A 57,268-nucleotide genomic window follows, 5' to 3' on the forward strand; every position below is an offset into this window, starting at 1 on the left:
ACCGTGGTCTCGCGCCGTCGCCGGAGCAGCCGCCAGCGACTGACCTGCTGCCGGTACAACACCTGCCGGACGTAGGCCTCCGGTTCCTTTATGCGGCTCCAGTGGCCCGCCGTCTTGACGAGCGCGTTCTGCAGCAGGTCCTCCGCCTCGTGGAGGTCCCCCGCGCTGAGCAGCACCGCGAGCTTCATCAGAGCGGATGACCGGTGCGTCACGAATTCCCTGAATTGTTCTTGCCCTAGGGCGTCCATCGTCACCTTCCGTGTCGACCGGATCGATCGGCACCCTCTATGACGAGCACGGCGACCCGCCGCTATGCCGGGTGGAGCAAGATCGAACAGACCGCGTCGGCGCGTATGGCGTGCGAGGGGCGGAAGTTGTCGTCGCGGCCACAGACACCGCAGCGGGCAGCAACGGCTCCGGCCCCGCCACTGCCCGTCGGACAGAGAGCCGACGTTGGAACACGGCCTGGGTCCCGGCCGTATTCTCGACGGGTGGGCGACCGGAGTTCGCTGAGGGGCGTCTTCGACGAGGACGCCGAGCTGTACGACCGGGTCCGCCCCGGGTATCCCGGTGTGGTCTTCGACGACCTGGCCGGGGTCGCGGGGCTCGGTCCCGGCGCGCGCGTGCTGGAGATCGGCTGCGGGACCGGGCAGGCCACCGTGCCGCTCGCGGAGCGCGGCTTCCGCGTGACGGCCGTCGAGCTGGGCACGTCCATGGCGGCGGTGGCCCGGCGCCGGCTCGCCGGGTTCCCCGGGGTCGAGGTGGTCGTCTCGGCGTTCGAGGAGTGGCCGCTCCCGGACGAGCCGTTCGACGCCGTCGTCTCTGCCACGGCGTTCCACTGGATCGACCCCGCCGTGGCGGTCGTGAAGTCCGCCGACGCGTTGCGCCCCGGCGGGGTGCTGGCCGTCATCGGCACCCACCACGTGGACGGCGGCACCCGGGCCTTCTTCGCGGACGTCCAGGAGTGCTACGAGCGCTTCGACCCGGCGACGCCGCCGGGCCTGCGGCCACGCGCGGCGGCCCTCGTGCCCGCCGACAGCGGGGAGACCGACCGCTCCGGGCGCTTCGGGCCGGCCGTCTTCCACCGCTACGAGCGCGAACTGCCGTACACCACGGACGAGTACCTGGACCTGTTGCTCAGCTACTCCAACCACCGCGTCCTGTCCGCCGCCCGCAGGCAGGGGCTGCTCGGCTGTATCCGCGCGCTGATCGACGGCCGCCACGGCGGCCGCGTCGTCAAGCGGTACCTGACGGAACTGCGCATGACGCGGTGTCTGTGACGGTTGGCGATCGGGGCCCGCCACACGCGGCACCGCGAGTGGTGGCCGACGCGGCAGGAACCGGCCCGACCGGCTGGAGGGTGTCGCGTTGCAAGGTCTTGCGGGCGACGGGCTGAAGGTCCACGTCGCGGGGCTGGACGCGGCAGACTGCGCGCGGGTGCCGGGCCTCAAGCCGCGGATGGCCGAGGCCGGGCACCGGGCCAAGGCTTTCCGGGCGGACCGGGTCGCCGGGTCGACGCGTGACCACTCCTACGCGTCCGGCTGCGCGACCCCTTTACCGCCCTGTCATGTCCCAGTAATCTCATGAAGCTTCTTGCAGCAACTTGCAGGAGATTCACGGCTGTTCCTTTCGTGGCGCGCGGGAGGGTCTGCCTCACCCGCACCGGCCGCCGCCCCGGCGGCCCCTGCCCGAGGAGCGCCCGTATGAACCGACCCGCGCGCCCTGGACGCCATCGCGCGCTGCGCACCGTGCTGTTGCTCGTCGGCGGTCTGCTGCTCGGCCTGCTGCCGGCGGGCCTGTCCTTCGCCGCCACCACGGCGACGGTCTACTACCGTCCCGCCTCCGCCTGGACCACCGTCAACCTCCACTACGCGCCCACCGGCGGCGCCTGGACGACCGTGCCGGGCGTCGCCATGGAGGCGGCCTGCCCCGGCTGGTACTCCAGGACCGTCGACCTGGGCGGGGCCGGCGGGCTCTCCGCCGCCTTCACCAACGGCAGCGGCGCCTGGGACAACAACGGCGGCGGCGACTACCGGCTCGGCACCGGCACCAGCGCCGTCTCCTCCGGCGCGGTGACCACGGCCGACCCCTGCGCCGACGCCGCACCGACCGCCGCCACCGTCTACTACTCGACCGCCAACCGCAACTGGCCTTCGTACAACCTGCACTGGGCCCCCACCGGCGGCGCCTGGACCACCCCGCCCGGTACGCGAATGGCCGCGGCCTGCACCGGATGGGTCAGGCTCACCGTCGACCTGGGCACCGCGACGACCTGGCAGGCCACCTTCACCGACGGCAACGGCACCTGGGACAACAACGGCGGCGGCAACTACCGGCTCGGCACCGGCACGATCACGGTGAAGGACGGCACCGTTGCCCACAGCGACCCGTGCAGCGGCACCGGGGAACCGTCCGGTCACGGCGCGACCGTCTACTACGCCACGGACACCGTCGGCTGGGCCACCTACAACCTGCACTGGGCGCCGGCCGGCGGCTCCTGGACGGCCGTCCCAGGCGCCGCCATGGAGGCGGCCTGTACCGGCTGGGTGCGCGCGACGGTCGACCTCGGCACCGCGACGACCTGGCAGGCCGCGTTCAACAACGGCAACGGCACCTGGGACAACAACAACGGCGGCAACTACCGGCTCGCGGAAGGCATCAGCACGGTCAGGAACAGGGTCGTGACACCGGACGCCGACGACCCGTGCGCGGACTCCGAGCCCGACACGGCGGCGCCCACCGCCCCCACCGGGGTGACCGCGAAGGCGACGGGCACGTCGGTCGTGGTGAGCTGGACCGCCGCCACCGACGACACGGCCGTCACCGGCTACGAGGTCACCCGCACCGGCGGCACCAAGGGCACGTCGATCGCCCACGTCGCCTCGACCGTCACAAGCCAGACCGGCCTGGAGGAGCGCACCGCCTACACCTGGACCGTCAAGGCGCTCGACGCCGCAGGGAACGTCTCGGCCGCCTCCGCCCCCGCCACGGTCACCACCGGCGAGGCCCCGCGGACCACCCCGGGCGAGCCGTTGGGCGGCGACCCGCGCAAGGACCCGATCTACTTCGTGCTCACCGCCCGCTTCTACGACGGCGACACGTCCAACGACCGCGGCGGCAGCCAGCACGTGAAGTCCGGCAACGCCGCGGGCGGCGACCCCATGTTCCGCGGCGACTTCAAGGGGCTGGTCGACAAACTCGACTACGTCAAGGGCCTCGGCTTCTCCGCGATCTGGATCACGCCCGTCGTCCTCAACCGCTCGGACTACGACTACCACGGCTACCACGGCTGGGACTTCTACCGGGTCGACCCGCGCCTGGAGTCGGCCGGAGCCTCCTACCAGGACCTGATCAACGCCGCGCACGCCAAGGGCATCAAGGTCTACCAGGACGTCGTCTACAACCACAGCTCGCGCTGGGGCGCCAAGGGCCTGTTCACACCGACCGTGTACGGGGTGCGCGACTCCCAGTGGAGCTGGTACTACGACCAGAAGCGGGACGGCTTCGAATACGACGGCCTGACCGTCGAGCCGGTCTCCGGGAAGTCGTACTACAACGGCGACCTGTGGTCGACCGCCGAGCCCACCGGCAACACCTGCGTCAACTGGGGCGTCCCCACCGGGGGAAGGAGCCCCGAGGGCTACACCCTCTACAACTGCCAGTGGCCGAGCCCGACCTCGGGCATGTTCCCCTCGAAGTACTACCACCAGTGCTGGATCGGCAACTGGGAGGGCGAGGACTCCCGCAGCTGCTGGCTGCACGAGGACCTGGCCGACCTCAACACCGAGAACCCCCAGGTGCAGAACTACCTCATCGGCGCCTACGACAAGTACATCGGCATGGGGGTGGACGGCTTCCGCATCGACACGGCCGTGCACATCCCGCGCGTCACCTGGAACCGCCGTTTCCTGCCCGCCGTGTACGACGCGGTCACGGCGCGGTTCGGCGCGCAGAAGGCGAAGGACTTCTTCGTCTTCGGCGAGGTGGCGGCCTTCGTCAACGACAAGTGGAACCGCGGTTCGGTCAACCACTCGGCGCAGTTCTACACGTGGAAGGAGCGCAGGACGTACAGCGACGACGACACCACCGCCGCGCTGGAGCAGTACACCTACGAGGAGCAGCTCGGCACGGGCAACCAGCCGGTCTCCGACAACGCCTTCCTGAACGGCAACAGCTACCACGCCCCGGACCACAGCCGGTTCTCCGGGATGAACGTCATCGACATGCGGATGCACATGAACTTCGGCTCCGCCTCGAACGCCTTCAACAACGGCAAGGACTCCGACGACAGCACCAATGACGCGACCTACAACGTCGTCTACGTCGACAGCCACGACTACGGTCCCAACAAGTCCTCCTTCCGCTACGCCGAGGGCACTGACGCGTGGGCCGAGAACATGTCGCTGATGTGGACCTTCCGCGGCATCCCGGCGCTCTACTACGGATCGGAGATCGAGTTCCAGAAGGGCAAGCAGATCGACTGCGGTCCGACCTGCCCGCTGGCGTCCACGGGCCGCGCCTACTACGGGGCGCACCTGGAGGGCGACGTCACGGCCGCCGGCTTCGGCAGCGTGGCCTCGGCGTCCGGGCAGGTGGCCACGACGCTCGCGCAGCCGCTGGTCAAGCACGTGCAGCGGCTGAACCAGATCCGGCGCGCGGTCCCGGCGCTGCAGACGGGGCAGTACTCGACGGCCGGGGTGAGCGGAGAGATGGCCTTCAAGCGCCGCTACACCGACGCCGCCACGGGGGTGGACAGTTTCGCGCTGGTGACGGTGAGCGGCGGCGCCACGTTCACCGGGATCCCCAACGGCACGTACAAGGACGCGGTGACCGGCGCGGTCAGGACGGTGACCGGCGGAAACCTGTCGGTCGACGCGCCCGGCAAGGGCAATCTGCGCGTGTACGTCCTCGACCTGGGCGGGGACAACGCCGCGCCGGGCAAGGTCGGCTCCGACGGGCCCTACCTGAAGTGAGGACCGCGCCCCACCGGCCCTCCCCCGCGGCGGAGGGCCGGTGGGCGCGGGAAGGACATCCGGGTGTCCCGGGCGGCGGAGCCCCCGGGAAACCGCGGACTCCGGGGCACCCGCCATGGCATCCGGGTGAGGTCCGCGGGCCGCCCGGCGTGTCCCCTCCACGCAAGCCGGTCATATGAGCTGATGTTCATTTCATGGGTTCACACCGTGCGGCCAAGCACGCGCGCCGCCGCGCGGCCGGACGTCCGCGGCGTACCGCACGCGTCTGGGCGACGGCCGCGGGGACGGCCGGTGTCGTCGCCGTCGCCGCCCTCGGGGTGCACAGCGCGATCATCCACATCGACCCGCCCTCCGTGCACGCCCGCCCCGCGCCGAGTCCCCAGCTCATGCCCTTCCCCGACCTGGCCGCCCGGGCCAGGCTCCAGCGCGTACCGCTCTACCCGGCCCACGAACCCGCCATCGTGCCGCGCAAGAGCTGGGGGGCCGACGAGTCGCTGCGGACCGAGCCCCCGCACTACAGCACCACGGTCAAGGCGGTGTTCCTGCACCACACCGACAGCGGCAACGACTACGCCTGCGAGGACGTGCCCCGGATCATCCGGGACATCTACTCCGGCCACATCCAGAGCCGTCACTGGGACGACGTCGCCTACAACTTCTTCGTCGACAAGTGCGGCACGATCTACGAGGGGCGGGCCGGCGGCTCCGACCGCCCCGTCACCGGGGCGCACTCGATCGGCTTCAACAAGGACACCATGGGGATCGCCGCCATCGGCACCTACGACGCCAAGGGCAGCGTCCCGCAGGCCATGGCCGAGGCGATCGCCCGGATCGCCGCCTGGAAGCTCGGGCTGTCCGACATCGATCCCCGGGGCGAGGTCACCCTGGTGTCCAGCAACAGCAAGAGCCGCTTCAAGAAGGGCGAGCAAGCGGTCTTCCACGTCATCGCGGGCCACCGCGACGCCTACATGACGGACTGTCCCGGCCAGGACCTGTACTCCAGGCTCCCGGAGATCCGCACCGAGGCCGCCAGGCTGCAGGGCCGCCCCCCGCTGCACGCCGCGAAGAGCAAGGGCTGACCGGGCCGCCCCGGGTCACCGGGGCGCGAGCGCCAGCAGTGCGACGTCGTCGCCCACCGCGCCCGCGTACCGGCGCAGGTCCTCCCAGACCCCGTCCACGATCGCCTCCGGGGAGGGGTCGGCGCCCTCCGCCAGCCGGGCGGAGAGGCGTTCGGCCAGCGGGTAGAAGGCGCCCGAGGCGTCCCGCGCCTCGGTGACGCCGTCGGTGTACGCGAGGATCACGTCCCCCGGTCGCAGGGGCACCACCGAGGGCCGGGCCGGTGCCTGTCCGGGCAGGCCGGCGCCGAGCGGCGGCCCCGGGTCGCACTCCAGCTCCCGCACCTCGCGGCCGCGCAGCAGCAGGGCGGGCGGATGGCCCTGGCAGACCAGCCGGACCCGCGACCCGTCGTGGGGGAACTCCAGCAGCAGGGCGGTGGCGAACAACTCGGCGTTCCCCGCCGCGTCCAGGGAGAGGCGCCGCTCGAGGCGCCCCGCCACCCCGCGCAGTTCCGGCTGGTCCAGCACCGCCTCCCGGAAGGCGCCGAGCAGGGCCGCGACCGTGCCGACCGCGGCGAGCCCGTGCCCCTGGACGTCGGCGACCAGCGCGCGCACGCCGTGGGGCCCGGGCCGTACGTCGTAGAGGTCGCCGCCCACCAGGGTGCCGCGCTGCGCTGCCCGGTACAGGGCGGCGCAGCGCACGTCCCCCACCGTGCCGGGCACCGGGGCGAGGACGGCGAGTTGCGCGGCCTCGGCCACCGACCGGGCCAGTACCAGGCGGCCCCGGAAGCGCTGCTGCAGCGCGGCGATGACCACGCTCAGGGCGCCGATGAGGACGACGGCGCCGAGTTCGGCGCCGGCCAGTGTCCCGGAGCCCACCACGGGGAGCTCCATGACCACCACGACGGCGGCCGCCAGGACCGCGGTGCCCGCCACCCCGTAGGTGAGCGCGGCGAGCGGGGCCACGGCCGCGTAGTAGGCGCCGAGCTCCACGTCGCCGGGGGTGACGCCCTGGGCCAGGATCAGCGCGGCGAGCAGGACGACCGGGAGCAGCCGCAGCCAGCGCGGCGGCGCGCCGATCCGCAGTGTGCCGTCCTCGGCCGTGGCCGTGCCCATGCAGGCACCGTAACCGCGGGCGGCTCGGCCCGCGCGTCTCAGCCGGCGGGCGCGGCCGCCGCCCCTACGAGCTCCGGGTGGTGCCTGCGGGCGACCTCGGGATGGGCGCGCAGCCAGCCCTTGAGCTCGTTGCGGCCGTACTCGGCGAAGAGCGGGTTGGCCGGGTCCCGGGTGGCGCCGGGCGCGCGGTGTGCGTGCTCGAACGGGAGCGGGGCGACCCGCGCGTCGAGGCGGGGGTTGTAGAAGAAGGGCACGGAGTAGCGCTCGCGGGCGCCGGCCGGGCTGACCACGCGGTGGTTGGTGGCCTTGAGGTAGCCGTCGGTGGCGACCTCCAGCAGCTCGCCCAGGTTGACGACGAAGGCGCCGGGCAGCGGAGGCACGTCGTGGAAGCGTCCGTCGGAGCGCTCCACCTGCAGGCCTCCGACCCCGTCCTGGAGCAGCAGGGTGAGGAAGCCGTAGTCCTTGTGCGCGCCGACGCCCTGGTCGCCGCCGGCCGGTGCGGTGCCCGGGTAGCGGACGAGCTTCAGGTGCAGGTGCGGCTCGTCGGCGAAGGCCTCGTCGTAGAAGTCCTCGGGGGCGCCGATGGCGGCGAGCAGTTCGTGCAGCAGGCGGTGCGCGACGCGGCTGAGCCGGTCGATCCAGGCCAGGGAGAGTTCGCGCAGCTCGGGCAGGGCGGCGGGCCACTGGTTGGGGCCCTCCAGCCACCAGTACGCGGGCTCGCCCGCGGCCGGTACGTGCTGCGGGCGTTCGGCGCCGATGTCGAGCTGGTCGCGCCAGTCCCGGCTGCCGCCGGTGCGCTCGTCGCCGGTGCGGGTGTAGCCGCGGAAGTGCGGGGAGTTCAGGTTGCCGATGGCGAGCCGGTCGGCCTCGGGCAGGGCGAAGAACGCGCGGATCGCCCGCATCAGGGCGGCGGTCTCGTCGGCGGTCACGCCGTGGCCGGTGAGCTGGAAGAAGCCGACCTCGTGCGCTGCGGAGTGCAGTTCGCGGTGGAGACGGGCACGTGCCCCGGGGCCGCGGTCCGCGGCGGAGAGGTCGATCACGGGAAGCTGGAGCGTCATGTGTGGTGTCCGCAGGGTGAGGACCCGGCACGCCGGTGGTGACCGGGGGTCGCGCCACGGGGCCCTGGTGGGGCGGCGGCGCGTGGGACCGGGTGGGAGGAGGGGGCGGGGTGGGATCAGCCGCTGCGGCGACAGGACATGCTCGTGACGCGGACGAAGTCCACATGACGGCGACGCACGAGCATGAGCATGGGCCAAGGGTACTGCGCAGCGTCATGCCGGACGGTGACGCATGTCACGCGGCCCCATGAGCCGGCCGGTACGGGCGTGGGGCGACGCCATGGTCGCGCCCGGGAGGGGCGGGCCACGATGTGGCGCAGCCATCCCCGACGTGCCATTGGAGGCTCCCCATGCGCCCCTGGAGAGGCGTCCCCCTGCTCGCCGCCGCCCTGCTCGCGCTCGGCGCGGCCGCGGTCCCCGCCGGCGCGGAGGCGGCCGCGGGTGCGGCCGGGCACTGCGCCCGGCTGGAACGGGTCACCGTGCCCGGCGCCGCACACCAGCAGAAGGCCTGCCTGCCCGACATGACGACCACCGCGCTGGCGGGCACCGCGTACACCGACACCGCCGACCAGGCGGGCCTGGCGGCGGCCGGCACCGCCCGCCCGTCCGGCGTCCCGGGCGTGCAGGTCGACGGCTACTTCCCCGACACCTCGGGCTTCAACACCACGCACGGCTGGCAGCACGACGCCCAGTTCGTGCTGCGGCTGCCGGACCGCTGGAACGGCGGCCTGATCGTCACGGGCGCACCCGGCACCCGCAAGCAGTACTCGCTCGACGTCCTGATCTCCGACTGGGCGATCGCACAGGGGTACGCCTTCGCCTCCACCGACAAGGGCAACAGCGGTCCGGACTTCTACACCGACGGCCGCCGCCCCGGTGACGCGATCGCCGAGTGGAACCGCCGCACGACACAGCTCACGGTGGCCGCGAAGGCGGCGGTGGCCACGCGCTACGGCCGCGCGCCGCACCGCACCTACATGACGGGCATCTCCAACGGGGGCTACCTCACCCGCTGGCAGCTGGAGCACCACCCGGCCCTCTACGACGGCGGCGTGGACTGGGAGGGCACCCTCTGGACGGCGGACGGCCCCAACCTGCTGACCTCGCTGCCGGTCACCGTGGCCCGCGCCCAGGGCCGGGCTGGCGACGCGGACCTGCTGGCGGCCGGGTTCGCGCCCGGTTCGGAGTTCCTGTGGGCGTACCACCAGCAGGCCTACTGGGGTCTGACGCAGAAGGTGTACCGGGCCGAGTTCGACCCCTCCTACGACCCCGCCTGCCCGGGTGCGAGCGCGGGCGCGACCGTGCCGGAGATCCTGGCGCCCTGCGCGTCGGACGCCGACTACGACTACGCGGCGCGCCCGGCCGCCGTGCACCGGGCCGTCGGCCGGGTGTCGCTCGGCGGACGCATCGGCAAGCCGATGATCACCCTGCACGGCACCCTGGACACGCTGCTGCCGATCGCGACCGACTCGGACGTCTACGACCGCATGGTCGACTCGGCGGGCCGGGGCGGCCTGCACCGCTACTACACGATCGAGGGCGGCAACCACGTCGACGGCCTGTACGACACGTACCCGGACCGGCTGCGGCCGATCCTGCCCTGCTACCGGGCCGCGTTCGACGCGCTGACCTCGTGGGTGGAGCGCGGCCGTACGCCGCCCTCCGACCGCACGGTGCCCCGGCCGGCGAGCGGTGACGTGGTCAACTCCTGTGCGCTGACCTGAGGTCAGACCCGCTCGAGCGGACGGTGCGGCCCTTCGGGGAGCTCGACGGCGATCGGGTCGCCGGGCCGCACCTCCCCGCCGTGCAGGACGACGCCCATGATCCCGCCCCTGCGGACGACCGCGCCGTGCTCGTCCCGGCCGACGACCTGCTTGAGCAGGCCCTGCCGGAAGGCGTCGATCTGCAGGCAGGGGTTGCGCAGCCCGGTCACCTCGACGACGGCCTCCGCGCCGAGCCGCAGCCGCGTCCCGACGGGCAGGCCCAGGAGGTCGACACCACGCGTGGTGACGTTCTCGCCGAGCTCGCCCGCGGCGACCTCGAAGCCCGCCGTGCGCAGCTCGTCGTGGAGTTCGCCGTGGATGAGGTGGACCTGGCGCAGGTTGGGCTGCGTCGGGTCCTGGGCCACCCGCGACCGGTGCTGCACCGTCACCCCGAGGTGGGCGTCGCCCTCCACGCCGAGCCCGGTCAGCAGGCGGATCGTGTCGCGGGTGGGCTTGCTGAAGTGGTGCCCCTCGTCGCGGCTGACGGCGGTGACGGTCGCGGTCATGGTCGCCTGCTCCCCCTCGGTCGGTGCACAGAAAGCCCGGTCATCCTACCAATGGGGTTCATTGAACTTTCAATGATGACGGCGTAATCTGACGCCATGCCTGTTCGCCGTCTCAACCACGCCGTTCTCTACATCCGCGACGTCGCCCGGTCCGTCGAGTTCTACACCGCCGTGTTCGGCTTCCGGATCGACGCGGAGATCCCCGGCCGCGCCGCCTTCCTGAGCGCCGAGGACACGCTCAACGACCACGACCTGGGACTGTTCGCCCTGGGCCCGGACGCCCCCGGCCCCGAACAGGGCCGCGTCGGCCTCTACCACCTGGCCTGGGAGGTCGGCACCCTCGGGGAACTGGCCGACACCGCCCGGCTGCTCACCGAGCGGGGCGCGCTCGTCGGCTCCAGCGACCACGTCGTGTCGAAGTCGCTGTACGCCAAGGACCCGGACGGCAACGAGTTCGAGGTCATGTGGCGCGTCCCCCGCGAGGACTGGCCCGAGGACCAGGGGGTCACCCGCCCGCTCCCCCTCGACCTGCAGGCCGACCTGGACCGCTGGGGCCCCGACCTCAGGACCGGCGCCGCCGCGGGCTCCGTCACCTGAGCCGCGGGCTCCGTCGCCCTGGGCGGGCCCCGTCACCGGAGGGGCCGCCGGGCCCCGTCCGCCGTCACTTGCCGATCTCACGCCTCCCGGCCCGGCGCAGCCTGCGTCGCTGGGAGGGGTCGAGGGTGAGGTAGGCGGCCACCGGGACGCCCACGATGACCAGCAGGGCCAGCCACGCGGGCAGCACCCACAACAGGATCAGGCCGACGGCCACGCCGCCGACGGCGACCTTCGCGCGATTGGACATCTTCCCGCCTCCGTCCGCGGCACGTGCCGCGCTCACTGGGGTAAACGCGGCATCACCCGCGGCGGTTCCCCGCGCGGTCGCGCCCTGCCCGGTGCCGGGCAGGGCGCGACCGCGGGGTCTCACTCGTGGCGTCTCACTCGTGGTGGCGTTCGGTCAGTTCCCTGGGTTCCTGCGGGGGCGTCTCCGGCGCCTTCGCGCGCTCGGGGGCGGTCTCCGGCCAGTCGGCGACGGCTCGCCGCTCCCGGTCCCGGGCCGCCTCGGCGCGCACGAGCGCGCCCACGGCCGCGTAGATGTCCACGGGCATGATCGGTTCCTCCTGCGGTCTGCTGACGGGCATGGCTGCGGTACGGTCCGCCGCACGGGCGGCGGCCGCAGGGCGCCGTCAGCAGCGCAGGACGAGGTGGAGGTGCTCGGGTCTGCCCGCGGGGGCGACGTGCCGGGCCGGACCGCGGAGCGCGGCGCCCACGGGGTCCGGGGGGCAGGTGTCGTGGACGACGTCCGCCGCGTGCCCCTGCACGGTTCCGGCACGTTGCTGGGGGCCGGCCTGCGGAACGGTCCGCCGCCCGACGCTCGCCGGGGGGTGGTGCGTCTGCTTGCCCCGGTCGTCCGTGGCGACGGCGACGGCCGCCGTGGGCTCCAGCGGCTGGAGGGCCGCGACCCCTGGTGCGCACAGCGCGTGGAGGAGGCACACCAGCGCGGCGAAAAGCCCGACCGCGGCCCCTGCCGGGACCCGGCGGGGACGTCCCGCTGCGGCATGCGGCATGCGCGGCTCCTCCGGATGCGTACCCCTCACTCTTAACCGGGCACGCACCCGGACCCCGTGGCTCACTACGCCGTTCGGCGCACGCGTTCACCCGGTGGGCGCAATGCGGGGGGCTGCGCGGTGGTTGTGTGCGGCGCCGTTGTGGTTGATGTCGTGGCTTTTCCCCGCCCTCCCTCAACCTTCGCCGGGGGAGCACCCCGACACACCCGCGCCTCTTATGTGAGCGCATGACGGCCGGTGGGGGCACCGCGCCTGCCGGTGTGCCGGTGGCTGCCGCGGCTTCGGCGGTGTCCGTGCTGTGATGGCTCCTGCCGCTCAGGGCACGATCGGCGCAGGGGACCGACAAGGGGGGGCGCCATCATGGCGGGCGGGCACAGCACTCAGGTGACGGGCTCCGGTGGCGGGCCGCTGTCGACGCGCGCCCTCGAGCGGGAGTCGGACCGGGCCCAGCGGTTCCTGGCCGGTGGGGAGTGGCGGCCCACCGATGCGGATGCCGGCGCCGCGGCCGGGGTCCTGGCCCGCCTCACCGCCCCGCTCCCCGTTCGCGGGGCGGCCGGCGCGCGGGCCCGGGCCGAGGACCGGGACCGCCGGCTCCAGCGGATCTGGCGCAGCGCGGTCCACCACCTCGACGCGGGCGCGGTCAGCCCGCAGGCCGCCGCCCTGCTGGCCGCCGTCGCTCGCGCCTACCTGCCCTGGTACGCGTCCCCCACCCCGCCGACCGCCGCGGCGGCTCCGCGCTATCCGTCTCATCAGGCGGTCGCGCCGACCGGGGCGGGCGACGACCTGCTCCCCGGCCTCACCGCGCTCTTCTCCGCCCTGGCCGCCCCGCGCCCGCCGGGGACGGCTGCCCTGACGCCCCCCGCCGTGCCGTGGCAGGCCCGGTATGCGGGGCGGTTCCGGCATTACGGCCGACCTGCCCGTGACGTGTGGACGGCCAACACCTTCCACTGCCCCGGGTGTGCGCGTGCGGACGGCCCTTGGAGCGTGGCCTGCGACTGGCGCCGGATCGCACTGGGCTGCCCGTGCGGCGTGGTGACCGGGGAGCACGGCCTCAGGTTCTCCGAGGTCTGGCTGCTCCTGCCGGACGCGTGAGCGGACGACCGCAGCGGCAACGCGCCGGGACGGGCCCTCAGGGGCCGTACCCGGAGCAACCGGTACGATCGAGCGCGGCACGCCGCCCGGAACCTCGCGGCCGTGCCCCCGCCCCCCGTGTGCCCGACCGGGACGGGGCGGCGGCCGGGTCGCCGCCGGGTACCGCCACAGCGGAGGACGGGGCGCTCGGCACCTCTCCCCCGCTCAGGCTCCCCGGTACCGGGTGAACGCGGGGAACGCCGCCGCCAGGCCCAGCATCGCGACCACGACGAGCACACCGCCCGCGGTGACCGCGGTGCGCGTGCCGAACGCGGAGCCGGCCGTACCGTGCAGCAGGTCGGCCACGCGGGGACCGCCCGCCACGACGACCGTGAACACGCCCTGCATGCGCCCGCGCATGTCGTCCGTGGCGACCGACTGCAGGATCGCGCTGCGGAACACCATCGAGACCATGTCGGCGAATCCGGCGAGTGCCAGGAAGGCCGCCGCCCACCACAGGCTGCCGCTCAGCCCGAGTCCCGCGATGGCCGCGCCCCAGCCGCAGACGGCGATGACGACCATCAGACCGTGCCGCTTGGAGCGGGAGAAGGTGCCCGAGAAGAGCCCGCCGGCGACCGCGCCGATGGGGATGGCCGCGAACAGCAGGCCGAGGGCGAAGCCCTCGTGCCAGGAGGCGTAGGTGGTGTCGGCGAGCTGCGGGAACAACGCGCGCGGCATGCCGAAGACCATGGCGACGATGTCGGCGAGGAAGGACAGCAGGAGGATGCGCTGCGCGGTGATGTAGCGGAAGCCGGCGCCCACCTCGCGCCAGCCGCCGCGGCGGGCGACGGGCGCGCCGTTCGCCTCCAGGGGCGGCAGGGCGGGCAGTCGCCACACCGCCCACACGGTGGCGGTGAGGGCGATCGCGTCGATGAGGTAGAGGTCGGGCAGGCCGATCACGGGTATCAGCACGCCGGCGAGGAGCGGGCCGACGACCAGACCGGTCTGCATGACGGTCGAGCCGAGCGCGATGGCGGCGGGCAGTTCCTCGACGGGCACCAGGCGGGCGATGGCGGCGCTGCGCGCGGGGGCGTTCATGCCGGCCGCGGCCTGCTGGGCGGCGAGCAGCACCATGAGCAGCCAGACGGAGTGCGCTCCCGAGAAGGCCTGCACCCAGAAGAGCAGCGAGGTCACGGCGATGGCGATGTTGGTGTACAGCATCAGCTTGCGCCGGTCCACGCTGTCGGCGACGGCCCCGCCCCACAGGGCGAAGACCACCAGCGGGACCAGCCCGGCGATGCTGGAGTAGCCGACCCACGCGGACGAGCCGGTGATGTCGTAGATCTGCTTGGGCACGGCGACGGCGGTGAGCTGGCTGCCCACCGCGGTCACGGTGGTGGAACTCCACAGGCGCCGGTAGGCGGGGTGGCGCAGGGGACGGGTGTCCATGAGCCAGCGGCTCCGGCGGGTGCCGCGCTCGTCCTGGGTGCCGGGCGCCGTGACGCGGTCCGCGGTGGGTTCGTCGGCGGGGGCGTCGTCGGCGGTCTTCTTGGTGCTGTCCACGGGTGCTGTTGCTTCCTCGTACAACTATCGCTGACCCGCTGACACTACCCGCCCGCCCTCGCCGGGTGTGAGGGCGGACGGGCAGCGCCGGGTCAGCGTCCCGCGGGGATGGTGCGGGCGGTGTGGCGCGGGGCGGGTGGGAGGGCCGCGGCGCGCTGTGCGGCGGGCGTGTGCGGGGCCGCGGCGGCCAGGCCGTGCGCTCCGCCGACGAGCGGCAGCAGGGCACGTGAGCGGGCCAGGTCGAGGGTGACGGTGGGGGTGGTGTCGGGGGGATCGATCATCCCCGCGTCGGTACCGGCCACGATCAGTGCGAGCCGGTGCCCGGCCGGGACGACGTGGTCGGTGGCGCCGAGGGTGACGGTGACCGGGTAGGACCGGCCCGGGACGAGGGGGCGGCCGTGCCACGCGGAGGCGGCGTGCCCGAGGTCGGCCCAGCCGCGGCTCACCACGGTGTGGGTGACGTCGGCGGTGTCGGCGGCGGTGTCCGTGAAGCAGGCGCTGTCGCCCGCCGTGCTCTCGCCCCAGCAGGAGCGGGTGGTCAGGTCGACGATGCCCTCCTTGGCGCCCAGGAAGTCCCGGACGGTGGCCGGCCCGAGGTCGACGAGGACCGCGGAGAGGTGGGCGCTGGTCGTGGAGGAGGACGCGGTGACGGTGACCGTGCCGCTGCCGGACAGCCGCAGGTCGCGGGCGAGGGTGCCGGTGGTGAAGACGGCCCTGGAGGCGCTCGGGGTGTCCGCCCCGGCGGCCCAGTCCTCCTCCCACTCCTGCGGCGCGTCGGTGAAGACCGCCGTGCTGCCGGGCACGGCGGGGGCGGTGCTCAGGGTGCCCTGGCCCGGGACGGTGCCGGGCCGCAGGCTCAGCCCGGTGTTCCGGGTGCCGGCGGGCGGCCAGGAGCGGTCGGTCGTCCAGTGGCCGGGGGCGCGTTCGACGTCCGCGCCGGGCTCTCGTTCCACGCCGTTGCGTACGCCCAGCAGGTAGTGGTCGAACCAGCGGTGGAGGGTGGACACCCAGGCCCCGCGCCGGAAGTCGAAGGGGTCGACGTGGCCGGTCTGGGACAGCCACACCTTGCGCTCCACGCCGTGCGCGGCGAGCGCGCTCCACCACTGGCCGAAGTGCTTGGTGCGGACGTTGAGGTCCTGCATGCCGTGGACGGCGAAGACGCTGGCGCGGACCTTCCCGGCGTCCTTGGTGTAGTCGCGTTCGCGCCAGAAGGCGGTCAGGTCACCGCTGCGCGGGGCGCCGTCGACGATGCGCTGCTGCACGGCGGCGCAGCGGGCGCGGGCCGGCTCGCTCTCGACGTAGTCCGACAGCCAGTCGGGGCCGGAGTCGTAGAGGGCGGCGCCCTGCTGGAAGTAGTAGTCGTACCAGGAGCTGATGGCGCTGATCGGCACGATCGTGCGCAGGCCGCGCACCCCGGTCGCCGCGACGCCGTTGGCGATCGTCCCGTCCCAGCTCTTGCCGATCATGCCGACGTCGCCGGTGGCCCAGCGGGCGTTGGCGCGCCGGGAGCCGGTGCGGGAGGTGTAGCCCTCGGCCCGGCCGCCCAGCCAGTCGATCACGGCCTTGGCCGAGCCGATGTCGGAGGGGCCGCCGACGTCCACGCAGCCGTCGGAACGGTTGGTGCCGGCCAGGTCGACCAGGACGACGGCGTAGCCGCGCGGCACGAAGTAGTTGTCGTAGTACAACGGGGCCTGGACCATCCGGCCCTGGTCGTCGTAGGTCTTCGCCTGGCCCTCGTTGCCGCGTCCGCAGCAGGAGTAGTAGGGGCTCGCGTCCATGATCACCGGTACCTTGCGGCCGGCTGCCGCGGGCTCGCGGGGCCGCACGATGTCGGCGGCGACCCGGTCGGTGCGGCCGTCGCCGTCGTCGTCACGGCCCGTCTCGACCCAGACCGCCTCGCGGACGGCGTCGGTGTACGAGTAGTCGGGCCGGCTCAGCCCGTTCCGGACGGTGCCCGCGGCCGAGACGGCCTGCGCGGTGGTCACCGGGAGGAGGACGGCGGCGAGCGCGGCGATCACGGCCGCCACCAGGGAGGTCGTCCGTATGCGGTCGTGGTCGGTACGGGGGCGGGTGGTGCGCGTGGGTGTGGGCACGCGCGGACGGTAGTCGCGGCCCCGCTCGCGCGGCCAGAGCGATACCGGTCAACTTGTGCGGCCGGACGGCCACTTGTGGCGTGCCGCGGCACGGGGCGGAGCTCCCGCCTCACGCGTTCGGCGCATCCCGGCGATCCCCCGAACACGATCTGTGATGACCTGGTTACGCAGCTGGGAGTGGGGCGACGGCGTTGACCGTTCCCTGCCGGGGCACGGCGCCCGGACCCGCCCCCGCGGCCGCTCACCGATGCCGACCAGCCCCGCGTCTCGCAACGGGCGGAAACGAAGGCGTGGCGATGAAAGCTGTCCCGGCCACCGGCCGAATACCCGGGCGCGGCCTGCTCTGCGTGATCGCCGTGCTGATCGTCTTCGGGACGCTGCTCGCCACGTGCACGGCGGTGACGCACACCCGCAGGACCGCGGGGCCCGCTCCCTCGGGGGCCGCCTCCCCGAGCCCGGCCTCCGGCACGATCCGGCTGGACCTGCGGCGCTACTACACGCAGGACCTGCGCTGGCGGCCCTGCCCCGACAGCTCGTTCCAGTGCACGAGCCTGCGGGTGCCGCGGGACTACGCGCACCCCCGGGCCGGCGACATCTCCCTGACCGTGATCCGCAGGCCCGCCTCCGGCCGCGGCGCGGCGCGCATCGGCGCGCTGCAGATCAACCCGGGCGGGCCCGGCATCTCCGCGGTCGACGACCTGCGGGACTACGCCGACACCTACTCCGCGTCGCTGCGTGCCGCGTACGACCTGGTCGCGGTCGACCCGCGCGGGGTCGGCCACAGCACGCCGGTGGACTGCGGCGCCGCCGGGGCCCCGGGCGCACGGACCCGCGGGACGCCGCCTCGGGACGAGGCCACGGTCATCGACACGTGGGCCGCCTACCACGCGGAGGTCGCCGCGGACTGCGCCCGGCACGCCGGGCGGCTCCTGCCGTACGTGGGCACCCTCGACGCGGCCCGGGACATGGACGTCGTCCGCGCCGCGCTGGGCGAGGAGCGCCTGCACTTCCTCGGCTTCTCCTACGGCACCTACCTGGGCGCCACCTATGCGGAGCTCTTCCCCGACCGGGTCGGCCGGGTCGTCCTGGACGGCGCCGTCGACCCGGCGATGGACGGCTACCACGCCTACCTCAACCAGGCCCGCGGTTACCAGATCGCCTGGGAGTCCTTCGCGGCGGACTGCGCCCGCCGCCGGCACTGCCCGGTCGGCCGCTCCGTCGAGGAGGCGGGCCGCACCCTGGACGCGCTGGTGGCCGACCTCGACCGGGCGCCCGTACGGCGGGGCAAGGACGAGCACCTCGACGGCGAGGACCTGCTCGGCGCGGTCGTCAGCACGCTGCGCGCACCCGACTGGGAGACGCTGCGCGCGGTGCTGGACGAGGTGCGGACCGGGGACACCACCGTGCTCGGGGAACTCGTCGGCGACGAGGACGAGACGGCGCCCGGCGACGCCTCCATGACGGCGGTCAACTGCCTGAGCTCCGCGCTGGAGTCGCGCTCGACCCCCGCCCAGACCCTCGCCGCGCTGCCCGAGTTCCTGCGGGCCTCGCCCCAGTTCGGGGCGTTCTACAACGAGGACCTGTCGACGTGCGCGCACTGGCCGGCGCGGCCCACGCAGCTGCCGCGCCGGGTCAGCGCCCGCGGCGCGCCGCCCATCCTCGTGGTCGGCACCACCCGCGATCCCGCCACCCCCTACGACCAGGCCCGGGCGCTGGCCACCCAGCTCTCCTCGGGCCGGCTCCTCACCTGGGACGGCGACGGGCACACCGCCTACCAGCGGGGCAGCCGCTGCGTCGACACGGCCGTCGACGACTACCTGTTGCGCGGTCTGCTCCCGCCCGACGGCGCGGTCTGCCGCTGACGCGACCACCCGCCGCGCGCTCCGCGCGGCGCACAGAAAGGCGTGGCCATGAACGCACCCCGACGCAGGCTCCACGGCTTCGTCGCCGTGCTCGGCAGTTGCGGGCTGCTGCTCACCGCTTGTGCGGCGGGCGACCTCCGGCAGAGGCCGGCGGGGGCGCCCGCGCCGGGCGCGGCCACCGCGGCACCGGCGGAACTCGCCCGCTACTACGGGCAGAAGCCGGGCTGGAAGCCCTGCGACGAGGTGCCGTCGTTCCAGTGCGCCACCATCAAGGTGCCGCTGGACTACGGGCGCCCCCAGGGGGGTGACATCACCCTGGCCGCGATACGTCAGCGGGCCACCGGCAACGGCACCGCGCGCGTCGGCTCGCTGCAGATGAACCCCGGTGGGCCCGGTTCGTCCGCGATCGCCTACCTCCTGGGCAACGCCGGCTCCTTCTCCCCCGCGGTGCGCGCCGCGTACGACCTGGTCGCGGTCGACCCGCGCGGCGTCGGCGCCAGCACCCTGGTGGACTGCGCCGCGGACACCCCGGCGGCCGCCCCGGACCCGGGCGCGCGCCGGGCCGACATCGATGCCTCGGCCGCGGCCTACGCGCAGGTCGCGGCCGAATGCGCCCGGCACGCGGGAGGGTTGCTGCCGCACGTGGGCACCCTGGACGCCGCCCGCGACATGGACGTCGTACGCGCCGTGCTGGGTGACGAGCGGCTCCATTACGTCGGCTTCTCCTACGGCACCTACCTCGGCGCCACCTATGCGGAGCTCTTCCCCTCCCACGTCGGCCGCATGGTCCTCGACGGGGCCGTCGATCCCGCCCTGGACGGCTACGACTTCACGATCGGCCAGGCCCGGGGCTACGAGGTCGCGTGGGAGTCCTTCGCCGCCGACTGCGTCACCCGGCCCGACTGCCCCGTGGGCCGCTCGGTCCAGGAGGCCGGGCGCGTCCTGGACTCCCTGGTGGCGAAGCTGAACCGCATCCCGCTGCGGCAGGGCAAGGACGTCACCGTCACCGGGGACTCGCTCCTCGGAGCGGTCGTCCTCGCGCTCAGGACCCCGGCCTGGGAGGCGCTGCGCGCCGCGCTCGCGGAGCTGCGGGCCGGTGACACCACGGCGGTGCAGGTGCTCCTGGGCGCGGGCGAGGAGACCGACCCGGGCGACCAGTCGTACTACGCCGTGTCCTGTCTGAGTGCGGCGCTGGGAACCTGGTCGACCGCCGCGCAGGCGCGGGCGGCGCTGCCCGAGTTCCGGCGCGCCGCGCCGCGGTTCGGCGCGTACTACGCCGGGACCCTGCCGATGTGCACCCGGTGGCCGGTCCGTCCGGACCAGTCCGCGCACCCGATCGCCGCGGCGGGCGCGGCGCCGATCCTCGTCGTGGGCACCCTCCGCGACCCGGCGACCCCGTACCCATGGGCGCGGGCGCTGGCCGGGGAGCTCTCCTCCGGACGGCTGCTCACCTGGGACGGCGACGGGCACACCGCCTACCACCGGGGCAGCACCTGCGTCGAGAGCGCCGTCGACGACTACCTGACACAGGGGCGTCTGCCTTCCGCCGGCACGGTCTGCGTCTGACGGGCGGTGGCCGCCGTGCGGGCCGCGAGTGTCCTGTCCGGCCGGGGCGGGCGCATCGCCGCCGGGCTGCTGAGCGCCTGCCTGGTGCTGACCGCCTGTTCGCCCCAGCGCCCGCACCGCCCGGCGGGCGCCGAACCGTCGGCGAACGGGGCCGAACCGGTCCGTTCCGCCGCCTCTGCGGCGGCGTCCGCCGCGGCGTCCGCGGCCGCGGCACCGGATCTCTCCGGCTACTACCGGCAGCGCCCGGAGTGGCGGCCCTGCCGGGCGGCGGAGTCGTTCCAGTGCACCTCGGTGCGGGTGCCCCTGGACTACGCCCGTCCGGAGGCGGGCGACATCCGGCTGGCGGTCGTCCGCCACCGCGCCACCGGTCCGCGCGCCGTCCGCGTCGGATCGCTGCTGATCAATCCGGGCGGCCCCGGCATCTCCGTGGTGGACGACCTGCCGGCCGTCGCCGACGGCTTCTCCCCCCGGATGCGCGCCGCGTACGACCTGGTCGGCGTCGACCCCCGGGGGGTGGGGCGCAGCTCCCCCGTCGACTGCGGGAGCGACACCTCGCCGCCCGTCCCCGAGGCCGGTCCCGGGGCCGGAGGCGGGGCCGCGGCCGGAGCCGGTGCCGGGACGCCCGAGTCGGGCTTCGCCTTGATCGCCGACGCGTGCGCACGGCACGTGGGCCGGCTCCTGCCCCACGTCGGCACCCTGGACGCGGCCCGGGACATGGACGTCGTACGGGCGCTGCTCGGCGACGACCGGCTGGGCTTCCTCGGCCTCTCCTACGGCAGTTACCTGGGCGCCACCTATGCGGAACTGTTCCCCTCGCACGTCGGCCGCATGGTCCTGGACGGCGCGATCGACCCCGGCATGGACGCCTTCCGCGCCACCCTCGGCATGGCGCGCGGCTACCAGGTCGCCTGGGACGCCTTCGCCGCCGACTGCGTCGCCCGGCCCGGCTGCCCGGTCGGCCACTCGCTCAAGGACGCGGGCCGTGGCCTGGACGCACTGGTCGCGGAACTCGACGAGGCCTCCCGGGAAGGGGTCGACCACGGCGGTTCCGCCACCGGGGACGATCTGCTCAACGCGGTCACCGCCGCACTCGCGGCTCCGGCGTGGGGCGAACTGCGTTCCCTGCTCCGCGAAGTGCGGGCGGCCGACGCCGCCACCCGGCTGCAGCTCCTGGGCGCCGACGGCGCCCAGGGGCCGGGTGAGCAGTCCCTCGTGGCGGTCAACTGCCTCAGCTCCGCGCTGGGTCCGCGGTCGACCGCCGCCCGGACGCGGGCGGCGCTGCCCGAGTTCCGGCGCGTGGCGCCCCAGTTCGGCGCGTACTATGCGGGGTTCCTCCCGATGTGCGCCCACTGGCCGGCGAGGCCGACCCAGGTGCCGCACCGCATCACGGCGCGCGGCGCACCGCCCATCCTCGTCGTCGGCACCACCCGCGATCCCGCCACCCCCTACGACCAGGCCCGGGCGCTGGCCACCCAGCTCTCCTCAGGCCGGCTCCTCACCTGGGACGGCGACGGGCACACCGCCTACCGGCAGGGCAGCACCTGCGTCGACACGGCCGTCGACGACTACCTGCTGCACGGCCGGCTCCCGCCCGACGGCACCATCTGCCGCTGAAGGGCTCCACGTCGCGGCGTCACCAGGCCGCCGACCCACCACGTCACCAGAAGGGCAGGGCGATGGACGCCATCCGGCACACCGGCCGCGTACGCGGGAGGCGACGACACCGCACGGTCGCGGTGCTGGCGGTCTGCGCCCTGCTGGCCGCCGCCTGTTCCGCCCTCCACGGGGGCGCCTCGCCCGGCGCGGCCCGCCTGGCACCGGCCGGCGCGACGCAGTCCGGGGACGCGCCGCCGGAGCGGGCCAGCCATGCCGCGCAGCAACCCGTGTGGAGACCGTGCGAGGACGAGCCGTCCTATGAGTGCACGACCCTCAAGGCGCCACTGGACTACGCCCGCCCCGACGCGGGCGACATCACCCTGGCCGTCACCCGGCTGACGGCCACGGGGAACGCCTCACAACGCATCGGCTCGCTGCTGTACAACCCCGGTGGTCCCGGCGACTCCGCGATCGGCGGCCTGCGCGACCTCGCCCGCGGCTTCTCCCCCGCGATGCGCGCCGCCTACGACCTGGTCGCCGTCGACCCGCGCGGCGTCGGTGCCAGCACCCCGCTGGACTGCGGCACCATGGCGCCGGAAACCGGAGCGGACTCCCGTCCGGTCAGTGCCGGGGCGCCCGACTTCGAGGCCCTGGACGAGGCCCGCGCGCGGACCGCCGACGCGTGCGAGCGGCGCGCGGGGTGGCTGCTGCCGCACGTCGGCACCCCGGACGCCGCCCGCGACCTGGACCTGGTGCGCGCCCTCGTCGGCGACGACCGGCTGCACTACCTCGGCTTCTCCTACGGCACCTACCTCGGCGCCACCTATGCGGAGCTCTTCCCCTCCCGCGTCGGCCGCATGGTCCTCGACGGCGCCGTCGACCCCGCCATCGACGACTACCGCCGTTTCCTGGACCCCGCGCACGGCTACCAGGTGGCCTGGGACGCCTTCGCCGCCGACTGCGTCGCCCGGCCCGGCTGCCCCGTCGGCCGGTCCGTCGAGGAGGCCGGACGCGTCCTGGACGCCCTGGTGGCCCGTCTCGACCGCAGCCCGCGGCGGGAGGGCAAGGACCTCACCGTCACCGGGGACGACCTGCTCCGCACCGTCCTGGCGGCGCTGAAGCAGCCCGCGTGGGACGAACTGCGCCGGACGCTGGGCGAGGTGGTCTCCGCGGCCGGCGGTACCTCCACGCTCCAGCGGCTCTCCGCGGCGCAGGAGGAGGCAGTCGCCGACGTGGGGTTCACGGCAGTCAGCTGTCTGAGCGCGGCGCTCGGGCCCGTGTTCACCCCCGCGCAGGCCGAGGCGCTGCTCCCCGCGTTCCGGCGTGCCTCGCCCCAGTTCGGGGCGTACTACTCCGCGCTGCTCACCACCTGCGCCCACTGGCCAGTCGGCCCGGACCGCGCGGTGCGGGCCGGCGCGGCGCCCCGCACCGCGCCGATCCTGGTCGTCGGCACCCTGCGCGACCCGGCCACCCCGTACGCCTGGGCGCGCTCGCTCACCCGGTTCCTGCCCTCCGCCCGCCTGCTCACCTGGGACGGGGACGGGCACACCGCCTACCTGCAGCCCGGGAGCGGGTGCGTCGACGTCGCGGTGGACCGCTACCTCCTGAGCGGCCGGCTCCCGCCGGCCGGCGCGGTCTGCCGCTGAGGCTGCCGGCGAGACCGCCGCTGGACGGACGCCGAAGGCGCGCTCCCCCGGTCCTCCGGGAGAGCGCGCCTTCGGCGTGCGGGCTCAGCCGCGGCGGCCGTTGCCCCCGCCGAGGCCCTTGTCGAGGCCGGCGCGACGCAGGGCGTCGGCCATGGCGCCGCCGGGGGCCGGACGGTCACGGTCGCGGTCGCCGCGCGACTGTCGGGGCGGGTTGCCGCCGCCCCGCCGGTCGGGTCGGGGACCGCGCTCCTGGCGGCCGCCGCCGGCGCCCTGGGGCGCGCCGGCGCCGCCCTTGGGCGTGCCGGCCTCGTCCTCCAGGCGCAGGGTGAGGGAGATGCGCTTGCGCGGGATGTCGACGTCGAGCACCTTGACGCGGACGATGTCGCCGGGCTTGACGACCTCGCGCGGGTCGCTCACGAAGTTCTTCGACATGGCCGAGACGTGCACCAGCCCGTCCTGGTGGACGCCGACGTCGACGAAGGCGCCGAAGGCCGCCACATTGGTGACGACGCCCTCCAGGACCATCCCGGGCTTGAGGTCCTTGAGTTCCTCGACGCCCTCCTTGAAGGCGGCGGTCTTGAAGGCGGGCCGCGGGTCGCGTCCGGGCTTCTCCAGTTCCGAGAGGATGTCGGTGACCGTCGGCAGACCGAAGGTGTCGTCGACGAACTCCTGCGGCCGCAGCCCGCGCAGCACCGTGGCGTTGCCGATGAGCGCCTTGATGTCGGTGCCCGCCGCCGTGCTCATGCGCCGCACCACCGGGTAGGACTCGGGGTGCACGCTGGAGGCGTCCAGCGGGTCGTCGCCGTCGGGGATGCGCAGGAAGCCGGCGCACTGCTCGTACGCCTTGGGGCCGAGCCGGGCCACGTCCTTCAGGGCGGTGCGCCGCCGGAACGGGCCGTTGGTGTCGCGGTGGGCGACGATGTTGGCGGCCAGGCCCTCGGTGATGCCCGACACGCGGCGCAGCAGCGGTACGGAGGCGGTGTTGACGTCCACGCCGACGCCGTTCACGCAGTCCTCGACGACCGCGTCCAGGGAGCGCGAGAGCTTCACCTCGGACAGGTCGTGCTGGTACTGGCCGACGCCGATCGACTTGGGGTCGATCTTGACGAGTTCGGCGAGCGGGTCCTGGAGCCGGCGGGCGATGGAGACGGCGCCGCGCAGGGACACGTCCATCTCGGGGAGTTCGGCGGAGGCGTAGGCCGAGGCGGAGTAGACCGAGGCGCCGGCCTCGGACACCACGGCCTTGGTGAGCCGCAGTTCCGGGTGGCGCTTGACGAGGTCCGCGGCGAGCCTGTCGGTCTCGCGGGAGGCGGTGCCGTTGCCGATGGCGACGAGGTCGACGTCGTGGGCGGCGGCGAGCCGGGCGAGCGTCGCGATGGAGGCGTCCCACTGGTTGCGCGGCACGTGCGGGTAGATGGTGTCGGTGGCGACGACCTTGCCCGTGGCGTCGACCACGGCCACCTTGACGCCGGTGCGGAAGCCCGGGTCCAGGCCCATGGTGGCGCGTGTGCCCGCGGGGGCGGCGAGCAGCAGGTCGCGCAGGTTGGCGGCGAAGACCCGCACCGCCTCGTCCTCGGCGTCCTGGCGCAGCTGCACGCGCAGGTCGAGGCCGAGCCGGACGAGGAAGCGGGTGCGCCAGGCCCAGCGCACGCCGTCGGCGAGCCACTTGTCGGCGGGGCGGCCGCGGTCGGTGATGCCGAAGTGGTGGGCGATCTTGCGCTCGAAGGTGGAGGGGCCCTCCTCGACGGGCTCCTCCGGCTCCATGGTGAGGTCGAGGATCTCCTCCTTCTCGCCCCGCAGCATGGCGAGCACACGGTGCGAGGGGAGCTTGGTGAACGGCTCGGCGAAGTCGAAGTAGTCCGCGAACTTCGCGCCCGCCTCCTCCTTGCCCTCGCGCACCTTGGCGACGAGCCGGCCCCGCTCCCACATCCGGGTGCGGAGTTCGCCGACGAGGTCGGCGTCCTCGGACCACCGCTCGGTGAGGATCGCGCGGGCGCCCTCCAGTGCCGCCGCGGCGTCGGCGACGCCCTTGTCGGCGTCGACAAAGCCGGCGGCCTCGGCCTGCGGGTCCAGCGACGGGTCGCCGACGAGGCGGTCGGCGAGGGGCTCCAGGCCGGCCTCACGGGCGATCTGCGCCTTGGTGCGCCGCTTGGGCTTGTAGGGCAGGTAGATGTCCTCGAGGCGGGCCTTGGAGTCCGCGGCGAGGATCTGCGCCTTCAGGGCGTCGTCGAGCTTGCCCTGGGACTCGACGGACTCCAGGATCGCGGCCCGCCGCTCGTCCAGTTCGCGCAGGTACCGCAGGCGCTCCTCCAGGGTGCGCAGCTGGGCGTCGTCGAGGCCGTCCGTCGCCTCCTTGCGGTACCGGGCCACGAACGGCACGGTCGCGCCGCCGTCGAGCAGCCCGACGGCCGCTGTGACCTGACCTTCCCGTACGCCGAGTTCCTCGGCGATCCTGCGCTCGACCGAGACCGTTGTCGTCACGATGTGCGACCTGCTTTCTGGCTGGACTACCGGTGCATTATTGCGGAGCCCGGCCGCCCGGCCGCGAGCCTGGGCCTATGCCGCGCCGGAGGGCGGGCCGAGACGCTTCTCGAACCAGTGGTCGGCGTACCGTTCGCCGTTGTAGTCGTCGATCTCCCGGTACCCCAGCTTCGCGTACAGCGTCCGTGCCTCCACCAGGTCGGCCCGTGTGTCGAGGCGGATCACGGCGGCGCCCAGGTGTGCGCGGGCCGCGTGTTCGGCGGCCGCGACCAGCCGCGCGGCGCCGCCGGTGCGGCGGGCGGCGGGGACGACCCAGACGCGGCGGAGTTCGGCGACGCCGGGGGCGAGGAGGCGGACGCCCGCGCAGCCGGCGGGCACACCGCCGTGGCGGCCGACGAGGAAGTGCCCGCGGGGACCGGCGAGGTCGTCACTGGTGTGCTCGGCGAGCAGGTCGTCGATCTCCCGCGGGGTCATCGGCCTGCCGTAGTAGCGGCTGACGATGTCGTCGTAGTACCTCCACAGCAGGTCCCTCGACACCGGGTCGTCAACGGCGAGCGGGGCGATCTCCCATACGGGCGAAGCGTGGACGTTCGGTCGCGGTACGGTCACGCGGCCCATCCTGGCAGCACCCGCCGTCGCTATCCTCCGAATATTCGTTGGCACGTCAACGACGTACGGGGGCACGACATGACGCGGCACGCCGCGCGGAAGAGCCATCCCATCGCCACCGCCGACCAGTCCCGCAACGACGTCCTGGTCTTCGACCCCGAGGCCCGGGACTGGTCGGGGCCCGACGCCGTGACCTGGCGCTGGAGCGCGCCGGGCGGGGCCGGCACGAGCTGGCAGCACCTGTCGGACGTGCGGCTGCGCAGGACGCAGGCGTACGGGCGGGTGGTGCTGGTCGCCGCGTCCGGCGGGCGGGCGGCCATGGTGCGCGAGGACACCGGGGCGATCGTGTGGCAGACGGTGACCCCGGCCGACAGCCCGCACGCCATCGAGCGCATCCCGGGCGGGGTGATCGTCGTGGCCTCGGGGGCGCCCGGGCGGCTGCGGCTGTACGCGGACACGCAGCAGGCCGCGCCGTTCCGCACCGTGCCGCTGCCGAGGGCGCGCGGGGTGCTGTACGACCCGGAGCACGCGGCGCTGTGGGCGATCGGTGCCGAGCGGCTGGTGCGGTACGCGGTGTCGGGCCGGGGTACGGCGACGACGCTGACCGAGCACAGCGCCGTCGGCTTCGAGGGCGAGGGCCGTGACCTGCAGCCGGTGTACGGCGAGCCGGGGGCGCTGTGGTTCACCGACACCTACGGGGTGTACCGGCTGGACGTCGCGACGCGCAGGTACCGGCAGGTGGACGGGGCGAGCGGGGTGAGCGCGTACACCAGCCAGCCGACGGGGACCCGCATCCGGGCCCGTTCACGGGCGTCCGGCCCCCGGGGCTGGGGCGGCCCGACGATCGAGTTCCTCGACGCGGACGGGACGCCCGCGTACGCCAGGACCCGTCCCGGCGCGGAGTTCGCCACGGTGCGTCTGTGGACCCCGGACTTCCGCTGAACCGGGGGCGCGGACGGGCCGCCGGGGCGACCGGGGGGACCGGCCCCCGCGCCGGCCGGGGAACGTGCAATGATCAGATGTATTTGCCCCTGCCACCTTTTCTGCGGCCGGCGCCCGCCCGGGCGCCGAGCCCCCGGCATGCCCCGGTGCGCCCGCACCCGGGCCGGCCGGCATTCACGGACACGCCAACGGAGGCTTCGCTCCCATGGAATACCGCCATCTCGGCCGTAGCGGCCTGGTCATCAGCGAGATCGCGTACGGCAACTGGCTCACCCACGGCTCGCAGGTGGAGGCGGACGCCGCCACGGCGTGCGTGCGCGCGGCGCTCGAGGCCGGCATCACCAGCTTCGACACGGCCGACGTCTACGCGGGCACGCGTGCCGAGTCCGTCCTCGGCGAGGCGCTGAAGGGCGAGCGCCGCGAGGGCATCGAGATCTTCACCAAGGTGTATTGGCCGACCGGCCCGGGCCGCAACGACCGCGGGCTGTCGCGCAAGCACATCATGGAGTCGATCGCCGGCTCGCTGCGCCGCCTGCAGACCGACTACGTCGACCTGTACCAGGCGCACCGCTTCGACGTGGACACCCCGCTCGAGGAGACGATGGAGGCGTTCGCCGACGTCGTGCACTCGGGCAAGGCCCTCTACATCGGCGTCTCGGAGTGGCCGGCGGAGCAGATCCGGCGTGCCCACGCGATGGCCCGGGAACTGCACGTCCCGCTGGTGTCGAACCAGCCGCAGTACAACGCCCTGTGGCGGGTCATCGAGGGCGAGGTCGTCCCGGCCTGCGAGGAGCTGGGCATGGGCCAGATCGTCTTCTCGCCGATCGCGCAGGGTGTGCTGACCGGCAAGTACCGGCGGGGGCAGGAGCCGCCGGCGGGCTCGCGGGCCACCGACGACAAGGGCGGCGCGAACATGATCTCGCGCTGGATGGGCGACGACGTGCTCGACGCGGTGCAGCGGCTCCAGCCGCTCGCCGCCGAGGCCGGGCTCTCGCTCGCCCAGCTGGCGGTGGCGTGGGTGCTGCAGAACTCCAACGTCTCGGCGGCCATCGTCGGCGCGTCCCGCCCCGAGCAGGTCGCGGAGAACGCCAAGGCGGCGGGCGTCGTCCTGGAGAAGGACCTGCTGGCGCGGATCGAGGAGATCCTGGCGCCGGTCGCCGTCACCGACCCCAAGCGGGTCCACGACAACGTTCCCGCCTCGCGCCGTTCCTGAGCCCTCGCACCGTTCCTGAGCCGGTGCGTCCCGGCCCCGCGATCCGTTCGGGTCGCGGGGCCGGGACGGGTGCCGTCGCGGGGGCCGGGGCGCGCGTCAGGCGGTGTGGCAGTGGCCCTCGCCGCGCGGCGTCTCCTTGGGGAGGTCCAGCGAGGGGTTGCGGTCGAAGAAGCCGGTCGGCTTGAGGGTGAACCCGCTGTGGTCGACGGGCATGACCGGCCACTCCTCCAGCCGCGGCAGGTGGGTGGGGCCGAAGGTGTGCCAGACGGTCAGCTCGGTGTCCTCCAGCGACTCTCCCGCCGCCGTCCAGCGGGGCAGTCCGGCGCCGCCCGCGTTCTGGTTGGGGTAGTCGCCCGCGGGGAAGCGCCGCTCCGGGCGGTGGCGGGTGACCCACACGTGCTTGGTGCCGTAGGCCATGCGCCGGGCGACCGCCGAGCCGGGCTGGGCGAGGACGACCGGGCCGGGCTGCGGCACGAGCGTGTACGCCACGGGCTTGCCCATGCGGTTGAGGGAGCCGGGGTTGGTGATCCGCCAGCGGCGGCCGGCCAGCGGGTCCGCGAGACGGCCGCCCTCGGCGCTGTCGGCGAGCGGGGTGACCCGGGTGGTGAAGACGTTGCCGTTGGGGTTGTCCGGGCCGCCGGGTACCGGGACGACGTCCACCTCCTCCACGGTGTTGGCGTGGCCGTCGACCGCCGCGTCCAGCCGTACGCAGAACAGGTGCTGGTGGAACGGGGCGAGCAGGCCGGGGGCGACCTCCGTGCCGACCGCGTCGGCGGTGCCGGGCTCGACGGCGGAGGTCTGCACGATGCCGGTGGACTTGGCCTCGAAGCCGATCGTGCCGTCCTGGTGGAAGTACCAGTAGAAGCCGTAGTCGTAGTTGCCGACGGTGGCGATGTAGGAGACGACCAGGCGGCGCGCGCGGCGGCTGTCGGCGGCCATGTCGTTGAAGATGTCGGTGTGCTTCCACAGGAGGCCGTAGTCCTCCTCGTGGATGCAGATCGCGTTGGGCAGCGTCTCGGGGTTGCCGAGGTCGTCGGAGAGGACGGCGTCGAGGTAGGTGATCTCGCCGAGGCAGTCGCAGCCCAGCTTCAGGGCGTTGGCGTTGCGGCCGAGGGAGTACTCGCCGGCGTCGAGGAAGGCGACCCAGTTGCGGTCGTCGCCGGGCTCCGCGTAGGCGACGGCCATCTCGGCCAGTGAGGCGCGGTGCAGGACGGGGCGGACGCGGTCGCCGTCCTCGTAGCCGATCTGGTGGAGGACGAGGCCCTCGCGGCCGTTGAAGTCGATGCGCAGGCGCCACTTCTGCCAGGTCAGCAGCCGGCCGCTGAGCGAGAAGGACGGCCCTTCGGGCTGGGTGATCTCCAGCGGGCGCAGGTCGGTGCGGGCCGGTCCGTTGAACTCGGTCTCGTAGCGGCCGCATTCGGTGGGGACGGGGACGGCCCCGGTGTCGATCAGGCGGACGACCTTGCGCTCGATGACGTCGACGTCGGCGACGAGCCCGGCCACCGGGTGCGCCCAGGGGCTGTCGGAGGCGTCGCAGCGCAGCCAGGTCAGGGAGCGCATCAGGCGCGCGCCGGGGCGGTCCGCCAAGCGCAGCGGGCCGGCGCCGAGGGGCGCGGCGACGGCGAGGTCGAGGTCGGTGACGCCGCGCTCGGCCATGGCCTTGCGCCAGCCGGGGTCGGCCTTGACGACCTGCTCGACGATCTCGTACTCCTCGAAGGTGACCGGGGGCTGGCCCTCCTCCGCGGTGTCCAGCGCGCGGTGCGCGACGACGGCGCCCGCCGTGACGTCGACCAGTGCCTCGGCGGCGGCGCCGGTGGCCGAGTCCAGCAGGGTGACGCGCAGCCGGCGCACCACGGGGTCGCCGTCGCGGTGGGCGTCGGCGGTGTGCCGGTCGGGCTCGTCGAGCAGGACGAGCGGGAAGCGGGTCGTGTCGGTGACCCGGCCGTCCTCGGCGAGGATGCGGCGGGCGGCGGATATCTCGTCGGCGGTCAGCGGGTCGAGGGGGTGGGGCGCGGCGGGCGCGGCGTCGGCGTCGGTGTGGCAGCAGGAGGACATGGGACAACCCTCTTGTGGATGTGAGTCGTTGCGCTACGGGGCGGACGGCACTGCGGACCTGGCTGCGGCCCGCCGCCCCCGGAGGGTGGCGGCGGGCCGGGCACGGTCAGGAGGCGGCGGTCTCCGCGTCGGCGCCCGAGGTCTCCCGGGCCTGCTCGATCCGGAACGCCTCGTTGCCGAGGCCGATGCGGGCGTGCACCTCGGGACGCGTGGCGCGCAGCACCGCCCCGTACACCAGGCCGGCCACGACGGCGGCACCGATGATGCCGGGCAGCACCCAGGAGACGGCGGAGCCGTCGCCGGCGACCAGGACGTCGAAGTCCTTGACGGCGTAGACGGCGATGACGACGAGCGCGACGCCCGCGAGGGCGGAGGCGACGATGCGCGGCGCCTGGGTGCGCAGCGCGCCGCGGCGCACGAAGTAGCCGATGACGGCGAAGGACGCGGTCGCCAGCAGCACGATGACGCCGAGGGCGCCGACGTTGCCGAACCAGGTGAAGAGCTTCAGCACCGGAGCGGTCGGGTCGTGGTCGGCCGCCGCGCTGCCGTCCGTGACGGCGAAGGCGACCACGAAGCCGAGGGACACCAGCGTCTGCAGCAGCGAGCCGAACGCGGGTGCGCCGCTGGTGGGGTTGGTGCGGCCGAAGGCGGAGGGCAGCAGGCCCTCACGGCCCATGGCGAAGGCGTAGCGGGCGACCACGTTGTGGAAGCTGAGCAGGCAGGCGAACATGCCCGTCACATAGAGGACGTGCAGGATGTCGGTGAAGGCCGTCCCGATGATCGACTCGCTGAGGCCGAAGAGCAGCCCCGGGCCCTGCTTCTGCGACTCCTCGACGATCTGGGACGGGCCGGCCGCGATGCTCAGCGCCCAGGAGCTGAGGGCGAAGAACACCGCGACGAAGGTGACGGCCAGGAAGGTGACCCGGGCGACCACGACCTGCGGCCGGCTGGTCTCCTCGGCGTAGACCGGCGACTGCTCGAAGCCGACGAAGCTGGCGATGCAGAAGCACAGGGCGGTGCCGAGGCCCGCGCCGCTGAGCGTGCTCGGGTCGAAGGCGTGCAGCGACAGGCCCTCCTTGGCGGGGCTGCCGACGGCGGCGACGTCGAAGATGACGACGAGGGCGATCTCGATGATCAGCAGGACGCCGAGCACCTTGGCGTTGACGTCGATCTTGAGCCAGCCGAGCGCGCCGACCAGGAGGACGCCCAGGACGGCCGGGATCCACCAGGCGATCGTGGTGTCGAGGTAGGTCTGGAAGAGCCCGGAGATCTCGAAGCCGAAGAGGCCGAACACCGCGAACTGCATGGCGCTGTACGACACCAGGGCGACGAGCGACGCGGCGGCGCCTGCGGTGCCGCCGAGCCCGCGGGCGATGTAGGCGTAGAAGGCGCCCGCGTTGTGGACGTGGCGGCTCATCTCGGCGTAACCGACGCTGAAGAGGAGCAGCACCACGCCGAGGATGACGAACAGCAGCGGCTGTCCGACGATGCCCATCACGCCGTACGTGGTGGGCATGACGCCCGCCACCACCATCAGCGGCGCGCTGGCCGCGACCACCGACAGGAGCAGGCCGGACATGCCGAGGCGGTCGGCCCGCAGGGCTCTCTCCTCGCCTTTGAACGTGCTGATCCCGCTGTTGCCCGTCAGCATGGCGGTTCCTTCCTGGGAGGGGTTGGGTGGTGCTGGTGCGTCATGTGGCGCGGGCCCTAAGCGGAGCCGGGGCCGAGGACGGCCTCCCGCGCGGCGCGGAAGGCCTTCTTGGGGTCGCGGTCCGGATAGGCCCACGGGATACGGGTGGCGTGGGCGCCGATCCGGTTGAACAGGGCCGCGGCCTCGGCACTGCGGCCCTGCAGGAACTGCGCGTGGACGAGGAAGTTGAGGTCGAGTTGGAGGCGCGGGTGGTCGTGCCCGTCGTCGTCGAACTCCAGCCACCAGTCGAAGCCCCGCTTGAGCGCCTGCCGGGCCCGCCAGCCGTCCCAGTGGCCGGAGGCGGCGGGGTCGGCGGGCAGGGTCCCGGCGGTGGCGAGGACGCGGTACAGCTCGGCGTGGGCGACGACCGGGAGGACGGCCAGCGGTGAGCCGGTGGGTGCCTCGCCCGCGGCCCAGTCGGCGAACTCGTACACCTCGTGGAAGGCCTCGCCGTCGGCGGCCGCCTGGGGGCGTTCGGCGAGGCAGGCGGCCATCAGGTGGTGCCCGTGGTGGTGGCTGCGGTGCCGGCCGCGGACCTGGTCGAAGGCGCGTATCTGCTCGTCGTCGCTGCCGGTGTGGCGGGCCAGGATCAGCAGGCAGAGCCACGGGGTGGGGTCGGCCGGGGTGAGCGCGGCGGCGGCGAGGCAGGCCTCGCGGGCCCGTTCGGGCTTCTCCTTGCCCGCGACGACGCGGAACACCGTGGCGCAGGCCAGCAGTGCGGCCGCGTCGGAGCTGCCGGGTTCGGCGAGCTGCCACTCGCGGGCCCAGGTGGCGCTGGCGCTGCCCTCGCCGAGGACGACCATGCGGTGGCCCCGGCGGTCCCAGTCGTCGCCGGTCTCGGCGAGCAGGCCGCGTACGGCGGTCCAGCGTCCCTGGGCGAGCGCGGCGCGGGCGTCGGCCAGGGGCTCGTCGTCCAGGGCAGGGTCGAACCGCAGGTCGTCCCGGGAGCGGGAGAAACCGAACGGGGGTGGAGGAGGAGTCATCCTCGGGGTGCCTCCACGGCGCGCACGTGATGTCCGGCCCGGGGCGGGGTTCCCGTTCGGCGTCCGGTGATCGCTTGATCACACGAAGCCAACCGGTATGAGCAGGTCCACTTCAAGCCCGGGCCTGTTGTCTCGATGTAGTCCCGCACGCGTGTCCGAGCGCGGGCGTGCGCCCCCCTGAAGGACGGAGGGCGGATCGGGGACGGATCGCGGCGATCGCCTGCGCGGCACGGGCCCCGCCTGATATTCGAACCTACGAACATCAGACGAAGGAGCAATGCCGTGGCGGACGACACCGCGCCGGCACCGTCCCATCCCCTGGCGTCCGTACGGCGCAGCCACGGCTGGAGCTACCAGGACCTCGCCCGGGTCGTCGCCGACAACGCCCGTGCCCTCGGCGTGCCCATGGCGGCCCGGCGGGAGAAGGTGTGGCGCTGGGAGCACTGGGGCGTGGTGCCGGAGAGGGACAGCCAGCGCGCCCTGGCGCGGGCGCTCGGCGTACCGCTGCGCGAGGTCGACACCCGCCCCTGGCCCGGCTGGTTACCGTCGTTCGACGGCATCCCCGACGGGCTGCCGTGGACCCGGACGGGCGGTCTCGACGCGCTGGACGCCCTGCTGGACGGCGGCGGACGCGACCCGCGCGGCCACCCCGTGCTGGCGGGGGCGGAGTTCCGCGACGCCGTCGCCGACTGGACGGCGGGGACGGACGGCGAGCGGAGCGCGCCGCCGCAGGGCGGCGCGGGTGCGGCCGCCGGACGGGAGGGTTCCGTCGCCGACGAGGAGACCGTGGCGTGGCTGGAGCGCGGAGTGCTCGGGCTGCGCCGGCTCGACGACCGGCTCGGCGGCGAGGCCGTACGGCACCGGGTCGAGGCCGATCTGCGGATCGCCCTGGACCTGCTGCGCCGGGGCCCGTACCGGGGCGTGCTCGACGCCCGCCTGCTGCGCGTCGCCGCCGGCCTGGCCCAACTGGGCGGCTGGGCGGCCACGGACTGCGGACGGCACGGGGCGGCGCAACGGCACTACCTGACCGGGCTGCGCCTCGCGCACGGCGCGCAGGACCGGCCGCAGGCCGCCAACCTGTGGGCGGGGCTGAGCCTCCAGGCGGTGTTCGCGGGCCGTCACGACGACGCCCTCGCGGCGTCCCGGGCCGCGGAGTCCGCGGCGGCGGGAGCGACCTCGCGCACCCGCGCGATGCTCGCCACCCGCCGTGCCCGGGCGTACGCGGGGCTCGGCGAGGACGCGGCGTGCCGGCGGTCGCTGGAGGAGGCGGGGCGGCTGCTGGACACCGCGCCCGGGGACGACGACCCGTCGTGGATCTACTGGTTCGACGAGGCGGAGCTGTCCGCGCAGAGCGGGATCGCGCTGCTGGACCTCGGCCGGGCGGAGGAGGCGGCCCCGCTGCTGGAGAAGGCGCTGGCGATCCAGGACCCCCTCTACCGGCGCGACCGCACGCTCTACACCGCGCGCGCCGCCCTCGCCCGCGCCCGGACCGGCGACCTCGACACGGCCCGCGCCCTCACCGGCGACGCCGTGGACCTCGCCCGCGACTGCGGGTCGCCCCGGGTGGCCATCGCGCTCGAGCAGGCCAGGACGGCACTGCCGCAGACCCGTTGACGTCCCCCGGGCGCCGCCCGGTGGCGAGGCCGCCCCGCGCCCCGCACGCCGGCGGGCCCGCGCACGCCCGGCCGCCGGGCGGCACGGTTGCGTCCCGCGGGTCGTGGCAGCCCGATGTGCGCCACCAGGCCCCGAGCCGTGTCGTCACATGCTCTCCCCCAGCCTTCGGCCAGGGTGCCCCACCCAGCGGAACTGGGGGATCATGAACAGAAATTGTGCCTTGGTTCATGAGCTGGTCAAAGAGGTCCGGTTCCGGCAGGAGGCGCTTGTTCAGCTGACTGCTGCTCACCTTGGGTGCCCGTCCTAGGTGGTGCAGAGGTGGTGCAGAGTACGCGGGCATCATCACTCGTGTTGAACGGCCGGCCCCTGCTGTGACCGTCTCAGGACGGACAGCATCCCTGGGTCACTCATCCACCAGGTGTCTGCTTCACCCGTCGTAACGGAGCCAGTCGATGTCAATGTGGGCCAAAGGGGCCAGAGCGCTGCGGTGAGTGGCCCCGGCCCAGGCGGTGAACTGGTTGTCCTCCCACCCGTTCGAGACATGCATGACGAGTCCCGGGGCCGCGTAGAAGCGCGTGGATGTCTCTGGCCAGAAGGGACGCAGAGGAACCTGGCGCAGTCCTTCGGTGAGCTGTTGGACCTGTTCTCCGCTGATTTCGCGCGACAGTGCCTTGTAGTCGGCGCTCATCGAGGCCTCGAAGAGTGAGAACTGAATGAGGAAGCCGCTGAGCGGTTCAAGTTCGGCGATTGGCGGTTCGGCGTCCTCCCGGTACCAAACCGTGGGGTCATCCTCGGGCTCGTCGAGCGACCACAACAGGGACCAGCAGAACCCTCCTTGGTTCTCCACACCGAAGACACGCATGTCCCCACAGATGTCGGTTGTCCTGCCAGGGTCCTGAACGATGTAGTTCTGCACTCCCAGAACACCTGGCCGCTGCTCTGCCAGTCGGTAGAGCTGCCTGAGCCCGTCGGGCAGGGCTGCGGAGGGCATGCCTACGCACGCTGGATCCGCGGTGCCGACGGTGGCTGGGTACCAGCCCGCGACGAACTGTTCCAGTGCAGTGACGCGGTCGTCGTTCACGTGCCGCAGCCACTCCAAAGCTGGAAGCTGTGCGGGAGGATGCGGCGGACGGACTCGTTCCAGCAGGGACTTGCTCAGGGGTGGGTCCGGTCGCAATTTGCATCGGACGAGTTCGTGGGCGGCGCAGCCGGGACGACGCACCGTCTCAGCCTGCCCTACCTGGCCGGTGCCCAGATACAGCAGGCCCTCTCCGACGCGAGCGATCAGATGAATGGGCAATGGAGTGTCACCCGAGCTCCGTGCGTCGGTCTGCCCCAAGAGTCGCTTCATGACCGGCGCTGGCGCAGGGCCGAGCAGACGGACCTCCTTAGCGTTCCACACACCGCTTCTATCTGGAGCATCCGCGGCCTCTGTGATGATCAATGTTCCTGCTGGGCCTATGGCCACGGTCGCGCCACCGACGGTGAAGTGCTCGGTAGCCGAGGCACCGACCAGCGCAAGTGCCCCGGCTTCATCCATCACGACTGCTGGGGCAAGCACCGAGTTCTGACCAACCATGCTCCTATCTTCCTCGGCCGCCATAGGGATCAGCGACGCGTCCTGGCAGTGCAACCCGTGTCTCACGGCGGGTTCAACTCGCGAGGGGGTGACGGGGATTCGGCCCGTGCTCTGGGCTTGGAAAGCTCATGTGACGACACGGCCCACGTGACCACCGGCGGGCCCGGCCTGGCGGCAAGGCCAACCACGCGGCTCCCTCGGCCGCCTCGCGGCCAGGCGGCGCAACCGACGTGCCCAACGCCTACGACGCGAACGCACGGCACCAGCGGCAACCACGAGCCCCCCGACCGCCCCCACGCAGACCCGCACAGCCGCCCCCGTCCCACCGCCCGGCGGCAGGGCGGTGGTTCGGGCCCCGACCGACACACGAGCATCGGGCCACGGGGCACGGGCCGCGGCGGCGGGCGGTCTGGTGCGGGGGCGTGGGGTCGGCTAGGTTGCCGCGCCATGACGCCGATGGGGACGATGAGACGGGTGTGGACGGCGCTGCTGTGCGGGGCGGCGCTCGCCGCGCTGACGGCGGCCCCGGCCCGCGCGGCGGGTGAAGGGCCCGGTCCGCGCTGGGAGCTGAAGGAGACCGGCAGCACGGCCCGGTTCCGCGGGCTGGCGGCGGTCAGTGCGAGCACCGCCTGGGTGGCCGGTTCCGAGGGGAAGGTGCTGCGGACGGTGGACGGCGGGCGCCACTGGGCGGACGTGTCGCCGCCGGGCGCCGCCGAGTTGCAGTTCCGCGACGTCGAGGCGTTCGACGCGCGCCGCGCGGTGGTGCTGGCGATCGGCGAGGGCGAGGCCTCCCGGGTGCTGCGCACCCAGGACGGCGGCGCGACCTGGACGGAGGCCTTCCGCAACACCGACCCCCGGGCGTTCTACGACTGCGTGACCTTCTTCGACGACCGGCACGGCCTCGCCGTCAGCGACCCCGTCGACGGCAGGTACCGGATGCTGTCCACCGGTGACGGCGGCCGCAGTTGGCGGGTGCTGCCCTCGGCGGCGATGCCGCCCGCGCTCGCGGGCGAGGCGTCCTTCGCGGCGAGCGGTCAGTGCCTGGTGAGCCACGGCCCGCGCGACGTGTGGCTGGCGACCGGCGGTGCGTCGCAGGCCCGCGTGCTGCACTCCCGTGACCGGGGGCTGACCTGGACGGCCGCGGCGTCGACGGTGCCGGCGGGCGACCCGGCGAAGGGGGTGTTCGCGCTTGCGTTCCGCGACACGCGGCACGGCATCGCCGTGGGCGGGGACTACCGGCCCGACCAGGCCTCCCCCGAGGCCGCCGCGGTGTCCCGCGACGGCGGCGCCACCTGGACGCGTTCCGGGCGTCCCCCGGCCGCGTACCGTTCGGGGGTGACCTGGCTGCCGTACTCCTCGCGCGTGGCGATCGCGGTGGGCCCGTCGGGCAGCGACCTGAGCCTGGACGGCGGCCGGAGCTGGCGGACGTTCGACACCTGGTCGTACGACACCGTGGACTGCGCCCCGGACCTGGGCTGCTGGGCCGCCGGTGAGCAGGGCCGCGTCGCCCGCCTGGGGATCGGCCGGGGCGGGGCGGTACTCCCGTAGCCTTCGCCCGGTGAACCGAAGACGTCGCAAGAAGCTGAGCCGGGCCCTGGTGGCCGCGGCGGGGTCCGGTTCCCTGGGCGCGGCCGGGGAGTTGCTGCGCCGGGGGGCGTCCCCCGAGCACGCCGACCCGGACGGGACGACCCCGCTCTACGCGGCGTCGGTCAATGGCGCGCCCGCCGTGGCCGCGCTGCTCCTGGCGGCCGGGGCGCGGCCGGACACCGAGAGCGGCCACGGCGACGAGGGCACCCCGTTGTGCGCCGCCGCCTGCTGGGGCCACGTGGAGACGGTGCGTCAGCTCCTGGCCCACGGCGCCGACCCAGGGCTGCGCGAGGACCACGGCACCGGGCTCACCCCGCTGGAATGGGCGGAACGCGGTCCGCACCCGGAGACGGCCGAACTGCTGCGCGCGGCGGCGGCGCGGGGGACGGCCCCTACGGAGCGGTGAACGCGGACGCGCCGGTACGGTGCCGCCGGGGCACCGTACCGGCGCGTGACCGGGTCCGTGGTCAGGCGACCGGGCGGCCGCGTCCCCGTCCACGGGTGAGGCTGTAGCCGGCGATGCCCGCGAGCGCGCCGAGCACGCCGCCGGCCGCGGTCCAGATCCAGCGGTCGGACCACCAGCCGCCGCCCCAGCCGTCCTCGGGCTGGGCCAGACCGGCCGGCACCGGGGAGGCGCTGGGGTCGGCCTCGTCGTCCGCGGCCTCGTCGGACTCCTCCGTGGCGGACACGGACGGCACGGCGTTGGGGTCGAGGGTGGCCCCGGCCTTGGCGACGGGGGTGAGCGGGGCGGCGAGTTCGCCGTCGACGGCCTTGGAGCCGCCCGCGTCCGTCGAGGTGGTGCCGACCTGTGCCTGGACCGGCAGGCCGAGGTCCTGGTCCGGGAGCCGCAGCACGGTCAGGCGGATGTAGTACGCGCCCGGCAGCGGGTCGTCGGCCCACGCCTCGGACCACGCGCGGACGGTGCGCAGCCGGCAGCTCAGCTCCAGCTGGGTGTCCTGCGCGGACGCCGTCCTGGTGGGCTTGCCCGAGGCGCACGCCTGACGGCGGCGCAGGCCGTCGTAGACGTCGAGCTGCCAGGTCTGGCCGCCGTGCCGGGACGCGGACTCCGGCAGGGTGACGGTCGCGGAGACCGTGGGCACCTCGCCCGCGGCGGCGGGGAAGACCCAGTAGAGGTAGTCACCGGTGGAGGCGCTGGACGGGGCCGTACGCACCCCCGGCCGGAGGTTGCCCGCGGTGCGGAAGCCGGTACCGGGCTGGACGGTCTCCTCGGTGGCCCCGGTGCCGCTCGCGGACGGGCTGGGTGTGGCGTCGTCAGCGGCAGCGGTGCCCGCCCCGGCGGCGAACAGGGCCGCGCCGGCGAGCAGTACGGCGGCCGCCCGGCGCGCCGTTCGGATGGTACGCATCAGTTGGTCCTCCAGACGGCGACGCGCCAGCGCGAGATCCAGCCCCACAGCACACCGGCGACCAGGCCGGTGACGACCAGCAGGGCCAGCAGCCACCAGCCGCGGCCCAGGCCGAAGGAGGCGACGTCGGACGGCTCGTCGGGCGAGGAGACCAGGTCGACGCTGAGTTCGAGCGGCAGGCCCGGGGTGCGCTTCACGGCGTCGGGCGCGGAGAAGGAGTTGCTGACCTCGATGCACACGGTGCGGGCGGTCGCGGCGGCGTCGTCGTCGGCTTCCGGCCAGGCGTAGCGCAGTCCGGAGGAGATGACGTCGGTGCGTCCGCTGCTCGCGTCGGAGCCGCGGACGAGTTCCCGGCCCCCGGTGGTGACGGCCCGTACGAGGACGCCGTAGTCGCGGTTGACGGCGCGGTCGGCGCCGACGCTGACGGAGGCGCGCAGTTCCTGGCCGTCGGTGACGCTCACCCGGTACCAGCGGTGCTCGGTGAACTCCTCGCGGTCGCTGTAGACGCCGGCCCCGAGCAGCGGGGCGTCGGCGCAGCGGTCGGCGCCCTGGGTGACGGTGGGGGTGACGACCACGTTGTCGGCCGAGCGGTCGACGAGTTGCTTGATGCGGTCGGAGAGCTGGTCGGCGTGGTCGACGGCGGTGTAGGTGCCGCCGGTGGCCTCGGCGATGCAGCTGAGCTGCTCGCGGATCTTGGTGTTGGGCACCAGGCCGAGGGTGTCGACGACCAGGTGGGTGCCCTCGGCGGCGAGCTGGCGCGCGACCTCGCACGGGTCGAGCGGCTGGCAGGTGTCCTCGCCGTCGGTGATGAGCACGATGCGGCGGGTGCCTTCGCCGCCCGCGAGGTCCTTGCCGGCGGCCAGGAGGGCGGGCCCGATCGGCGTCCATCCGGTGGGGGCGAGGGTGGCGATGGCGGTCTTGGCCTCGGTGCGGTCGACGGAGCCGACCGGGTAGAGGGCCTCGGTGTCGCGGCAGCCGACCTTCTTGTCCTTGCCGGGGTAGTTGGCGCCGAGGGTGCGTATGCCGAGCCGCACCTCGTCCGGCACCGCGTCGATGACCTCGTTGAACGCCTGCTTGGCCGCCGACATGCGGGACCTGCCGTCGATGTCGTTGGCCCGCATCGAGCCGCTGACGTCGAGCACGAGCTCGACCTTGGGGGGCTCGTGGGCGGTCTCGGGCCCGTCGTCCGCGGCGGCCGGCGCCGCGGCCGGGAAGAGCGCGGTGGCGAGGGTGGCCGCGAGGCCGCACAGCCCCACCGCCAGCCGTTTGCTTATGATCATTGGCGGATCCTATGGAAGATCCTCCTCCGCCCCCAACTCGGCCCGGACCGCGCCGCTCCGGCCTTCTCGGGAGCGGACCGCGCCCCGGCCCCGGCACACGGCGCTGACCAGCGGCGGCCCGCGATCACCTCTCTCGTACGGCTCGACCCACCGAACTGGCGGTCCGTCAATTTCGATCACCGCCCTCCGGTCGCCACACCCGCGGTAGCCCGCCGGCCGCCTCACGGCATCCATAGTGTCCCATTGACGATAAGGGGGTCCTCGTGCGAGGCTGACGCGGCATCACGCCGGGAGTCCCTTTCGAACCCCCGGGACCGCCGCGTCCGGCCAGGACGGCGTTCGCCCCGGCACCCGCCCTCCGGCCCGTCCCGCACGTGCCGCCGCGTCACCAGGAGGACACCCGTGGCCCAGGCCCCCGTACCCCGTCCGCACCTCGACGCGCGGGCCACCGACCGGGCCGCCGGGGTGTTGCTCGGTGCGGCCGTGGGTGACGCGCTGGGTGTGCCGTACGAGTTCAAGGCGACGCTGCGCGCGGACCAGCAGCCGCGGATGATCGGCGGCGGCCTGGGACCGTACGAGTCGGGCGAGTACTCGGACGACACCCAGATGCAGGTCTGCGTCGCCGAGGTGGCGGCGACCGGGGCGGACCTGCGCGAGCAGACGGCCCTCGACGCGGTCGCCACCCACTTCCAGGAGTGGCTGGGCGAGGGCGCCAGCGACGTCGGCAACCAGACCAGCCTGGTCCTGAGCACCGCCGCCCGCGCACCCGGGTCGGCGGGCACGGCGCTGCGGGAGGCCGCCCGCGAGTACACCGCCGCCCACGCGCGCAGCGCGGGGAACGGCTCGTTGATGCGGACCGGGATCGTGGCCCTCGCGCACCTCGGCGACGCCTCCGCGATGGCCGAGGCCGCGGTCGCCGTCAGCGCGCTCACCCACCCCGACCCCGACTGCGCCGACGCCTGCGTGCTGTGGTGCTCCGGCATCCGCACCGCTGTGCTGCACGGCACCTTCGACGGCGTGCGCGACGGCCTGGCCCTGCTCCCGCCCGAACGCCGGCAGACGTGGGCGGAGCGGCTGGACGAGGCGGAGGCCCACCCGCCGCACCACTTCGCCGACAACGGCTGGGTCGTCCACGCGCTCCAGGCCGCCTGGTCGGCCGTCACCCGCACCGCCGTTCCCGAACTGCGGCCCGCCGAAGGCGGCTTCCCCGCCGGGCACCTGCGCCTCGCCCTGGAGGCGGCGGTACGCGCCGGAACGGACACCGACACCGTCGCGGCGATCGCGGGCGCCCTGCTCGGCGCGCGCTGGGGCTGCTCCGGCATCCCGCTGGAGTGGCAGCAGGCCGTCAACGGCTGGCCGGGCCTCACGGGTGCCGACCTGGTCCGGCTGGCCGTCCTCACCGCCCGCGGCGGGAACGACGACGACGCCGGCTGGCCGTCGGCGCCGCGCTTGCCGACCGGCGGTCAATCCGGCTTCGCCGTACCCCACCCGCACGACGACGGGGTGATCCTGGGCAACCTCGCCCTGGCCCAGGGCACCGGACCGGTCGACGTCGACGCCGTGGTCTCGCTCTGCCGCGTCGGTACGGACCCGCTCCTGCCCGGCACACCCGGCGTCGAGCAGGTCCGCGTCTGGCTGGTCGACAGCGAGGGGGCGAACGCCAACCTCCACCACGTGCTGGACCAGGCCGCCCGCCAGGTGCTGCGGCTGCGCCGGGAGGGCAAGCGGGTCCTGCTCCACTGCCATGCCGGGCAGAGCCGCACCCCGGCCGTGGCCGCCGTCTACAGCCACCTGGCCGAGGGCACCGACGCGCGGAGCGCGCTGCGGGACCTGCACCGGGTGCTGACCGGTGGCCGGGACCTCCACGCGCACCCCGAACTCCGCTCCGCGGTCCACGATCTGGCCACCCCGGGGTGGGATCGCCGGACCGACGGCTGAGCGGCGCCCGGCGTCGGGACAGCGCGGCATGGCGCGTTCTGTACTTTGCAAAGCGTCGCGAACATGCTGTGCGGCGGCCTGACGTCGTGACAAACTACGCGGGGATCGGCGGTGTTGGAGGAGATTGACCGTGACTGAAGCGCGGGCGGCAAGCGCTCCCACCGTGCTGCGGGTGGTACTCGGCAGACGCCTGCAGGACCTCCGCGAGAGGGCCGGGCTCTCCTACGAGCAGGCGGCCCGCGCCCTGGACGTCACCCACGCCACGGTGCGCCGCATCGAGAAGGCCGAGGTGGGCCTGCGGATCCCGTACGTGGAGAAGCTGCTGCTCACCTACGGCGTCACCGAGCCCGCCGAGATCGCCAACTTCCTGGAGCTGGCCCGTGAGGCCAACCGCCCCGGCTGGTGGCACCGCTTCCGCGACGTGCTCCCGGAGTGGTTCAGCGCCTTCGTCAGCCTCGAGGGCTCGGCCGAACTGATCCGCGCCTACGAGCCGCACTACGTGCCCGGGCTGCTGCAGACGCCGCAATACGCGGAGGCCGTGCTGCGCGCGGGCCGGCCGCACGCGACGCGCGAGGAGATCGAGCGCGGCGTCGCGCTGCGCATGGAGCGGCAGCGGCTGCTCTCCCGCGACAAACCGCCGCTGCTGTGGGTCGTGATGGACGAGACGGTGCTGCGCCGCCCCATCGGCGGGCCCGAGGTGATGCGCGCTCAGATCGACCGGCTGATCGAGGCGTGCGGGATGCCCCAGGTGCGGCTGCAGTTGATGCCCTTCGCCTCGGGGCCGCATCCCGCGATGTACGGGCCGTTCCACATCTTCCGCTTCCCGCTGCCCGAGCTGCCGGACATCGCCTACGCGGAGAGCCTGATCGGCGCCGTCTACCTCGACGAGCGCGAGGACGTCTCGCAGTTCCGCGAGGCCCTGGACCGGATGAGCGCGCAGGCACTGCCCGCCGGGCCCACCCGGGAGTTCCTGGAGGAGGCGCGGGCCCGGCTGTGAGCTTGCCGGGCCCCCGCGCTGCGGCCGTCCCGTCAGCGGGGCATCGCGGCCAGCTTCGCCGCGAGGCCCTCCACACGGTCCCGCCAGACGTCCAGCGCCAGGGCGGCCGGCACGTCGGGGACCCCGGTCTGGGTGAGGACCAGCCGCGCGCCGTGCCCCGTGCCCCGGCTCAGCTCCCAGCGCACGGTGCCCTCGTGGCGGCCGTGCAGGCTCCACGGATAGGCGAGCGCCTCCCGCGGGCGCAGCTCGCTCACCGGCCCGGCGGCGAAGTCGCCCACGACGAACCCGCGCGGCACCGGTCCGCCGACCTCGGGCGCGGTCACCCCGCCGAGCAGGGTCTTCCACACGGTCGCCACGGGCTGGGTCAGCTGCCGCTCGAAGCGGACCAGCCAGCCGACGGGCAGTTCCTCCGCGCTGCCCCGGTCGAGGCCGAACTCCTTGACGTACCGCTCGTGGGCCGCCTTCATGTCGCCCGGCGCGGGCACGGGCTCGCCGGCCAGCTCGGGGTCGATTCCGGCGATGCAGGCGTCCCAGCCGGCCGCGAAGCTGGCGGCGCCGGGGCGGTCGCCGAAGGTGTGGGTCAGGATCAGCACGGAGCCCAGGGACTCCGGCACCACCTCCCAGCGCAGCAGGTCCTCGTCCCAGGTGTAGGCGACGACGTGCGGCGGGTCCCACTCGGTGACCTCGCCCTCCATCGTCTCCCCCTCTCCGTGCCGGAACGGGAAGCGCACCTTGCCGCCCACCCGCGGCTCCATCTCCACGTCGGAGGGGAACCACTTCGACAGGTGCCCGGGCTCGGTCAGGGCCCGCCACACCTTCTCCGGCGGGTGGGCGAGCCGCCGCTCCATCCGCAGCGCGGTGCGGCCGTCCGCGGTGGTCAGCGTCTCGCCGCTGTCCGTGGTCATGGCTCCTCCATCTCGTCGGGCATGGTGTCCAGGTGCCGCTCCAGCGCGTCCAGTCCGGCGCCCCACAGCCCGCGGTACGGCGCGAGCCAGGCGTCGACCTCCCGCAGCGGCTCGGGGCGCAGCTCGTACCAGCGGCGCTGCGCCTCGGCGCGGACCCGGACCAGGCCCGCCTCGCGGAGCACCCGCAGGTGCTTGGACGTACCGGGCTGGCTGAGGCCGAGCTGCTCGGTGAGTTCGCCGACGAGACGGGGGCGTTCCAGGAGCAGGTCGAGGATCCGCCGCCGCGTCGGCTCGGCCAGCACGTCGAAGGGTATGGACACCCTTCCAACATACTCCGGAGGCTATATACCCGCAACGGCATGTACGCGTGAACGGGCGCCGGGCGGTCGCCCTCGCGCCCTGGTGCGCGCCCCCGACGGTGGGTCAGAATGTCCGCCGTGACGATCACCACCGCAGAGGCGGACAAGGTCCTGGCCGACAACTTCGCGCCCTGGGTGCGGGATCTGGGGCTCTTCGTCGAGGAGACCGGGGAACGGCACGCGGTACTGCGGCTGCCCTGGTCGGACCGACTGGCCCGGGAGGGCGGCGCGCTGTCGGGCCAGGCCCTGATGGCCGCCGCCGACACGGCGACGGTGATCGCGGTGTCCGCGGCCCGCGGCGGCTACGGCCCGATGACGACCGTCCAGCAGTCCACCACCTTCCAGCGGGCGGTCATGGGCACCGACGTCCTGGTCACGGCGCGGGTCACCAAGCTCGGGCGGCGGCTGGCGTTCATCGACGTCGAGCTCACCCCGGAAGGCGCCGACGAGCCCGCGGCGCACGCGACCACGGTCTACGCCTTCCCCGGCTGAGCCGCGGGGGGAAGACGGGGGCCGGGCGACCGTGTCCCACCCGTAAGGCCCCCTTCCCTCCGGCTTTTCACCGTATCGTGTCGGATTCCCCGTCACGTGCGGCGTGGTGGTGCGACAACACCGCCATCCCGGGCAACCATTGACCTCTCGTCAGGTAATCGGTTTTTTCGGGCTGGAGCGACGTGACTCGACGACCCCGCCGGGTGCGCCTGGCGATCTCGGCGGCGCTGGCGTGGAGCGCCCTGCTCGGCGGCACGAGCGGCGCCGCCGCCGCGGTCGCCGGCGACGGACTGCGCTACGGCGCGACCACCCTGCTCGCGCCGGGCGTGGACTACCGCACCTTCACCTACCGGGGAGCCCACGGCACGGCCCGCGGGCACCTGCTGACGGTGGACCTGCGCGATCCCGGCGTCACCGTGGACCTGCTGCACCCCGGCGTCGTCGCCGGCCGCGGCTCGGTCTCGGGGCTCGCGAACGCCGCGGGCGCGGTGGGCGGCATCAACGCCGACTTCTTCAACATGAGCGAGACCCAGCACCCCGGTGTGCCCGCGACCAGCGCACCGGTCGGCCCGGCGATCGCCGCCGGACGGGTCCTGAAGTCGGCGGTGCCCCCGGCCCAGCGCTTCGGGCCGAAGCTGCCGCCCGGCACCTCGACCGAGGACGTGCTCGGGGTCGGCACCGACGGGGTCGCCCGGCTCGACCGGCTCCGGCTGACCGGCACGGTCGCCTTCGACGGGGGCACGGTGCCGCTCGGCGGCCTGAACCAGTACGCGCTCCCGGTCGGCGGCGTGGGCGCGTACACCTCGGACTGGGGCAGCGCCTCCCGGCTCCGCGCCGCCTGCGGCGACGACATCAAGCGCGGGGCGCCCTGCAGCGACGACACCTACGAGGTCACGGTCAGCCAGGGCGAGGTCGTGGACGCCGCCGAGTACCCGGGCGAGGGCGAGATCCCGCCCGACACGGTGGTCCTCGTCGGCCGGGAGGCGGGCGCGGAGGCGCTGCGCCTGCTGGAGCCCGGCGACGCGGTCGACGTGCGGCAGCGGCTGGTGGCCTCCGTGTACGGCGGCGGGTACCGCTTCGCCGTCGGGGGCTACCCGATCCTGCGCGACGGCGGGCCGCTGACCGGCCTGGAGAACGGCGTCGCGGCGACCCGCACGGCGGCGGGCTACGGCGAGGGCGGGCACGTGATGTACCTGCTGGCACTGGACGGCAAGGCGGAGTCCGGCACCGGGCTCACGGTCCGCGAACTCGCCTCCCTGATGTCCGGCATCGGCGCGCAGGCCGCGGTCAACCTCGACGGCGGCGGCTCCTCCACCCTCGTCACCCGCGCCCCAGGCGCGCCCCGCGTCAAGGTCCGCAACCACCCGGCGGGCGGCACCGAACGCCTCGTCGCCAACGGCATCGGCGTCTTCACCACCGGCTGAGGCCTCTCCGCGCCCGCCCCGGTCCTCCGCCCGGGACGGCGCGGAATGCGGATGCGCACGGCACGGCCGGTTCCGTAGCGTGACCGCATGACCGGTGACCGCGTGACCGACGTTCCGCACATCCTGCACCTCACGGAGCGCTCCCTGTGGGAGGCGGCCCTCGCCTCGGGCAGCTACGAGGTCTCGACCCGCGGCCGCACCCTGCGGCAGGAGGGGTTCGTCCACTTCTCGACCCGCGACCAGCTCCCCCGCGTGGCCGCCTTCCTGTACGGCGGCTACGAGGGCCCCGACGAACTCGTGGTGCTGGTCGTCGACCCCGCCCGGCTCGACGTCCCGCTGAGGTACGAGGCCATGCCGCCGCACGGGGAGGAGTTCCCGCACGTGTACGGGCCCGTTCCGGTCGGCGCCGTGGTGGACGTCGAGCCCTGGGGGTGATCCGCGGCCTCGGCCCCCGGGTCCCGCGCGGGCCCGGCCTGCTTCCGCCGCCGGGCCTCAGCCGCCCAGGCCCGGCGCGCCCCAGACGGGGAACCAGCGGGAGAGGTCCTCCTCGAGGCGCAGGTCGTCGCCTAGCAGGGCTTTGACCTGGAGCTCCAGGGGGTTGTCGCGCTTCTCCCCGGGAAGCGGGGCGAAGGGGTAGAACGAGCCCCGTTTGTAGAGGTAGACCAGCGCCAGGGAGCGTGCCTGGTCGTCGCGGAAGGCGGCCAGGGAGCAGAGCAGCTGGGGGCCGAAGCCGTGGCCCTCCAGGGCCGAGTTGACCGCGTGGAGGTCGCCGACCAGGGCCGGCAGGTCCTCGGCCGGGCGCCGGACGACCAGCCAGGTGTATCCGTACGCGTCACGCACCGACTCCACCGGGACGGCGCCCTGGCCCTCGTCCATGTCGAGGAGGGCCCGTACGTCCTGCTGGACCTCGGCGAAGGCGCCGCCCTCCACGGCGGCGAAGCACACCGACCCCACGCCGGTGGGCCGGAAGCCGGCCGCGGCCTCGAGGGTCACGGCCGCCGAGGGGAGCCCGAAGAGCCCGTCCAGGTCGGGCCTGACGGGCTTGCTGCGGCCGAGCAGCGCGTCCAGGATCCCCATCAGCGCCGCCCCAGCTCGACGGAGATCCGGCCGAGCTGCTGCAGCCGCTGCTCCAGCGTGGGGTGCGTGGACAGCAGCTGGGCCAGGCTCTGGCCGCCGGCGAAGGCGGGGACGAAGTAGAAGGCGTTGAAGGGCTCGGCCTTGCGCAGGTCCTGGGTGGGGATGCGGGCCATCTGGCCGGAGACCTTGGTGAGCGCCGAGGCCAGGACGGAGGGCCGCCCGGTGAGCAGCGCGGCGGAGCGGTCGGCGGACAGCTCGCGGTAGCGGGACAGCATCCGGGTCAGCAGGAAGCTGACGCAGTAGACGAGCGCGCTGACCAGCGGGATGAGGATGACCACGAGCGCCGTGCCGGGATCGCGGCTGCTGCGGCCGAGGCCGCCCCACAGGCCGACGCGGGTGACCACTCCGGCCAGGACGCCCAGGAAGGAGGCGATCGTCATGACCGCCACGTCCCGGTGGGCGACGTGGGAGAGTTCGTGGGCGATGACGCCCTCCAGCTCCTCGGGCTCCAACCGGCGCAGCAGCCCGGTCGTCGCGCACACCAGGGCCGCCTTCTCGTTGCGTCCGGTGGCGAAGGCGTTGGGGACGTCGCTGTCGGCGATCGCCACGCGGGGTTTGGGCATGTCGGCCAGGGCGCAGATGCGGTCGACGACACCGTGCAGTTCCGGGGCCTGCTCGGGCGTGACCTCGCGGGCGCCCATGCTGAAGGCGGCGATCCGGTCGCTGAACCAGAACTGGGCGACGAACAGCCCGCCCGCGACGATCAGGATCAGCGGCCACGCGCCGCGCAGCAGCGCCAGCAGGACGCCCACGAACACGACGTAGAGCAGCCCGATCATGAACATGGTGACCACCATGCGGGTGGTCAGCCCCCGGTCGGGGGCGAAGCGGGTCCTGTCCATGGCCCCTCCCGTTCCTTCGGGCCGCCGGCCGCGGCTTCGTGCTCCGCTGTCGATTGTGCCTCCGCGAGAACGCGAACGGCGGGGGCGGAAGCGCGGCCGGCCCGTGGTGCTCAGCCTGCCGGGTCGAGGGTGAGCTTGCCGTAAGTGCGCCGGGCCCGCAGGTCCTCGTGGGCCCGGGTGACCTCGGACAGCGGGTACCTGCCGCCCTCCTGCGGCTTCAGCCGGCCGTCGGCGGTCATGGCCAGCAGCTCGGCCATCGGCTCGCGGTACATGCCGGGGCGCCCCACGCAGTGCATCAGCCAGAAGCCGACGACGGCCCGGGAGCGGCCCATGAGCTGCGCCGCCTGGACCGGGGCCGGGGGTACGCGGGAGGCGAGTCCGTACGTCACCAGGCGGCCGAAGGGGGCGAGCGCGGCCAGCGAGGCGTCGAAGACCGGGCCGCCGGTCATCTCCAGCACGATGTCGACCTTCTTGCCGCCGTTGGCCTCGACGAGCCGCTCCTTCAGCCCCGCCGCGTCCGTGGAGTCCGCCTCGATCGCGACGTCCGCGCCGAGCTCCAGCGCAAGGTCGCGCTTCTCCTTGGACGACGCGGTGGCGATGACCCGTCCCGCGCCGAACTCCTTGGCGAGCTGTACGGCGAGCGAGCCGGTGCCGCCCGCGGCCGCGTGCACGACCACCGACTCGCCCTCGGCCATGCGCGCGGAGGTACGCAGCAGGTGCCATGCGGTGAGGCCCTGGACGACCAGGGCGAGCGCCTGGCCGTCGGTGACGCCGTCGGGCACGTCGTGGGCGAGGTACTCCTCGGCGACGGCCCGCTCGGCGTAGCCGCCGTTGTCGGTGAGGGCCACGACGCGGCGGCCGCCGGCGGTGCGGCCGACCACCTCGGCGCCGGGCACGAGGGGCAGGGTGGCCTTGGACAGGTAGGAGTTCTCCACCAGGTGCGTGTCGGCGTAGTTGACGCCCGACGAGGAGACCTCGACGAGCAGCTGTCCCGGCCCCGGCACGGGTTCGGGCAGCTCCACCTGCCGCAGTACCTCCGGCCCGCCGAACTCGGTGATCTGGATCGCGCGCACCGCGACTCCCTCCGCGTACGTACCTGTGTCGTCCGGCGCCACGATATCCCGTAACACCGACCAGTCGGTATGTGGCTTCCACTAAGCGCCTGAAGCGCATGGCGCGCACCGAGCACCGGGCACCGCACACCGTCCCACGCCGTCCTCCATCCCTCGCCCGAGGAACCACCGCCAGGAGACGGCACCCGTACGGTGTCGGTGATCCTCCCGCCGGGCGCGCCGGTCCCGCCCCGTACCACGGGACGGCCGGACGCGCCGACGGATGAGCGGTACGGGTCGCCGCACCGTATGGTCGTGCGTAGGTACGGCCGGGGCAGCGCGGGGGAGCGCCTCACGGCAGCGCGGGCGACCGCGGCGACCGGAAGGGCACGAACGCATGTGGCGGCGCCTCCCAGTGCGTCAGATCGTCGGTGTGGCACCGCTGTTGCTGGTGGCCCTGATCGTCCTGCGGCAGTGGCCGACGGTGGACGCCGGCACCGACCGTCTGGGTTCCGCCGACGCCGAGTGGCTGCTGGCGGCCGGGGCCGCGACGCTGCTCGCCTGGGTGTGCTCGGCGGCCGCGCAGCAGGGCGCGGTGCTGGAGCAACTGCCGGCGGGGCGTCTGCTCGCCACCCAGTTCGCCGCCTCGGCGGCCAACCACATCCTCCCGGCGGGCGTCGGCGGCAACGCCGTCAACCTGCGCTTCCTGCTGCGCTGCGGTCTGTCCCCCAGCCGTTCCGCGGCCGCGCTGACCGTGCGGGCGCTGGCCGCCTGTGTGGTGCGGGTCGGGCTGCTGGCCGTCCTGCTCGCGGCCTTCCCGCACGCCCTGGACATGCGCAGGGTCGTACCCGGACGGCCCGGGCTCACCCTGGCGCTGGCGGCCGGCGCGGCGCTCTGCCTGGTCCTGGCCGTCCTGCTCTCGGTGCGCCACGTCCGGCGCACGGTCCGCTCGTTCCTCGGCACGGTCGCCACCGACGTCCGCGCGGTGCACGGCCGTTCGGCGCGGGTGGCGGCGCTGTGGGCCGGCTCCTTCGCGTTCCCGGTGATGCACGCCGCGGTGCTGGTCGCCGTCGTGCGCTCGCTGCACGCGCCGGTGCCGGCCGCGCACGTGGCCGTGGCGTACCTGGCGGGCAGCGCGGCGGCTGCGCTGCTGCCGACCCCGGGCGGGCTCGGCTCGCTGGACGTGGCGCTGGTCCTGGCACTGGTCACCGCGGGCGCCACCGGGGTGGCGGCGACCTCCGCGGTGCTGGCGTACCGCATCGTCACCGTATGGTTGCCTCTGCTCCCGGGTGTGCTGGTGCTGGCCGCGCTGGTCCGCCGGCGGGTGCTGTGAACCGTCCGGAAAGGGAAGTCCCGTGCGTGTCCTGACCGGTCTCCTCGGCGCACTGGTCGTCGCCGGGACCTTCTCCTCGGTGCTCCGCACACTGGTGATCCCACGGCCGACCCGGTCGAGCTTCACGCGCCTGGTGCACGCGGCGGTCCACCTGCCCTTCCAGTTCGTCGCCGACCGCTGCCGCACGCCCGAGGCCAAGGACCGCGTCCTCGCCCCGGTGGCCGCGGTGTCCATCCTCGCCAACCTGATCGGCTGGCTGGTCGCGTTCTGGGCGGGCTACGCCATGCTGCAGTCCGCGGTCAGCGACCTGGAGCCGGTCGACGCGCTGCGGGAGGCCGGTTCCTCGCTGTTCACCCTGGGCTTCGCCAGCAGCCACCACGTCGACCTCACGGTCATCGACTTCGTCGCCGCGGCGACCGGCCCGATCACCATCGGCCTGCAGATCGGCTACCTGCCGACCCTGTACGCCGCCTACTCCCGCCGCGAGGCGGAGGTGACCCTGCTGCAGGCCCGGGCAGGCAACCCGCCGTGGGGGCCGGAGATCCTCGCCCGGTACGCCCAGATCGGTCTCACGGACAGCCTCGCCGAGCTGTTCCGCAACTGGGAGCGGTGGTCGGCCGAGGTGAGCGAGAGCCACACCAGCTACACGGTGCTCAGCCGGTTCCGCTCCCCGCAGCCCGACCGCAGCTGGCTGATCGCGCTGCTCGCCGTCATGGACGCCGCCGCCATGCAGCTCGCCCTCAACCCCGGACGCCCGCAGGCCGAGGCCCGGCTGGCCCTGCGGGCGGGCTTCGTCTGCCTGCGCGACATCGCCGGGATCTGGCGGATCCCGTACGACACCGACCCCTCGCCGGACGCGACCATCCGGCTGCCGTACGAGGAGTTCGCCGCGGCCGTCGCCCACGCGGCGGCCAACGGCTACCCGCTGGAGCGCACCTCCGAGGAGGCGTGGCCGCACTTCCGCGGCTGGCGGGTCAACTACGAGGACCTCGCCTACCGGTTCGCCTACCTCTTCGACGCGGTCCCGGCCCCCTGGTCGGGCCCCCGCCGCACCCAGGAGGAGACGCTGACGCCCGTCACGCCGGTCGACCGCAAGCCGGCCGGCCGCGACTGACCGCCGGACCGCCGGACCGCCGCGGCGAGGCCCCACCGGTGATCACCACGGACCGCTTTCGAACCTGGCCTCGTCCGGGCCGTCCACCGGCCACGGCGGCACCGTCACCGCGACTGCCTTCAGCCCCTTTGCACCCGCCCGGAACTGGAACGTCGTGCCCAGCGGTATCGTCAGGCAGACCCCCGGCTCCAGCTCCGCGATCTCCTCGTCGCCGCCTTGGCTGCGCCACATCTCCCCCGAACCCGACGTGACGAACCAGACCTCCTCCACGGTGGCGTGCGAGACGGCCTTCGCCGTCTGCCCCGGTCCGAGCTGGAACTGGGCGAAGCTCGCCGTTCCCGGCAGCGCGCACAGCGGGCGCACCACCGAGCCGTCCGGAGCCATGACTTCCTGAGCCTGGTCGACGTGTGCCGTGCTGAACCGTTCCCCCATGATGCCCCGTCCCGAGTGCGCGCAGGGGACCACGACCCGCTTCACGTACACGGGCGCGAGCCCCGTCCGGCGGTGAAGTACGGCAACCGTAGCGACCGTTCGCGTCCCGCGGCGACCCCTCCGGCACGCATCCGACCCGCACGACCGCCGTCGACCGGAACGCCGGGGGGCCGCGGGCCGCAGTCCCGCTACGCCGCCGGGACCGGCTGGGGCGGGACCGGGCCGATGTAGCGCGCGGCCGGGCGGATGATCTTGCTGTCCGCGGCCTGCTCCAGGACGTTGGCGCACCAGCCCACGACGCGGGCGCAGGCGAAGGTGGGGGTGAACATCTCGCGCGGCAGGCCGCACAGCTCCATGACGACACCGGCGTAGAACTCGACGTTGGTGTGGAGTTCGCGGCCGGGCTTCAGTTCCGCGAGTATCGCCTCGACCCGCGCCTCGACCTGGACCGCGAGGTCGACGAGCGGGCCGCCGAAGGAGCGGGCGATCCCCTTGAGCATCCGGGAACGGGGGTCCTCGGTGCGGTAGACGGGGTGGCCGAACCCCATGATCCGGTCGCCGGCCAGGACGCGCTCACGGATCCACGGGTCGATGCGGTCCGGGGTGCCGATGGCGTCCAGGGTGTCCAGCGCGCGGCTCGGGGCGCCGCCGTGGAGCGGGCCGGACAGCGCGCCGACCGCGCCGGTGAGGCAGGCCGCGAGGTCGGCGCCGGTCGAGGCGATGACGCGGGCGGTGAACGTGGACGCGTTGAAGCCGTGGTCCACGGTGGAGATCAGGTAGCGCTCGACGGCCCGGGCGTGCGCCGGGTCGGGCTCGTGGCCGGTGAGCATGTGCAGGTAGTTCGCCGCGTACGACAGGTCGTCGCGCGGTTCGACCGGCTCCAGGCCCCGGCCGAGCCGGTACAGGGCGGTGAGCAGGGTGGGCACGGCGGCGGTCGCGGCGAGGGCGTCGGACAGCCGCTGCTCCGGGTCGACGTCGTACAGCGGGCGGAAGCCGCCGGCCGCCCCCAGCAGGGACAGCGCCGAGCGCAGTCCGGCCAGGGGGCCGCCGTGCGCGCCGGCGCGGGCGACGGCCGACAGCGCGTCGCGGACCGCCCCGGGCAGCCGGCGCAGCGGGGCGACGCGCCGGGCGAACGCGGCCCGCCCGGCGGCGTCGGGCAGCGTGCCGAGCAGCATCAGGTGCCAGACGTCCTCGAAGGTGCGGCTCTGCGCGAGGTCCACGGCCGAGTACTGGCGGTAGTGGTAGAAGCCCTCGGCGCCTCGGACGTCGCCGAGCGCGGTCTCGGTGACGACGACTCCCTTCAGGCCGCGGGGTACGTCGGGGGTGACAGGGGTGACGGGGGTGGCGGTCACGGTGGTCCTCCGGTCCTGCTGCGTGCGACTTGACATTGACCAGACCTTTCATCATTGATTCAATCCTCGTCAACATTGATTGAATCAATGTGTGATGTGATGGAGTCATGACGACGGAGGAACGGCTGAGCACGCGCGAGGCGGCCGAACGGCTCGGGGTCAAACCGGAGACGGTGTACGCCTACGTCAGCCGCGGCCTGCTGGGCAGCACGCGCGCCCCCGGCGGCCGGGGCAGCACCTTCGACCCCGGAGAGGTCGACGCCCTGGCGCGCCGCAACCGGCGCGCGGCACAGCAGTCCCCCGCCGACGACGGCACCGGCGCGGTGCGCACCGCCGTCACCCTCATCGACGGGGACCGCTACTACTTCCGCGGGGTCGACGCGACGACCCTGGCGGAGCGGTACGCCTACGAGGAGGTCGCGGAGTGGCTGTGGACCGGCGTCCTGCGCCGCGGAGTACGCTTCACCGCGCCGCCGGAGGCCCTGGGCGCCGCCCGGCGGGCGGTCGCGGCGCTGCCCGGGCACAGCGGGCCGATGGACCGGCTGCGGGCCACCGCCGTCGCGGCCGCCGTGGCGGACCCGCTGCGCTTCGACCTCTCCCCCGAGGCCGTGCTCGGCGCCGCCCGCGGCCTCGTCCCCACGCTGGTGGGCGCCCTCCCGGCGGCCGGGACCGCGCACCAGGGTGAGGGCGGGCTCGCCCGCGAACTGTGGTCACGGCTGACCGACCGGCCGGCCGACGAGGCGTCACTACGGGTGCTCGACGCGGCACTCGTGCTGCTCGTCGACCACGACCTGGCCGCCTCGACCCTCGCGGTGCGCGTCGCCGCCTCCGCACGCGCCCACCCGTACGCCGTGGTCTCGGCCGGCCTCGGGGCCCTCGACGGCCCGCTGCACGGCGCCGCCAGCGGCCTCGCCCACCGCATGCTGGCCGAGGTCCTCGACCGCGGCGGCGCGGCGCCCGTCGTCGCCGGCCACCTGCGCGAGGGCCGCCCCGTCCCGGGTCTGGGCCATCGCCTCTACCGGGCCGAGGACCCCCGCGCGGTCCTGCTCCTGCGGCTGCTCGGGGACGTCCCGTACGCGGCCCGGGCGCTTGCCGCCGCCCGCGAGGTGGCCGCCACGACGGCCCGTCACGCCCCGGCCCACCCCAACGTCGACCTCGCCCTGGCGGTGCTCTCCGTCTCCGCGGGCATGGTCCCGGAGGCGGGCGAGACGGTCTTCTCCGTCGCCCGGACGGCCGGCTGGATCGCCCACGCCCTGGAGGAGTACGAGGAACCCCCGCTCCGCATGCGCCCGAACGGCCACTACGTGGGACCGCGTCCGCCGCAACCGGTGCCGTAGCCGTTCGGGTCGGGGTGGGTGCGGGTGGGACTCGGGGCCGCGCCGGTGGGTCGGCTGTCCCGGCGTCTCGCGCCCTTCGGGCGCACGGCGCCGGCTGCGGACGGGGAGGGTGGGGGCCTGCCTTGTGTGCGGTGTGCGGGTGGGTGGTCGGCTGGGGTTCAGACGCCGGAGCGGGGCGGGTTGTTCGTCCGGCTCGGGTCTCGTTGCCGTCCGCAGGTGCAGATGGCCGGTGACCACGCCCACTGTTGGTGGGTGGCGCGTCCGCCGTAACCGGCGTCTGCGGGTGCTTCCCCGATCCGAAAATCGGGCTCTGTTCCGACGTCCATACCGTCGAAAGCGAGCCCGATCTCCCGCCGACCGCCGGACGGCACCACGAACCACCCCCAGTTGCGGATGCTTCCCCGACATCGGGCCCTCTTCCGACGTCCATACCGTCGAAAGCGAGCCCGATCTCCCGCCGACCGCCCGACAGCACCCCGAAGCACCCGCAGTCGCGGGTTACGGCGGGCGCGCCCACCACCCACGGATGGCGTGGTCACCAGCCATCTATACCCGCGGACGGCAACGAGACCCCAAGCCACCGGAAAGGCAACCCGCTCCGGCGCCTGAACCCCAGCCCCGCACCCACCCGCACGCCGCCGAAGACGAGGGCCCCACTCTCCCCTCCGCAGCCAGCCGCTGTGCGCCCGAAGGGCGCGAGACGGCGCGACAGCCGAACCACCCACCCGCACACAATCATCGGGCCGGCAACGCGGGACCAGGTCAGGAGGCCGCCTCCGGGAGGCGCACCTCGTACGTCAGGCCGTCGCCCGGTGCCGTGCGGCGTTCCACGGACGCCGCGCGGGCCGCGGCGCGGACGTCGGCCTCGGCGAGGGCGAAGTGGGCCAGCGCGGGGGCGGGGCCGGTGACGAGGAGCGCGCCGACCTCGGCCCTCATCGACAGCCGCGCTTCGGACTTCGCCCTGCGGACGGCGGTGATCGCCTCCCGCGCGGTGGCCAGGACGCGCGGGTCGCCGTCCCCGGCGAGGTCCCGCAGCGCGGCCGCGTCGGGCCACTCGGCGCGGTGCACGGAGCCCTCCCGCCACCACGACCAGACCTCCTCGGTGGCGAAGGGGAGGAAGGGCGCGAACAGCCGCAGGAGGACGGACAGGGCGGTGGCCAGGGTGGCGAGGGCGGAGGTGTCGCCTTCGTACGCACGGGCCTTGACCAGCTCGACGTAGTCGTCGCAGAAGTCCCAGAAGAAGGACTCCACCCGTTCCAAGGCGCGGGCGTGGTCGAAGTCCTCCAGGGCGTCCGTGGCGGCGCCGACGGTCGACGCCAGGGCCGCCAGGAGGGCGCGGTCCAGCGGCGCGGTGACCGCCCCGGCGCCTGCCTCCGGCAGTGCGCCGGAGGTGAGCACGAAGCGGCCGACGTTGAGGACCTTGACGGCGAGCCGGCGGCCGATCCTCATCTGCCCGGTGTCGAAGGCGGTGTCCGTGCCGGGCCGGGCGGCGGCCGCCCAGTAGCGGACGGCGTCGGAGCCGTACTGCTCCAGCAGGTCGCCGGGGGTGACCGCCTTGCCCCGGGACTTGGACATCTTCTTGCGGTCCGGGTCGAGGATCCAGCCGGAGATCGCGGCGTGCCGCCACGGCAGCACGTCCTGCTCGGCGTGGGCGCGGACGACCGTGCCGAACAGCCAGGTAC

48 protein-coding genes (1 of these 48 cut by a window edge) are annotated in these 57,268 nt (G+C 74.2%); 23 read left to right on the top strand and 25 right to left on the bottom strand.

The features are described 5' to 3' along the window. On the bottom strand, positions 1-248 hold a 248-nt coding region (locus ABZ479_RS22470), incomplete at its 3' end, for a SigE family RNA polymerase sigma factor (protein ID WP_500463245.1). 243 nt (positions 249-491) lie between these two features. Here ABZ479_RS22470 and ABZ479_RS22475 point away from each other — a divergent pair. The 3 genes from ABZ479_RS22475 (at position 492) to ABZ479_RS22485 (ending at position 6,052) form a co-directional block, all read left to right on the top strand. Beyond that, the gene (locus ABZ479_RS22475; protein ID WP_500463246.1) at positions 492-1,280 is read left to right on the top strand and encodes a class I SAM-dependent methyltransferase; all 789 of its coding nucleotides are present in this window, start codon (positions 492-494) and stop codon (positions 1,278-1,280) included. A gap of 423 nt (positions 1,281-1,703) precedes the next feature. Continuing rightward, on the top strand, positions 1,704-4,973 hold the full coding sequence (locus ABZ479_RS22480; RefSeq protein ID WP_500463247.1) for a carbohydrate binding domain-containing protein: 3,270 nt from the start codon (positions 1,704-1,706) through the stop codon (positions 4,971-4,973). 194 nt (positions 4,974-5,167) lie between these two features. Continuing rightward, positions 5,168-6,052: a peptidoglycan recognition protein family protein gene (locus tag ABZ479_RS22485; protein ID WP_500463248.1), complete on the top strand. Its 885-nt coding sequence runs from the start codon at positions 5,168-5,170 to the stop codon at positions 6,050-6,052. A gap of 15 nt (positions 6,053-6,067) precedes the next feature. Here the strand turns inward: ABZ479_RS22485 and ABZ479_RS22490 are convergent, their stop codons facing one another. Continuing rightward, positions 6,068-7,144, bottom strand: a complete 1,077-nt coding sequence (locus tag ABZ479_RS22490) for a PP2C family protein-serine/threonine phosphatase (RefSeq protein WP_500463249.1) — start codon at positions 7,142-7,144, stop codon at positions 6,068-6,070. A gap of 38 nt (positions 7,145-7,182) precedes the next feature. After that, positions 7,183-8,202: an isopenicillin N synthase family dioxygenase gene (locus ABZ479_RS22495; RefSeq protein WP_500463250.1), complete on the bottom strand. Its 1,020-nt coding sequence runs from the start codon at positions 8,200-8,202 to the stop codon at positions 7,183-7,185. A gap of 350 nt (positions 8,203-8,552) precedes the next feature. Between ABZ479_RS22495 and ABZ479_RS22500 the strand changes: the two genes are divergently transcribed. After that, entirely contained in the window at positions 8,553-9,926 is a 1,374-nt protein-coding gene (locus ABZ479_RS22500) for a tannase/feruloyl esterase family alpha/beta hydrolase (RefSeq protein ID WP_500463251.1), read from the top strand. Positions 9,927-9,928: 2 nt separating this feature from the next. On the opposite strand, the gene ABZ479_RS22505 is transcribed toward ABZ479_RS22500, so the two are convergent. Then, positions 9,929-10,471 carry an MOSC domain-containing protein gene (locus tag ABZ479_RS22505; protein WP_500463252.1) on the bottom strand — a complete coding sequence of 181 codons (543 nt, stop codon included), beginning with the start codon at positions 10,469-10,471 and terminating at the stop codon, positions 9,929-9,931. Between the two features lie 96 nt (positions 10,472-10,567). Here ABZ479_RS22505 and ABZ479_RS22510 point away from each other — a divergent pair, with 96 nt between their 5' ends. Beyond that, positions 10,568-11,068 (top strand): VOC family protein, encoded by a 501-nt coding sequence (locus ABZ479_RS22510; protein WP_500463253.1) that lies wholly within the window; start codon positions 10,568-10,570, stop codon positions 11,066-11,068. A gap of 64 nt (positions 11,069-11,132) precedes the next feature. On the opposite strand, the gene ABZ479_RS22515 is transcribed toward ABZ479_RS22510, so the two are convergent. From ABZ479_RS22515 to ABZ479_RS22525, 3 genes are all read right to left on the bottom strand, one after another. Beyond that, positions 11,133-11,315: a tail-anchor membrane protein gene (locus ABZ479_RS22515; protein WP_499603159.1), complete on the bottom strand. Its 183-nt coding sequence runs from the start codon at positions 11,313-11,315 to the stop codon at positions 11,133-11,135. Between the two features lie 133 nt (positions 11,316-11,448). Then, positions 11,449-11,619: a hypothetical protein gene (locus ABZ479_RS22520; RefSeq protein ID WP_500463254.1), complete on the bottom strand. Its 171-nt coding sequence runs from the start codon at positions 11,617-11,619 to the stop codon at positions 11,449-11,451. A gap of 78 nt (positions 11,620-11,697) precedes the next feature. Beyond that, the gene (locus ABZ479_RS22525) at positions 11,698-12,078 is read right to left on the bottom strand and encodes a hypothetical protein (protein WP_499603161.1); all 381 of its coding nucleotides are present in this window, start codon (positions 12,076-12,078) and stop codon (positions 11,698-11,700) included. A 360-nt stretch (positions 12,079-12,438) separates the two neighbouring features. Between ABZ479_RS22525 and ABZ479_RS22530 the strand changes: the two genes are divergently transcribed. Then, positions 12,439-13,170: a hypothetical protein gene (locus ABZ479_RS22530; protein ID WP_500463255.1), complete on the top strand. Its 732-nt coding sequence runs from the start codon at positions 12,439-12,441 to the stop codon at positions 13,168-13,170. A 204-nt stretch (positions 13,171-13,374) separates the two neighbouring features. Here ABZ479_RS22530 and ABZ479_RS22535 read toward each other — a convergent pair whose 3' ends face one another. Further along, a complete protein-coding gene (locus ABZ479_RS22535) occupies positions 13,375-14,712 on the bottom strand; it encodes an MFS transporter (protein ID WP_500463256.1) in 1,338 nt (445 codons plus the stop codon). Between the two features lie 92 nt (positions 14,713-14,804). Next, a complete protein-coding gene (locus ABZ479_RS22540; RefSeq protein ID WP_500463257.1) occupies positions 14,805-16,805 on the bottom strand; it encodes a Xaa-Pro dipeptidyl-peptidase in 2,001 nt (666 codons plus the stop codon). Between the two features lie 296 nt (positions 16,806-17,101). On the opposite strand from ABZ479_RS22540, the gene ABZ479_RS22545 reads away from it, so the two are divergent. From ABZ479_RS22545 to ABZ479_RS22560, 4 genes are all read left to right on the top strand, one after another. Further along, positions 17,102-18,667, top strand: coding sequence for an alpha/beta hydrolase (locus ABZ479_RS22545; protein WP_500463258.1), 1,566 nt, complete (start codon positions 17,102-17,104; stop codon positions 18,665-18,667). A gap of 48 nt (positions 18,668-18,715) precedes the next feature. Then, on the top strand, positions 18,716-20,233 hold the full coding sequence (locus tag ABZ479_RS22550; protein WP_500463259.1) for an alpha/beta hydrolase: 1,518 nt from the start codon (positions 18,716-18,718) through the stop codon (positions 20,231-20,233). A 15-nt stretch (positions 20,234-20,248) separates the two neighbouring features. Beyond that, positions 20,249-21,847 carry an alpha/beta hydrolase gene (locus ABZ479_RS22555; RefSeq protein ID WP_500463260.1) on the top strand — a complete coding sequence of 533 codons (1,599 nt, stop codon included), beginning with the start codon at positions 20,249-20,251 and terminating at the stop codon, positions 21,845-21,847. Positions 21,848-21,909: 62 nt separating this feature from the next. Continuing rightward, positions 21,910-23,475, top strand: coding sequence for an alpha/beta hydrolase (locus tag ABZ479_RS22560; RefSeq protein WP_500463261.1), 1,566 nt, complete (start codon positions 21,910-21,912; stop codon positions 23,473-23,475). 84 nt (positions 23,476-23,559) lie between these two features. On the opposite strand, the gene ABZ479_RS22565 is transcribed toward ABZ479_RS22560, so the two are convergent. Together ABZ479_RS22565 and ABZ479_RS22570 are read right to left on the bottom strand one after the other, a co-directional pair. Next, on the bottom strand, positions 23,560-25,956 hold the full coding sequence (locus tag ABZ479_RS22565; RefSeq protein ID WP_500463262.1) for a Tex family protein: 2,397 nt from the start codon (positions 25,954-25,956) through the stop codon (positions 23,560-23,562). Between the two features lie 75 nt (positions 25,957-26,031). Further along, positions 26,032-26,574 carry a GNAT family N-acetyltransferase gene (locus ABZ479_RS22570; protein WP_500463263.1) on the bottom strand — a complete coding sequence of 181 codons (543 nt, stop codon included), beginning with the start codon at positions 26,572-26,574 and terminating at the stop codon, positions 26,032-26,034. Between the two features lie 69 nt (positions 26,575-26,643). Here ABZ479_RS22570 and ABZ479_RS22575 point away from each other — a divergent pair, with 69 nt between their 5' ends. Together ABZ479_RS22575 and ABZ479_RS22580 are read left to right on the top strand one after the other, a co-directional pair. After that, positions 26,644-27,507: a DUF6528 family protein gene (locus ABZ479_RS22575; RefSeq protein ID WP_500463264.1), complete on the top strand. Its 864-nt coding sequence runs from the start codon at positions 26,644-26,646 to the stop codon at positions 27,505-27,507. Between the two features lie 205 nt (positions 27,508-27,712). Then, positions 27,713-28,720 (top strand): aldo/keto reductase family protein, encoded by a 1,008-nt coding sequence (locus ABZ479_RS22580; RefSeq protein WP_500463265.1) that lies wholly within the window; start codon positions 27,713-27,715, stop codon positions 28,718-28,720. A gap of 96 nt (positions 28,721-28,816) precedes the next feature. Here the strand turns inward: ABZ479_RS22580 and ABZ479_RS22585 are convergent, their stop codons facing one another. The 3 genes from ABZ479_RS22585 to ABZ479_RS22595 all read right to left on the bottom strand — a co-directional run bounded on the left by ABZ479_RS22585 (position 28,817) and on the right by ABZ479_RS22595 (position 33,448). Then, on the bottom strand, positions 28,817-30,775 hold the full coding sequence (locus ABZ479_RS22585; RefSeq protein ID WP_500463266.1) for a primary-amine oxidase: 1,959 nt from the start codon (positions 30,773-30,775) through the stop codon (positions 28,817-28,819). Positions 30,776-30,881: 106 nt separating this feature from the next. Next, positions 30,882-32,426, bottom strand: coding sequence for an APC family permease (locus ABZ479_RS22590; RefSeq protein WP_500463267.1), 1,545 nt, complete (start codon positions 32,424-32,426; stop codon positions 30,882-30,884). A gap of 56 nt (positions 32,427-32,482) precedes the next feature. Further along, positions 32,483-33,448 (bottom strand): hypothetical protein, encoded by a 966-nt coding sequence (locus tag ABZ479_RS22595; protein WP_500463268.1) that lies wholly within the window; start codon positions 33,446-33,448, stop codon positions 32,483-32,485. A 282-nt stretch (positions 33,449-33,730) separates the two neighbouring features. Here ABZ479_RS22595 and ABZ479_RS22600 point away from each other — a divergent pair, with 282 nt between their 5' ends. Continuing rightward, complete coding sequence (locus ABZ479_RS22600) at positions 33,731-35,062, top strand: NsdA family TPR-like regulatory protein (RefSeq protein WP_500463269.1); 1,332 nt, start codon at positions 33,731-33,733, stop codon at positions 35,060-35,062. Positions 35,063-35,489: 427 nt separating this feature from the next. Here ABZ479_RS22600 and ABZ479_RS22605 read toward each other — a convergent pair whose 3' ends face one another. Further along, positions 35,490-36,641: a hypothetical protein gene (locus tag ABZ479_RS22605; RefSeq protein WP_500463270.1), complete on the bottom strand. Its 1,152-nt coding sequence runs from the start codon at positions 36,639-36,641 to the stop codon at positions 35,490-35,492. 447 nt (positions 36,642-37,088) lie between these two features. Between ABZ479_RS22605 and ABZ479_RS22610 the strand changes: the two genes are divergently transcribed. After that, a complete protein-coding gene (locus ABZ479_RS22610) occupies positions 37,089-38,189 on the top strand; it encodes a WD40/YVTN/BNR-like repeat-containing protein (RefSeq protein WP_500463271.1) in 1,101 nt (366 codons plus the stop codon). A gap of 10 nt (positions 38,190-38,199) precedes the next feature. Next, positions 38,200-38,634, top strand: coding sequence for an ankyrin repeat domain-containing protein (locus ABZ479_RS22615; protein ID WP_500463272.1), 435 nt, complete (start codon positions 38,200-38,202; stop codon positions 38,632-38,634). Positions 38,635-38,695: 61 nt separating this feature from the next. Here the strand turns inward: ABZ479_RS22615 and ABZ479_RS22620 are convergent, their stop codons facing one another. After that, positions 38,696-39,592: a hypothetical protein gene (locus ABZ479_RS22620; RefSeq protein WP_500463273.1), complete on the bottom strand. Its 897-nt coding sequence runs from the start codon at positions 39,590-39,592 to the stop codon at positions 38,696-38,698. Further along, complete coding sequence (locus ABZ479_RS22625; RefSeq protein WP_500463274.1) at positions 39,592-40,872, bottom strand: VWA domain-containing protein; 1,281 nt, start codon at positions 40,870-40,872, stop codon at positions 39,592-39,594. The genes ABZ479_RS22620 and ABZ479_RS22625 overlap by 1 nt, the downstream gene beginning before the upstream one ends. Before the next feature lie 402 nt (positions 40,873-41,274). On the opposite strand from ABZ479_RS22625, the gene ABZ479_RS22630 reads away from it, so the two are divergent. Together ABZ479_RS22630 and ABZ479_RS22635 are read left to right on the top strand one after the other, a co-directional pair. Continuing rightward, positions 41,275-42,810, top strand: a complete 1,536-nt coding sequence (locus ABZ479_RS22630; protein ID WP_500463275.1) for an ADP-ribosylglycohydrolase family protein — start codon at positions 41,275-41,277, stop codon at positions 42,808-42,810. 130 nt (positions 42,811-42,940) lie between these two features. Continuing rightward, positions 42,941-43,807: a Sco1979 family transcriptional regulator gene (locus ABZ479_RS22635; protein ID WP_500463276.1), complete on the top strand. Its 867-nt coding sequence runs from the start codon at positions 42,941-42,943 to the stop codon at positions 43,805-43,807. A gap of 32 nt (positions 43,808-43,839) precedes the next feature. Here the strand turns inward: ABZ479_RS22635 and ABZ479_RS22640 are convergent, their stop codons facing one another. Together ABZ479_RS22640 and ABZ479_RS22645 are read right to left on the bottom strand one after the other, a co-directional pair. After that, positions 43,840-44,712 (bottom strand): SRPBCC family protein, encoded by an 873-nt coding sequence (locus ABZ479_RS22640; protein WP_499603183.1) that lies wholly within the window; start codon positions 44,710-44,712, stop codon positions 43,840-43,842. Then, positions 44,709-45,032 carry an ArsR/SmtB family transcription factor gene (locus ABZ479_RS22645; protein WP_500463277.1) on the bottom strand — a complete coding sequence of 108 codons (324 nt, stop codon included), beginning with the start codon at positions 45,030-45,032 and terminating at the stop codon, positions 44,709-44,711. The genes ABZ479_RS22640 and ABZ479_RS22645 overlap by 4 nt, the downstream gene beginning before the upstream one ends. Positions 45,033-45,149: 117 nt before the next feature. On the opposite strand from ABZ479_RS22645, the gene ABZ479_RS22650 reads away from it, so the two are divergent. From ABZ479_RS22650 to ABZ479_RS22660, 3 genes are all read left to right on the top strand, one after another. Next, positions 45,150-45,563, top strand: a complete 414-nt coding sequence (locus ABZ479_RS22650; RefSeq protein WP_499603185.1) for a PaaI family thioesterase — start codon at positions 45,150-45,152, stop codon at positions 45,561-45,563. 182 nt (positions 45,564-45,745) lie between these two features. After that, positions 45,746-46,987 carry a phosphodiester glycosidase family protein gene (locus ABZ479_RS22655; protein WP_500463278.1) on the top strand — a complete coding sequence of 414 codons (1,242 nt, stop codon included), beginning with the start codon at positions 45,746-45,748 and terminating at the stop codon, positions 46,985-46,987. Between the two features lie 87 nt (positions 46,988-47,074). Next, positions 47,075-47,422, top strand: coding sequence for a DUF952 domain-containing protein (locus ABZ479_RS22660; RefSeq protein ID WP_500463279.1), 348 nt, complete (start codon positions 47,075-47,077; stop codon positions 47,420-47,422). A 57-nt stretch (positions 47,423-47,479) separates the two neighbouring features. On the opposite strand, the gene pspAB is transcribed toward ABZ479_RS22660, so the two are convergent. From pspAB to ABZ479_RS22675, 3 genes are all read right to left on the bottom strand, one after another. Continuing rightward, on the bottom strand, positions 47,480-48,064 hold the full coding sequence (gene pspAB / locus ABZ479_RS22665) for a PspA-associated protein PspAB (protein WP_500463280.1): 585 nt from the start codon (positions 48,062-48,064) through the stop codon (positions 47,480-47,482). Next, the gene (gene htpX, locus ABZ479_RS22670) at positions 48,064-48,966 is read right to left on the bottom strand and encodes a zinc metalloprotease HtpX (RefSeq protein WP_500463281.1); all 903 of its coding nucleotides are present in this window, start codon (positions 48,964-48,966) and stop codon (positions 48,064-48,066) included. Before htpX ends, pspAB begins: the two co-directional genes overlap by 1 nt. A 110-nt stretch (positions 48,967-49,076) precedes the next feature. Continuing rightward, positions 49,077-50,039 carry a quinone oxidoreductase family protein gene (locus ABZ479_RS22675; RefSeq protein ID WP_500463282.1) on the bottom strand — a complete coding sequence of 321 codons (963 nt, stop codon included), beginning with the start codon at positions 50,037-50,039 and terminating at the stop codon, positions 49,077-49,079. A gap of 412 nt (positions 50,040-50,451) precedes the next feature. On the opposite strand from ABZ479_RS22675, the gene ABZ479_RS22680 reads away from it, so the two are divergent. Next, complete coding sequence (locus tag ABZ479_RS22680) at positions 50,452-51,351, top strand: lysylphosphatidylglycerol synthase transmembrane domain-containing protein (RefSeq protein WP_499603191.1); 900 nt, start codon at positions 50,452-50,454, stop codon at positions 51,349-51,351. 22 nt (positions 51,352-51,373) lie between these two features. Then, positions 51,374-52,465 (top strand): hypothetical protein, encoded by a 1,092-nt coding sequence (locus tag ABZ479_RS22685; RefSeq protein WP_500463283.1) that lies wholly within the window; start codon positions 51,374-51,376, stop codon positions 52,463-52,465. Positions 52,466-52,507: 42 nt separating this feature from the next. Here ABZ479_RS22685 and ABZ479_RS22690 read toward each other — a convergent pair whose 3' ends face one another. After that, positions 52,508-52,849, bottom strand: coding sequence for a cupin domain-containing protein (locus tag ABZ479_RS22690; RefSeq protein WP_500463284.1), 342 nt, complete (start codon positions 52,847-52,849; stop codon positions 52,508-52,510). 236 nt (positions 52,850-53,085) lie between these two features. Beyond that, positions 53,086-54,285, bottom strand: coding sequence for a citrate synthase/methylcitrate synthase (locus ABZ479_RS22695; protein WP_500463285.1), 1,200 nt, complete (start codon positions 54,283-54,285; stop codon positions 53,086-53,088). Positions 54,286-54,356: 71 nt separating this feature from the next. Here ABZ479_RS22695 and ABZ479_RS22700 point away from each other — a divergent pair, with 71 nt between their 5' ends. Beyond that, positions 54,357-55,586: a citrate/2-methylcitrate synthase gene (locus ABZ479_RS22700; RefSeq protein WP_500463286.1), complete on the top strand. Its 1,230-nt coding sequence runs from the start codon at positions 54,357-54,359 to the stop codon at positions 55,584-55,586. Positions 55,587-56,348: 762 nt separating this feature from the next. Here ABZ479_RS22700 and valS read toward each other — a convergent pair. After that, a protein-coding gene (gene valS, locus ABZ479_RS22705) for a valine--tRNA ligase (RefSeq protein WP_500463287.1) crosses the window boundary here: on the bottom strand, positions 56,349-57,268 show its final stretch. Its footprint extends 1,642 nt past the window's final position; 920 of the gene's 2,562 nt are visible here — the last part of the coding sequence; the start codon falls outside the window, past its right edge; it ends in the stop codon at positions 56,349-56,351.

It is taken from the genome of Streptomyces sp. NPDC005722 (assembly GCF_040630935.1).
In the GTDB taxonomy this organism is placed as follows: Bacteria; Actinomycetota; Actinomycetes; order Streptomycetales; family Streptomycetaceae; genus Actinacidiphila.

Excerpts from the sequence above, each read along its gene's own strand:
- ABZ479_RS22510 (WP_500463253.1), top strand. The coding sequence starts at position 10,568 with ATGCCTGTTCGCCGTCTCAACCACGCCGTTCTCTACATCCGCGACGTC.
- ABZ479_RS22585 (WP_500463266.1), bottom strand. The coding sequence starts at position 30,775 with ATGTCCTCCTGCTGCCACACCGACGCCGACGCCGCGCCCGCCGCGCCC.
- ABZ479_RS22700 (WP_500463286.1), top strand. The coding sequence starts at position 54,357 with ATGACGACGGAGGAACGGCTGAGCACGCGCGAGGCGGCCGAACGGCTC.
- ABZ479_RS22550 (WP_500463259.1), top strand. The coding sequence starts at position 18,716 with ATGAACGCACCCCGACGCAGGCTCCACGGCTTCGTCGCCGTGCTCGGC.
- htpX (WP_500463281.1), bottom strand. The coding sequence starts at position 48,966 with ATGGACAGGACCCGCTTCGCCCCCGACCGGGGGCTGACCACCCGCATG.
- ABZ479_RS22610 (WP_500463271.1), top strand. The coding sequence starts at position 37,089 with ATGACGCCGATGGGGACGATGAGACGGGTGTGGACGGCGCTGCTGTGC.
- ABZ479_RS22545 (WP_500463258.1), top strand. The coding sequence starts at position 17,102 with ATGAAAGCTGTCCCGGCCACCGGCCGAATACCCGGGCGCGGCCTGCTC.
- ABZ479_RS22640 (WP_499603183.1), bottom strand. The coding sequence starts at position 44,712 with ATGACCACGGACAGCGGCGAGACGCTGACCACCGCGGACGGCCGCACC.
- pspAB (WP_500463280.1), bottom strand. The coding sequence starts at position 48,064 with ATGGGGATCCTGGACGCGCTGCTCGGCCGCAGCAAGCCCGTCAGGCCC.
- ABZ479_RS22480 (WP_500463247.1), top strand. The coding sequence starts at position 1,704 with ATGAACCGACCCGCGCGCCCTGGACGCCATCGCGCGCTGCGCACCGTG.
- ABZ479_RS22605 (WP_500463270.1), bottom strand. The coding sequence starts at position 36,641 with ATGGTTGGTCAGAACTCGGTGCTTGCCCCAGCAGTCGTGATGGATGAA.
- ABZ479_RS22570 (WP_500463263.1), bottom strand. The coding sequence starts at position 26,574 with ATGGGCCGCGTGACCGTACCGCGACCGAACGTCCACGCTTCGCCCGTA.
- ABZ479_RS22575 (WP_500463264.1), top strand. The coding sequence starts at position 26,644 with ATGACGCGGCACGCCGCGCGGAAGAGCCATCCCATCGCCACCGCCGAC.
- ABZ479_RS22490 (WP_500463249.1), bottom strand. The coding sequence starts at position 7,144 with ATGGGCACGGCCACGGCCGAGGACGGCACACTGCGGATCGGCGCGCCG.
- ABZ479_RS22520 (WP_500463254.1), bottom strand. The coding sequence starts at position 11,619 with ATGCCCGTGGACATCTACGCGGCCGTGGGCGCGCTCGTGCGCGCCGAG.
- ABZ479_RS22620 (WP_500463273.1), bottom strand. The coding sequence starts at position 39,592 with ATGCGTACCATCCGAACGGCGCGCCGGGCGGCCGCCGTACTGCTCGCC.
- ABZ479_RS22530 (WP_500463255.1), top strand. The coding sequence starts at position 12,439 with ATGGCGGGCGGGCACAGCACTCAGGTGACGGGCTCCGGTGGCGGGCCG.
- ABZ479_RS22625 (WP_500463274.1), bottom strand. The coding sequence starts at position 40,872 with ATGATCATAAGCAAACGGCTGGCGGTGGGGCTGTGCGGCCTCGCGGCC.
- ABZ479_RS22580 (WP_500463265.1), top strand. The coding sequence starts at position 27,713 with ATGGAATACCGCCATCTCGGCCGTAGCGGCCTGGTCATCAGCGAGATC.
- ABZ479_RS22590 (WP_500463267.1), bottom strand. The coding sequence starts at position 32,426 with ATGCTGACGGGCAACAGCGGGATCAGCACGTTCAAAGGCGAGGAGAGA.
- ABZ479_RS22525 (WP_499603161.1), bottom strand. The coding sequence starts at position 12,078 with ATGCCGCATGCCGCAGCGGGACGTCCCCGCCGGGTCCCGGCAGGGGCC.
- ABZ479_RS22695 (WP_500463285.1), bottom strand. The coding sequence starts at position 54,285 with ATGTCAAGTCGCACGCAGCAGGACCGGAGGACCACCGTGACCGCCACC.
- ABZ479_RS22500 (WP_500463251.1), top strand. The coding sequence starts at position 8,553 with ATGCGCCCCTGGAGAGGCGTCCCCCTGCTCGCCGCCGCCCTGCTCGCG.
- ABZ479_RS22495 (WP_500463250.1), bottom strand. The coding sequence starts at position 8,202 with ATGACGCTCCAGCTTCCCGTGATCGACCTCTCCGCCGCGGACCGCGGC.
- ABZ479_RS22660 (WP_500463279.1), top strand. The coding sequence starts at position 47,075 with ATGACCGGTGACCGCGTGACCGACGTTCCGCACATCCTGCACCTCACG.
- ABZ479_RS22595 (WP_500463268.1), bottom strand. The coding sequence starts at position 33,448 with ATGACTCCTCCTCCACCCCCGTTCGGTTTCTCCCGCTCCCGGGACGAC.
- ABZ479_RS22505 (WP_500463252.1), bottom strand. The coding sequence starts at position 10,471 with ATGACCGCGACCGTCACCGCCGTCAGCCGCGACGAGGGGCACCACTTC.
- ABZ479_RS22690 (WP_500463284.1), bottom strand. The coding sequence starts at position 52,849 with ATGGCTCCGGACGGCTCGGTGGTGCGCCCGCTGTGCGCGCTGCCGGGA.
- ABZ479_RS22560 (WP_500463261.1), top strand. The coding sequence starts at position 21,910 with ATGGACGCCATCCGGCACACCGGCCGCGTACGCGGGAGGCGACGACAC.
- ABZ479_RS22485 (WP_500463248.1), top strand. The coding sequence starts at position 5,168 with ATGGGTTCACACCGTGCGGCCAAGCACGCGCGCCGCCGCGCGGCCGGA.
- ABZ479_RS22515 (WP_499603159.1), bottom strand. The coding sequence starts at position 11,315 with ATGTCCAATCGCGCGAAGGTCGCCGTCGGCGGCGTGGCCGTCGGCCTG.